The 56,080-nt window shown below is 46.9% G+C and carries 70 protein-coding genes (2 of these 70 cut by a window edge); 59 read left to right on the plus strand and 11 right to left on the minus strand.

The annotated features are described in order from the left end of the window. From AC0YN0_RS13725 to glnA, 7 genes are all read left to right on the plus strand, one after another. Positions 1–127, plus strand: the 3' end of a protein-coding gene (locus AC0YN0_RS13725) for a ribonuclease FAU-1 family protein (RefSeq protein ID WP_337101429.1). Its footprint begins 431 nt before the window's first position; 127 of the gene's 558 nt are visible here — the last part of the coding sequence; its start codon lies off the left edge, out of view; it ends in the stop codon at positions 125–127. After that, positions 124–798 (plus strand): YdcF family protein, encoded by a 675-nt coding sequence (locus AC0YN0_RS13730; protein ID WP_475821710.1) that lies wholly within the window; start codon positions 124–126, stop codon positions 796–798. Before AC0YN0_RS13725 ends, AC0YN0_RS13730 begins: the two co-directional genes overlap by 4 nt. Before the next feature lie 109 nt (positions 799–907). Beyond that, the gene (locus AC0YN0_RS13735; RefSeq protein WP_475821711.1) at positions 908–1,894 is read left to right on the plus strand and encodes an AAA family ATPase; all 987 of its coding nucleotides are present in this window, start codon (positions 908–910) and stop codon (positions 1,892–1,894) included. A gap of 26 nt (positions 1,895–1,920) precedes the next feature. Continuing rightward, complete coding sequence (gene hflX / locus AC0YN0_RS13740; protein ID WP_475821908.1) at positions 1,921–3,216, plus strand: GTPase HflX; 1,296 nt, start codon at positions 1,921–1,923, stop codon at positions 3,214–3,216. 38 nt (positions 3,217–3,254) lie between these two features. After that, entirely contained in the window at positions 3,255–4,550 is a 1,296-nt protein-coding gene (locus AC0YN0_RS13745; protein WP_475821712.1) for a methionine gamma-lyase family protein, read from the plus strand. Between the two features lie 61 nt (positions 4,551–4,611). Then, positions 4,612–5,025, plus strand: a complete 414-nt coding sequence (locus tag AC0YN0_RS13750; RefSeq protein ID WP_337101424.1) for a MerR family transcriptional regulator — start codon at positions 4,612–4,614, stop codon at positions 5,023–5,025. 50 nt (positions 5,026–5,075) lie between these two features. Continuing rightward, positions 5,076–6,404, plus strand: a complete 1,329-nt coding sequence (gene glnA, locus AC0YN0_RS13755) for a type I glutamate--ammonia ligase (RefSeq protein ID WP_337101423.1) — start codon at positions 5,076–5,078, stop codon at positions 6,402–6,404. A gap of 67 nt (positions 6,405–6,471) precedes the next feature. On the opposite strand, the gene AC0YN0_RS13760 is transcribed toward glnA, so the two are convergent. From AC0YN0_RS13760 to AC0YN0_RS13770, 3 genes are all read right to left on the minus strand, one after another. Next, positions 6,472–7,620 (minus strand): site-specific integrase, encoded by a 1,149-nt coding sequence (locus AC0YN0_RS13760; protein WP_475821713.1) that lies wholly within the window; start codon positions 7,618–7,620, stop codon positions 6,472–6,474. Positions 7,621–7,694: 74 nt separating this feature from the next. Further along, positions 7,695–8,156 (minus strand): ImmA/IrrE family metallo-endopeptidase, encoded by a 462-nt coding sequence (locus AC0YN0_RS13765; RefSeq protein ID WP_475821714.1) that lies wholly within the window; start codon positions 8,154–8,156, stop codon positions 7,695–7,697. A gap of 12 nt (positions 8,157–8,168) precedes the next feature. After that, a complete protein-coding gene (locus AC0YN0_RS13770) occupies positions 8,169–8,570 on the minus strand; it encodes a helix-turn-helix domain-containing protein (RefSeq protein ID WP_475821715.1) in 402 nt (133 codons plus the stop codon). A gap of 193 nt (positions 8,571–8,763) precedes the next feature. On the opposite strand from AC0YN0_RS13770, the gene AC0YN0_RS13775 reads away from it, so the two are divergent. From AC0YN0_RS13775 to AC0YN0_RS13815, 9 genes are all read left to right on the plus strand, one after another. After that, positions 8,764–8,967, plus strand: coding sequence for an XRE family transcriptional regulator (locus AC0YN0_RS13775; RefSeq protein ID WP_475821716.1), 204 nt, complete (start codon positions 8,764–8,766; stop codon positions 8,965–8,967). Positions 8,968–9,005: 38 nt separating this feature from the next. Next, the gene (locus AC0YN0_RS13780) at positions 9,006–9,272 is read left to right on the plus strand and encodes a group-specific protein (RefSeq protein ID WP_475821717.1); all 267 of its coding nucleotides are present in this window, start codon (positions 9,006–9,008) and stop codon (positions 9,270–9,272) included. Between the two features lie 104 nt (positions 9,273–9,376). Next, on the plus strand, positions 9,377–9,598 hold the full coding sequence (locus tag AC0YN0_RS13785) for a hypothetical protein (protein ID WP_475821718.1): 222 nt from the start codon (positions 9,377–9,379) through the stop codon (positions 9,596–9,598). A gap of 240 nt (positions 9,599–9,838) precedes the next feature. Beyond that, entirely contained in the window at positions 9,839–10,072 is a 234-nt protein-coding gene (locus AC0YN0_RS13790; protein ID WP_475821719.1) for a hypothetical protein, read from the plus strand. Positions 10,073–10,267: 195 nt separating this feature from the next. Further along, on the plus strand, positions 10,268–10,474 hold the full coding sequence (locus AC0YN0_RS13795; protein WP_475821720.1) for a hypothetical protein: 207 nt from the start codon (positions 10,268–10,270) through the stop codon (positions 10,472–10,474). A 1-nt stretch (position 10,475) separates the two neighbouring features. Further along, positions 10,476–11,465: a DUF4373 domain-containing protein gene (locus AC0YN0_RS13800; protein ID WP_475821721.1), complete on the plus strand. Its 990-nt coding sequence runs from the start codon at positions 10,476–10,478 to the stop codon at positions 11,463–11,465. Continuing rightward, positions 11,422–11,805: a hypothetical protein gene (locus AC0YN0_RS13805; protein WP_475821722.1), complete on the plus strand. Its 384-nt coding sequence runs from the start codon at positions 11,422–11,424 to the stop codon at positions 11,803–11,805. Before AC0YN0_RS13800 ends, AC0YN0_RS13805 begins: the two co-directional genes overlap by 44 nt. Then, the gene (gene dnaB / locus AC0YN0_RS13810; RefSeq protein WP_475821909.1) at positions 11,762–13,279 is read left to right on the plus strand and encodes a replicative DNA helicase; all 1,518 of its coding nucleotides are present in this window, start codon (positions 11,762–11,764) and stop codon (positions 13,277–13,279) included. Before AC0YN0_RS13805 ends, dnaB begins: the two co-directional genes overlap by 44 nt. 38 nt (positions 13,280–13,317) lie before the next feature. Beyond that, complete coding sequence (locus tag AC0YN0_RS13815; protein WP_475821723.1) at positions 13,318–13,689, plus strand: hypothetical protein; 372 nt, start codon at positions 13,318–13,320, stop codon at positions 13,687–13,689. 114 nt (positions 13,690–13,803) lie between these two features. Here the strand turns inward: AC0YN0_RS13815 and AC0YN0_RS13820 are convergent, their stop codons facing one another. Next, the gene (locus AC0YN0_RS13820; protein ID WP_475821724.1) at positions 13,804–13,947 is read right to left on the minus strand and encodes a hypothetical protein; all 144 of its coding nucleotides are present in this window, start codon (positions 13,945–13,947) and stop codon (positions 13,804–13,806) included. A 135-nt stretch (positions 13,948–14,082) separates the two neighbouring features. Between AC0YN0_RS13820 and AC0YN0_RS13825 the strand changes: the two genes are divergently transcribed. From AC0YN0_RS13825 to AC0YN0_RS13985, 33 genes are all read left to right on the plus strand, one after another. Next, entirely contained in the window at positions 14,083–14,364 is a 282-nt protein-coding gene (locus AC0YN0_RS13825; protein WP_475821725.1) for a hypothetical protein, read from the plus strand. Beyond that, the gene (locus AC0YN0_RS13830) at positions 14,357–14,491 is read left to right on the plus strand and encodes a hypothetical protein (RefSeq protein WP_475821726.1); all 135 of its coding nucleotides are present in this window, start codon (positions 14,357–14,359) and stop codon (positions 14,489–14,491) included. The genes AC0YN0_RS13825 and AC0YN0_RS13830 overlap by 8 nt, the downstream gene beginning before the upstream one ends. Before the next feature lie 48 nt (positions 14,492–14,539). Continuing rightward, positions 14,540–14,992 (plus strand): ArpU family phage packaging/lysis transcriptional regulator, encoded by a 453-nt coding sequence (locus tag AC0YN0_RS13835; protein ID WP_475821727.1) that lies wholly within the window; start codon positions 14,540–14,542, stop codon positions 14,990–14,992. Between the two features lie 527 nt (positions 14,993–15,519). After that, positions 15,520–16,095 carry a site-specific integrase gene (locus tag AC0YN0_RS13840; RefSeq protein WP_475821728.1) on the plus strand — a complete coding sequence of 192 codons (576 nt, stop codon included), beginning with the start codon at positions 15,520–15,522 and terminating at the stop codon, positions 16,093–16,095. Positions 16,096–16,243: 148 nt separating this feature from the next. Next, entirely contained in the window at positions 16,244–16,618 is a 375-nt protein-coding gene (locus tag AC0YN0_RS13845; RefSeq protein WP_475821910.1) for an HNH endonuclease signature motif containing protein, read from the plus strand. Between the two features lie 32 nt (positions 16,619–16,650). Further along, positions 16,651–17,949 (plus strand): PIN-like domain-containing protein, encoded by a 1,299-nt coding sequence (locus AC0YN0_RS13850; RefSeq protein ID WP_475821729.1) that lies wholly within the window; start codon positions 16,651–16,653, stop codon positions 17,947–17,949. Positions 17,950–18,079: 130 nt separating this feature from the next. Further along, positions 18,080–18,565 (plus strand): phage terminase small subunit P27 family, encoded by a 486-nt coding sequence (locus tag AC0YN0_RS13855; RefSeq protein ID WP_475821730.1) that lies wholly within the window; start codon positions 18,080–18,082, stop codon positions 18,563–18,565. Continuing rightward, positions 18,546–20,348, plus strand: a complete 1,803-nt coding sequence (locus AC0YN0_RS13860) for a terminase large subunit (RefSeq protein ID WP_475821731.1) — start codon at positions 18,546–18,548, stop codon at positions 20,346–20,348. Before AC0YN0_RS13855 ends, AC0YN0_RS13860 begins: the two co-directional genes overlap by 20 nt. Before the next feature lie 14 nt (positions 20,349–20,362). Beyond that, a complete protein-coding gene (locus AC0YN0_RS13865) occupies positions 20,363–21,643 on the plus strand; it encodes a phage portal protein (RefSeq protein WP_475821732.1) in 1,281 nt (426 codons plus the stop codon). A 1-nt stretch (position 21,644) separates the two neighbouring features. Beyond that, positions 21,645–22,241 carry an HK97 family phage prohead protease gene (locus AC0YN0_RS13870; RefSeq protein WP_475821733.1) on the plus strand — a complete coding sequence of 199 codons (597 nt, stop codon included), beginning with the start codon at positions 21,645–21,647 and terminating at the stop codon, positions 22,239–22,241. A 47-nt stretch (positions 22,242–22,288) separates the two neighbouring features. After that, positions 22,289–23,443, plus strand: coding sequence for a phage major capsid protein (locus AC0YN0_RS13875; protein ID WP_475821734.1), 1,155 nt, complete (start codon positions 22,289–22,291; stop codon positions 23,441–23,443). Positions 23,444–23,482: 39 nt separating this feature from the next. Beyond that, complete coding sequence (locus tag AC0YN0_RS13880; protein ID WP_475821735.1) at positions 23,483–23,707, plus strand: hypothetical protein; 225 nt, start codon at positions 23,483–23,485, stop codon at positions 23,705–23,707. A 3-nt stretch (positions 23,708–23,710) separates the two neighbouring features. After that, complete coding sequence (locus AC0YN0_RS13885) at positions 23,711–24,250, plus strand: phage head-tail connector protein (RefSeq protein WP_475821736.1); 540 nt, start codon at positions 23,711–23,713, stop codon at positions 24,248–24,250. Between the two features lie 110 nt (positions 24,251–24,360). Continuing rightward, on the plus strand, positions 24,361–24,720 hold the full coding sequence (locus AC0YN0_RS13890) for a hypothetical protein (RefSeq protein ID WP_475821737.1): 360 nt from the start codon (positions 24,361–24,363) through the stop codon (positions 24,718–24,720). A 2-nt stretch (positions 24,721–24,722) separates the two neighbouring features. Continuing rightward, positions 24,723–25,082 carry a hypothetical protein gene (locus AC0YN0_RS13895; protein WP_475821738.1) on the plus strand — a complete coding sequence of 120 codons (360 nt, stop codon included), beginning with the start codon at positions 24,723–24,725 and terminating at the stop codon, positions 25,080–25,082. After that, complete coding sequence (locus AC0YN0_RS13900) at positions 25,057–25,545, plus strand: phage neck terminator protein (protein ID WP_475821739.1); 489 nt, start codon at positions 25,057–25,059, stop codon at positions 25,543–25,545. The genes AC0YN0_RS13895 and AC0YN0_RS13900 overlap by 26 nt, the downstream gene beginning before the upstream one ends. Then, positions 25,538–26,542, plus strand: a complete 1,005-nt coding sequence (locus AC0YN0_RS13905; protein ID WP_475821740.1) for a DUF3383 family protein — start codon at positions 25,538–25,540, stop codon at positions 26,540–26,542. The genes AC0YN0_RS13900 and AC0YN0_RS13905 overlap by 8 nt, the downstream gene beginning before the upstream one ends. Before the next feature lie 12 nt (positions 26,543–26,554). Further along, entirely contained in the window at positions 26,555–26,953 is a 399-nt protein-coding gene (locus AC0YN0_RS13910; protein ID WP_475821741.1) for a phage structural protein, read from the plus strand. 32 nt (positions 26,954–26,985) lie between these two features. Continuing rightward, positions 26,986–27,282 (plus strand): hypothetical protein, encoded by a 297-nt coding sequence (locus AC0YN0_RS13915; protein WP_475821742.1) that lies wholly within the window; start codon positions 26,986–26,988, stop codon positions 27,280–27,282. Then, the gene (locus AC0YN0_RS13920) at positions 27,257–27,445 is read left to right on the plus strand and encodes a hypothetical protein (RefSeq protein ID WP_475821743.1); all 189 of its coding nucleotides are present in this window, start codon (positions 27,257–27,259) and stop codon (positions 27,443–27,445) included. The genes AC0YN0_RS13915 and AC0YN0_RS13920 overlap by 26 nt, the downstream gene beginning before the upstream one ends. 46 nt (positions 27,446–27,491) lie before the next feature. Further along, positions 27,492–29,918: a phage tail tape measure protein gene (locus tag AC0YN0_RS13925; protein ID WP_475821744.1), complete on the plus strand. Its 2,427-nt coding sequence runs from the start codon at positions 27,492–27,494 to the stop codon at positions 29,916–29,918. Beyond that, complete coding sequence (locus AC0YN0_RS13930; RefSeq protein WP_475821745.1) at positions 29,918–30,439, plus strand: phage baseplate protein; 522 nt, start codon at positions 29,918–29,920, stop codon at positions 30,437–30,439. Before AC0YN0_RS13925 ends, AC0YN0_RS13930 begins: the two co-directional genes overlap by 1 nt. Continuing rightward, entirely contained in the window at positions 30,436–30,765 is a 330-nt protein-coding gene (locus tag AC0YN0_RS13935) for a phage baseplate plug family protein (protein ID WP_475821911.1), read from the plus strand. The genes AC0YN0_RS13930 and AC0YN0_RS13935 overlap by 4 nt, the downstream gene beginning before the upstream one ends. Further along, on the plus strand, positions 30,758–31,546 hold the full coding sequence (locus AC0YN0_RS13940) for a phage protein (RefSeq protein WP_475821746.1): 789 nt from the start codon (positions 30,758–30,760) through the stop codon (positions 31,544–31,546). Before AC0YN0_RS13935 ends, AC0YN0_RS13940 begins: the two co-directional genes overlap by 8 nt. Further along, positions 31,543–31,938, plus strand: coding sequence for a Gp138 family membrane-puncturing spike protein (locus AC0YN0_RS13945; RefSeq protein ID WP_475821747.1), 396 nt, complete (start codon positions 31,543–31,545; stop codon positions 31,936–31,938). Before AC0YN0_RS13940 ends, AC0YN0_RS13945 begins: the two co-directional genes overlap by 4 nt. Next, on the plus strand, positions 31,926–32,291 hold the full coding sequence (locus AC0YN0_RS13950) for a DUF2634 domain-containing protein (RefSeq protein ID WP_475821748.1): 366 nt from the start codon (positions 31,926–31,928) through the stop codon (positions 32,289–32,291). Before AC0YN0_RS13945 ends, AC0YN0_RS13950 begins: the two co-directional genes overlap by 13 nt. Beyond that, positions 32,278–33,456, plus strand: a complete 1,179-nt coding sequence (locus tag AC0YN0_RS13955) for a baseplate J/gp47 family protein (protein ID WP_475821749.1) — start codon at positions 32,278–32,280, stop codon at positions 33,454–33,456. The genes AC0YN0_RS13950 and AC0YN0_RS13955 overlap by 14 nt, the downstream gene beginning before the upstream one ends. Beyond that, complete coding sequence (locus AC0YN0_RS13960; protein ID WP_475821750.1) at positions 33,453–34,091, plus strand: hypothetical protein; 639 nt, start codon at positions 33,453–33,455, stop codon at positions 34,089–34,091. Before AC0YN0_RS13955 ends, AC0YN0_RS13960 begins: the two co-directional genes overlap by 4 nt. 11 nt (positions 34,092–34,102) lie before the next feature. Then, positions 34,103–34,798: a hypothetical protein gene (locus tag AC0YN0_RS13965; protein ID WP_475821751.1), complete on the plus strand. Its 696-nt coding sequence runs from the start codon at positions 34,103–34,105 to the stop codon at positions 34,796–34,798. Positions 34,799–36,314: 1,516 nt separating this feature from the next. After that, on the plus strand, positions 36,315–36,887 hold the full coding sequence (locus tag AC0YN0_RS13970) for a hypothetical protein (protein WP_475821752.1): 573 nt from the start codon (positions 36,315–36,317) through the stop codon (positions 36,885–36,887). Between the two features lie 135 nt (positions 36,888–37,022). After that, the gene (locus AC0YN0_RS13975) at positions 37,023–37,499 is read left to right on the plus strand and encodes a phage holin family protein (RefSeq protein ID WP_475821753.1); all 477 of its coding nucleotides are present in this window, start codon (positions 37,023–37,025) and stop codon (positions 37,497–37,499) included. Further along, positions 37,492–38,235 carry a peptidoglycan recognition protein family protein gene (locus tag AC0YN0_RS13980; protein ID WP_475821754.1) on the plus strand — a complete coding sequence of 248 codons (744 nt, stop codon included), beginning with the start codon at positions 37,492–37,494 and terminating at the stop codon, positions 38,233–38,235. The genes AC0YN0_RS13975 and AC0YN0_RS13980 overlap by 8 nt, the downstream gene beginning before the upstream one ends. 84 nt (positions 38,236–38,319) lie before the next feature. After that, positions 38,320–39,006, plus strand: a complete 687-nt coding sequence (locus AC0YN0_RS13985; RefSeq protein ID WP_475821755.1) for a DNA-methyltransferase — start codon at positions 38,320–38,322, stop codon at positions 39,004–39,006. A gap of 147 nt (positions 39,007–39,153) precedes the next feature. On the opposite strand, the gene AC0YN0_RS13990 is transcribed toward AC0YN0_RS13985, so the two are convergent. Both AC0YN0_RS13990 and AC0YN0_RS13995 read right to left on the minus strand, forming a co-directional pair. After that, complete coding sequence (locus AC0YN0_RS13990) at positions 39,154–40,356, minus strand: hypothetical protein (protein WP_475821756.1); 1,203 nt, start codon at positions 40,354–40,356, stop codon at positions 39,154–39,156. Between the two features lie 158 nt (positions 40,357–40,514). After that, positions 40,515–40,955 (minus strand): hypothetical protein, encoded by a 441-nt coding sequence (locus AC0YN0_RS13995; protein WP_475821757.1) that lies wholly within the window; start codon positions 40,953–40,955, stop codon positions 40,515–40,517. A 412-nt stretch (positions 40,956–41,367) separates the two neighbouring features. Between AC0YN0_RS13995 and AC0YN0_RS14000 the strand changes: the two genes are divergently transcribed. After that, a complete protein-coding gene (locus AC0YN0_RS14000) occupies positions 41,368–41,559 on the plus strand; it encodes a hypothetical protein (RefSeq protein WP_475821758.1) in 192 nt (63 codons plus the stop codon). 269 nt (positions 41,560–41,828) lie between these two features. Here the strand turns inward: AC0YN0_RS14000 and AC0YN0_RS14005 are convergent, their stop codons facing one another. Together AC0YN0_RS14005 and lexA are read right to left on the minus strand one after the other, a co-directional pair. Next, positions 41,829–42,035, minus strand: coding sequence for a hypothetical protein (locus AC0YN0_RS14005; RefSeq protein WP_475821759.1), 207 nt, complete (start codon positions 42,033–42,035; stop codon positions 41,829–41,831). A gap of 583 nt (positions 42,036–42,618) precedes the next feature. Then, positions 42,619–43,239, minus strand: a complete 621-nt coding sequence (gene lexA / locus AC0YN0_RS14010) for a transcriptional repressor LexA (protein WP_307201327.1) — start codon at positions 43,237–43,239, stop codon at positions 42,619–42,621. Positions 43,240–43,485: 246 nt separating this feature from the next. Here lexA and AC0YN0_RS14015 point away from each other — a divergent pair, with 246 nt between their 5' ends. From AC0YN0_RS14015 to AC0YN0_RS14035, 5 genes are all read left to right on the plus strand, one after another. Beyond that, a complete protein-coding gene (locus tag AC0YN0_RS14015; RefSeq protein WP_475821760.1) occupies positions 43,486–43,773 on the plus strand; it encodes a LysM peptidoglycan-binding domain-containing protein in 288 nt (95 codons plus the stop codon). A gap of 178 nt (positions 43,774–43,951) precedes the next feature. Further along, positions 43,952–44,143: a DUF896 domain-containing protein gene (locus tag AC0YN0_RS14020; RefSeq protein ID WP_442956444.1), complete on the plus strand. Its 192-nt coding sequence runs from the start codon at positions 43,952–43,954 to the stop codon at positions 44,141–44,143. An 89-nt stretch (positions 44,144–44,232) separates the two neighbouring features. Further along, entirely contained in the window at positions 44,233–45,222 is a 990-nt protein-coding gene (locus AC0YN0_RS14025; RefSeq protein WP_475821761.1) for an aldo/keto reductase, read from the plus strand. A 60-nt stretch (positions 45,223–45,282) separates the two neighbouring features. Further along, the gene (locus tag AC0YN0_RS14030) at positions 45,283–45,789 is read left to right on the plus strand and encodes a hypothetical protein (protein ID WP_337101420.1); all 507 of its coding nucleotides are present in this window, start codon (positions 45,283–45,285) and stop codon (positions 45,787–45,789) included. A 24-nt stretch (positions 45,790–45,813) separates the two neighbouring features. Then, positions 45,814–46,602, plus strand: coding sequence for an HAD family hydrolase (locus AC0YN0_RS14035; protein ID WP_475821762.1), 789 nt, complete (start codon positions 45,814–45,816; stop codon positions 46,600–46,602). A gap of 80 nt (positions 46,603–46,682) precedes the next feature. On the opposite strand, the gene AC0YN0_RS14040 is transcribed toward AC0YN0_RS14035, so the two are convergent. Next, positions 46,683–47,231, minus strand: a complete 549-nt coding sequence (locus tag AC0YN0_RS14040) for a 1,2-dihydroxy-3-keto-5-methylthiopentene dioxygenase (protein WP_337101418.1) — start codon at positions 47,229–47,231, stop codon at positions 46,683–46,685. 164 nt (positions 47,232–47,395) lie between these two features. On the opposite strand from AC0YN0_RS14040, the gene metH reads away from it, so the two are divergent. Then, complete coding sequence (gene metH, locus AC0YN0_RS14045) at positions 47,396–50,812, plus strand: methionine synthase (RefSeq protein ID WP_475821912.1); 3,417 nt, start codon at positions 47,396–47,398, stop codon at positions 50,810–50,812. Between the two features lie 115 nt (positions 50,813–50,927). Beyond that, positions 50,928–51,866: a ribonuclease Z gene (gene rnz / locus AC0YN0_RS14050; RefSeq protein ID WP_475821763.1), complete on the plus strand. Its 939-nt coding sequence runs from the start codon at positions 50,928–50,930 to the stop codon at positions 51,864–51,866. An 88-nt stretch (positions 51,867–51,954) separates the two neighbouring features. On the opposite strand, the gene AC0YN0_RS14055 is transcribed toward rnz, so the two are convergent. Together AC0YN0_RS14055 and AC0YN0_RS14060 are read right to left on the minus strand one after the other, a co-directional pair. After that, positions 51,955–52,593, minus strand: coding sequence for an SdpI family protein (locus AC0YN0_RS14055; RefSeq protein ID WP_475821764.1), 639 nt, complete (start codon positions 52,591–52,593; stop codon positions 51,955–51,957). Positions 52,594–52,598: 5 nt separating this feature from the next. Then, the gene (locus AC0YN0_RS14060) at positions 52,599–52,877 is read right to left on the minus strand and encodes an autorepressor SdpR family transcription factor (RefSeq protein ID WP_475821765.1); all 279 of its coding nucleotides are present in this window, start codon (positions 52,875–52,877) and stop codon (positions 52,599–52,601) included. A gap of 200 nt (positions 52,878–53,077) precedes the next feature. Between AC0YN0_RS14060 and AC0YN0_RS14065 the strand changes: the two genes are divergently transcribed. Together AC0YN0_RS14065 and AC0YN0_RS14070 are read left to right on the plus strand one after the other, a co-directional pair. Then, positions 53,078–55,363 (plus strand): DEAD/DEAH box helicase, encoded by a 2,286-nt coding sequence (locus AC0YN0_RS14065; RefSeq protein ID WP_475821766.1) that lies wholly within the window; start codon positions 53,078–53,080, stop codon positions 55,361–55,363. After that, positions 55,360–56,080, plus strand: the 5' portion of a protein-coding gene (locus tag AC0YN0_RS14070) for a ribonuclease H-like domain-containing protein (protein WP_475821767.1). It continues 626 nt past the right edge of the window; the window shows 721 of its 1,347 coding nt (coding positions 1–721); its start codon is at positions 55,360–55,362; its stop codon lies beyond the right edge, outside the window. The genes AC0YN0_RS14065 and AC0YN0_RS14070 overlap by 4 nt, the downstream gene beginning before the upstream one ends.

The following is a 56,080-nucleotide window of genomic DNA, read 5'->3' on the forward strand; positions in this document are numbered from 1 at the left end:
GCTTGCGCGCAAGACGGCAGGACGCTTGCTGTCGAGCATCCGCAACGGCAGGTTCCGGTATTTCACGCTGAGCCTCAAGCATCGGAAGAGCTTGATGGAGCGTGCCGGAGAGCTAAGTGAATCATGAGGGCAGCTGCACAGAAGAAGAGCAGACCACGCAAACGAACGAACAAGTTTCGGCCGTGGCTGCTCTTGTTTCGTTTGTCCGCGTGGCTGTTAGTCGCTTTGGTTCTATGGTGCGGTTATTTGTTATGGTTAATAAATAACCACGTTAACGATAACTTGGCAGAAGCAGATGCCGGTATTGTGCTAGGCGCTGCGATGTGGGGAGATGCTCCGAGTCCCGCGCTTCGTGAAAGGCTCGAGTACGCTTACCGTTTGTATGCAGAGGGTAAGGTGGATTTTCTAATATTATCGGGCGGCCATGACGCGAACGGTGCAGTGAAGTCAGAGGCTGAAGGTATGCGGGACTATCTTTTGGCAAAAGGTATAACAAGCGACAAGCTGTTGCTAGAGGACAAGTCGCACAGTACGTATGAAAACTTGCGCAATAGCCAAGCTATTGCAAATGACCATAACTATTCCAGCGTCATCATTATTACGCATGATTATCATGCGGCCAGAGCGGCTTCAATCGCCAAACACTTGAAGTTCGCCGATGCGCAGGTTGCGGGTACGAAGTCTGAAGTGCTGAACCCGGTCTATAACGAATCGCGCGAAGTGCTCGCTTTTACGAAATGGAAGCTCGATTCGATACTGTTGCTGTTCGGATTTCGTTCACCTGATCCGATGCTGTAAATCTGCTAATATGCGCAGCCAAGCTAGAATAAGCTTGTAGTGCGGGCAGACGCTGCCATAAGGCGATGGCCGTTTCACCTTGCACCTGAAAGGATTGGTGATGCGACAGATGAACGGACATGTTGTAACGGGCACGAGCAGCGGATCTACTAGACCGTCTCGCCAAATTAACGTTGTACTTCGAGGGCAGGAGCCTGTTCAAGGAGCGGCAGCAGCGCAAGTCTACGAGCCGGAGCCGCAGCTGGCGGTCAAGCCGCTGCCTAGCGTGGATCACTTTGCCGATATTCAGAAAGAGCTTGAACCAATGGTCGGTATGGATAACGTCAAATCGTTAGTATACGAGATATACGCGCTCCTATATGTGAGCAGAATGCGCTCTGAGGCGGGCTTATTCGGTGGCTCTCATGTGTACCATATGATTTTTAAAGGCAATCCCGGTACCGGCAAGACGACAATCGCCCGCATCGTGGCAAAGCTCCTGCAGAAGATGGGCGTGCTGACGAAAGGCCATTTGATCGAGGTTGAGCGTGCCGACCTGGTAGGCGAATATATCGGCCATACGGCACAGAAGACGCGTGATCTCGTACGTAAGGCGATTGGCGGCGTTCTGTTTATCGATGAGGCGTATAGTCTTGCGCGAGGCGGGGAGAAGGATTTTGGCAAGGAAGCGATTGATACCTTGGTGAAGGCGATGGAAGACCATCGGAATCAATTCGTCCTTATACTCGCCGGCTATCCGGCTGAGATCGAGAACTTCCTGTTAACGAATCCCGGCTTGCCGTCACGCTTCCCGATCCAGATCGAATTTCCCGACTATACGATCGATCAACTCGTTCAGATAGCCGAAATGATGGCTAAGGATCGGGATTATGTGATGCAGCCTCAGTCAATCTTCAAGCTCCGCCAGCATCTCATGCAAGAGAAGCTGAATGCCATGTTTTCGTTCAGCAACGCGAGATATGTGCGCAATACGATCGAGAAGGCGATTCGCTATCAGGCGGTGCGGCTTCTTAGTCAATATGCCAACTCTATTCCCGGCAAGCAGGAATTAATGACTATACGACCAGAGGATCTGAGATGGGAGACGAAAGCGTAAGCGACGATTCCCAAGAGGAGCACGATATGAGCGAAAAAACCTATGATACGAACACCGGCTTGCATGAAAAAGCGATCCTAATCACGCTCGTCACCTCAGAAGGCAAACGATCCGGCGGCGATCCGGAGCATTCCTTGCAGGAGCTCATCCAATTGGCGGAGACAGCTGGCGTAGAAGTGCTGACGACGATTAAACAAAATAAAGATAGTGCCGATTCCAGATGGTTTATCGGCAAAGGCAAAGTGCAAGAGGTAAAGGCGGCCGCAGAAGAGCTTGGGGCTACTACCGCCATCTTCGACCAAGAGCTGTCCGGCGCTCAGGTGCGGAATCTCGAAGAGTCGCTCGACCTCAAGATCGTAGACCGTACGCAGCTTATTCTTGATATTTTCGCCGGACGGGCGAAGACCAGAGAAGGCATCATTCAAGTGGAGCTGGCGCAGCTCAGTTATTTGTTGCCTCGTTTGTCCGGCCATGGCCGCAATCTGTCGAGACTAGGCGGAGGCATTGGCACGCGTGGACCAGGTGAATCCAAGCTGGAGATGGATCGCAGGCATATTCGGGGACGAATCGCAGATCTGAAGGCGCAGCTGGAGGAAGTCGTGCGCCATCGCAAACTGCACCGCGAGCGTCGCAAGAAGGCTGGCGTAACGCAATTAGCCCTCGTCGGTTATACGAACGCAGGCAAGTCGACTTTGTTGCGAGAGCTAACGAATGCGGATGTCTACGTCGAGAATCAGCTGTTCGCAACTCTCGATCCGACATCGCGTATACTTGGTCTGCCGAATGGGCGAGAGGTTATATTGACCGACACGGTAGGTTTTATTCAGAACTTGCCGCATGATCTTGTTGCTGCGTTCCGTGCTACATTGGAGGAGGTCAATGAAGCTGATCTCGTCCTGCATGTAATCGACAGCAACTCGCCTATGCGTGATGAGCAGATTGCTGTCGTTGATCGTATACTAGAGGAGCTGGGCTCTGCTGGCAAGCCGCAGATTAGATTGTATAACAAAAGAGATCTGTATCTTGCAGATAATAACAATATTATTCATGCTCTGCCGCGTACATCCGGCGATAATATTGTAATAAGCGCCTATGAGGCAGATGATCTTGCGCTGCTGCGGCAGGCAATCCAAGATAAGCTGACGGGCGATACGCTAGTCTTCGTATTACCCGCTGAGCGAGGGGATTTGATTGCTCTTGCTTACCGTAGCGGCGAGGTTGTGGATAAGCAGGTTGGGGAAGACAGCTTAAGTCTGACTGTTCAAGTAAGCAGACAGCAATACTCGCTTCACGGACAGCCGTTGAAGGCGTATGTGAAGTAACGAAAATTAGGTTGTAAGTGGAAGAGGAGAAGATAGCAGTGGTTCAAGAGCATCAGGATGAACAAAAAGTTTGGAAGCAGCTTGAAGAGCTTGCGGAGGCGGCGGAGCTTAACGCGAATTCCGCCTTTCGCCGAATCGAGCGCATAGCTGAGCAAAATCAGTGGAAAGTTATTCAAGCCTTCCAGCGCCATAAAGTGAGCGATTTTCATTTCAACGGATCGACCGGATATGGTTATAACGATCGCGGCAGGGAAGTGCTTGATCTTGTCTACGCCGATGTGCTAGGCGCCGAAGCAGCGCTGGTACGACCTCACTTTGTATCGGGCACGCATACGATAAGCTGTGCCTTATTCGGAGTGCTTCGGCCTGGCGATGAGTTGCTTTATGTTACGGGCAAGCCTTATGATACGCTGCACAAAGTCATTGGCAAGCCGGGAGACGGCAAGGGCTCGCTGCAGGATTGGGGAGTCATCTATAATGAGGTGGCGCTGCTAGAGGATGGCGGGCTGGATTGGCCGGCGATTGAAGCGGCGATCAAGCCCGAGACGAAAGTAATCGGTATACAGCGCTCGCGCGGATATAGCTGGCGAGCTTCTTTTACGGTGTCCGAAATAGGGGATATCGTTAGCCGAGTAAAAGCGCTTAAGAGCGACCTGCTCGTATTTGTCGATAACTGTTATGGCGAATTTACCGATCTGCTGGAACCGACCCAAGTCGGCGTTGATCTGATGGCAGGCTCGCTAATCAAAAATCCCGGCGGAGGACTGGCCGAGACCGGCGGATATATTGCGGGTACGGCAGCAGCCGTAGAAGCTGCTTCATTCCGGTTAACTGCCCCGGGTATTGGAGGGGAAGTGGGAGCAACGTTAAGCACGCTGCGTCCTATGTATCAAGGTTTATTCCTTGCGCCCCATTTGGTCGGACAAGCTGTTAAGGGCAGTGTTCTTGCGGCAGCTTTATTCGAAGAACTTGGCTTCGAGACGAAACCTCGCTGGGACGAACCGCGTACCGATCTGATCCAAGCGGTTCGATTCGGACAAGCTGAGCATTTGATCTCATTCGTTCAGGGTATTCAACAAGCAGCGGCAGTCGACTCGCATGTCGTGCCAGAGCCTTGGGATATGCCGGGCTACGAGAATGCCGTCATCATGGCGGCCGGTACATTCATTCAAGGCGGCAGTTTGGAGTTATCCGCAGACGCTCCGATACGTGACCCGTATATTGCCTACATGCAGGGTGGACTTACTTATGCCCATGCCAAATACGGCGTTTTAACCGCATTGAAACAGCTTGTTTCGAAAGGGTTAATTGTGATTAAACCTTACATAACTTGACACGTTTCGGGTGCAACGTTAAAATGAACATATAAAAGAGCGACTGGAAGGTTGATGCGACATGGCTGATGATATTCGCAGAAATATGGCATTATTTCCGATTGGCATCGTAATGAAGCTTACGGATTTAACGGCCCGCCAAATCCGCTATTACGAGCAGCATGAACTGATCGTGCCTGCAAGAACAGCAGGGAATCAACGATTGTTTTCATTTAATGACGTTGAGAGGCTACTAGAAATTAAATCATTGATCGAGAAGGGCGTTAACATCGCCGGCATTAAGCAAGTCATGAATCCGGTTTCAAAGGAATCGGACGATGCAACAATCGTAAGCGAGCAATCCGAGGTCAAGCGGCGCGAGCTTTCGGACGCGCAGCTTCACCGCATGCTCAAGCAGCAGCTGCTTGAGAAGAGACCGGGCGGTCAAGCGTCATTGATCCAAGGACAACTGACTCGCTTCTTAAACAAGCGATAGTCTTGCTACAATAACAAGCATACTGAAACGCAAACAAAGGAGATGATAGTGTGGGTTACACTAAAGAGGACATCAAAGCAATTGCCAAAGAACAGAATGTACGTTTCATCCGTTTGCAATTTACCGATTTGCTTGGAACGATCAAGAATGTCGAAATTCCGGTAAGCCAGCTTGAGAAAGCGCTCGATAACAAAATGATGTTCGATGGATCTTCCATTGAAGGTTATGTTCGTATTGAGGAATCTGACATGTATCTTTACCCGGATCTGGACACATGGGTTATTTTCCCGTGGGTAACACAAGACCGTGTTGCTCGTCTGATTTGTGATATCTATATGCCTGACGGCACGCCGTTCGCAGGCGACCCGCGCGGTATTTTGAAGCGTGCGCTTAAAGAAGCGGAAGAGATGGGCTATACAGCAATGAATGTTGGTCCTGAACCGGAATTCTTCTTATTCAAAACCGATGAAAAAGGCGAGCCTACAACGGAATTGAACGACCAAGGCGGTTATTTCGATCTTGCGCCAATGGATATGGGCGAGAACTGCCGCCGTGAAATCGTATTGACGCTTGAAGAGATGGGCTTCGAGATCGAAGCTTCTCACCATGAGGTTGCTCCAGGACAACATGAGATCGACTTCAAATACGCGGATGCCATTCGCGCAGCGGATCAAATCCAAACGTTCAAGCTCGTCGTTAAGACGATTGCACGCGAGCACGGTCTTCATGCATCCTTTATGCCAAAACCGCTGTTCGGCGTTAACGGTTCCGGCATGCACTGTCACCAATCGTTGTTCCAAGGGAATACGAACGTATTTTATGACGAGAAGGACAAGCTTGGTCTAAGCGCAACCGCTCGTTATTATATGGCAGGCGTCCTGCAGCATGCGCGAGCAATGGCTGCGATTACGAACCCAACAGTTAACTCTTACAAACGTCTCGTACCGGGCTATGAAGCTCCAGTATACGTAGCATGGTCGGCGAGCAACCGTTCGCCAATGATCCGTATTCCGGCTTCGCGCGGTCTCAGCACACGCGTTGAAGTACGTAACCCAGATCCTGCGGCTAACCCTTACCTCGTACTTGCGGTAATGCTGAAAGCGGGCCTTGACGGTATTAACAACAGAACGGAGCTTCCTCCTCCGACAGACCGCAACATCTACATTATGACAGAGGAAGAGCGACTGGACGCTGGTATACCGAGCTTGCCAGGCGATCTGAAGGAAGCGCTTGACGAAATGCTTCGCAGCGATGTCGTATGCGACGCGCTAGGCGAGCACGCGCTTGCTCACTTCTACGAGCTCAAAGAAATCGAGTGGGACATGTACCGCACGCAAGTTCACCAATGGGAACGCGATCAGTACTTGACGCTTTACTAAGAGGAAGTAGCCAGTAATGGCGCGGAATTTGAGGGATTGATGTTTGGGGGCATTTGGTGTGTGGCTATCAGTTTTCGGTGGCTGCCCCCAGAATGCCCCCAAATTGTTTCTCGAAGCGATCTAGATTCATTGCCTCAAGCTTCTTTGAAACATGGGCATAGACGTCAGCAGTAATTTGCATGCTGCCATGACCGAGTCTTTCCTGGACAAACTTCATGTCTGCACCGGCTTCCAACAGCATCACCGCGTGAGTGTGGCGGAGCGAGTGAATGGGAAAAGAAGCAAGATTCGCACGCTTTAATATCCGACTAAAGGAATTAAAGAGAGAGGACTTCGGCATAAAGTTTCCGTCGTTACGACATAGCACCAGGTTTAATTCGTGCCGGTACATATCATTTAGGCCGAGCTTATTTTGGTTCTGCCACTGCTTATGGAGCTTTAAATCCCCATTTAGGCCAACACTGATTTTTAGGGTTCGCATTGAGTTATAAGTTTTCGTATCCCCGAACAATTCTTCTATGCTTTCTGCCTGAAAGTCTAAGGTTTTGCTAATCGAAATAGTCTGCTCCTTGAGATCGATATCGGTCCATTGCAATGCAGCAGCTTCGCCTTTCCGCATTCCTGTTTCAATTAACATCTTGTAAAAGATCCAATATTCGTAGCCGTATGCGGCCGCAGCTTGCAATAATTGAGGTATATCGCCTGAATCGATGAACTTTAAATCATTTTTCGTCTTTTTCCCTCTGATCGTAACGCCATCGCAAGGATTCCGTTCCAGTTTACCAAGTGTCACAGCTTTTGCCAGTGCACCGTGTAGAGTGGAGTGGATGATTTCCACAGTACGACGGCTATACTCCTGGTCAATAAGATGATTAAGGAATGTTTGGTACATAATCGGTTTAACATCCTTAAGCATTATCGCTTTGAAGTATGGAATAATATGATTCTTTAAGTTAGCTTCGTGTAGAGCTAATGTGTTCTTTCTGACATTTCCACGCTTGTATTCATTTAGCCAGTGATCGAGATAATCTACCAACTTCATGTCTGATTGTTCATAACCTTGTGTTATCTGCCTCTCAAACTCCACAGCCGCGAGCTGGGCTTCTTTTTTCGTCTCAAATCCGCGTTCCGACTTCTCCTTAAACTTCTGAGTAAACGGATCTTTGTACTTTAGCCGATATTCCCATCCGGTTGAGTGCTTTTTAAAGTTTGCCATCAAATTCCCTCCTATCAAACATATGTTCGGTAAAATGCATATAGTAAACCGCCTCGCAGCGGGAAAGCGCAAGATTACAACTCGATATAGGAACGCTCATCAGACCAGAAACCTTTACGTGGCGGAATTTTTAGGTGAGCTACTTCGTTTGGTACGCCGTTGGCAGTGGCTGCTTCATAGATGCTCATGCCGCGCAGCAGGAGCTCGTCAGGAATAAGTAATTCTACGGCCAATTGATTAGCTTCTCGCTCAATCTTATCAATGGATTGGAGTGTATGTCGACGCAAGAAGGGGGTGTTTATCTTCGAATGGAGGATGGAGTGGCCTAATTCGTGCGCACAAGTATAGCGCTGGTCAGGCTCGTCCAACTCACAGTTAATATGTATCATTGGAATGCGCTTATATGTGTTGAAGTAACCCATCATTCCACCTAGAGGCTCGAACAGTACGAGTATGTTTTTGTGAGAAGCTATCCGGAATGGATCGTTAGTTCCATGTTTGCGGATCAGCCGGCTAACTAGCTGCTTTATCGCCATCCAGTTTACTCCTTATTTATTTTTGTTGGGGTTAAATTTCTGTTTAGCCATTTGTTTCGCCAAGCGTAGGGAGTTTTCAAGTGATATCTTCATAAGTTCTTTGGTTTCATCATCCATAGGCTCGCCATGGAATGCTAAAGCTTCGTTTGAGTCCAGTTCCCCGATCATGCGCGCCAAATCTTCCGCGATGTCGCGTTCTTCTTTTACGGATAACTCAGGCTGGTTCAATGATTCTGCTTTAATGCCTAGTGTAGCACATATTTTCAAAACGTTATCTATAGATGCATTTGCTAAATCTCTTTCGATCATCGATCTAATTGTTGTATACGCCACGCCGGACGCTTTCGATAAACTCATTACGTTAAAACCTTTTTGCTCAATGAGCTTTGATAGATATTCGCCTCTGCTTAACATATTAATTCCTCCTATTAAGCGTTACGCTTTTTCGTAACTCTTACCCCATATTATTACACTTTTCTAGCTTTGTAAACATATATGTACGACATAGCGTAATTAATTTTCTGTTTTCAGTTGACTTGTTACTTTACCTCGTATATATTGAATTTAATAGTTACGACAGTTCGTAACTTTTGGGAGGTGAAACATAATGTACCCGAACCTAACAGCGGAGTTAGCGCGCAAAGGGTTAAAGCAGAAAGACATCATTCCCGTGCTAAATACGAATCGGCCTGCAACGGTTTCTGAGAAGTTGAATGGTAAAGCTCCTCTCTTAATTGACGAAGCTTTTAAGATTCAGTCTGCTTTCTTCCCAGATCTATCACTGGAATATCTTTTTAAAACCGAAGGATAAGTTCCTTAAACTCAACCTGAAAGTAGGAGGAATGCAAGATGATCACGGTGCAAATTGACGAGGTTGAAACTAGGGAGTTGATTCGCTCTCGAGTAGCTACCCTTGTCAAAGAGGTTGATGCAGAGTTGGTGTATTGGGATAGTAATGAGTTACGGCGACGCACCTGCATGAGTATGGAAACGATACAGGCCAACTTCTTCTATGACCCTGCGTTTCCAAAATTCAAAGTTGGCGGCAAATGGTACTATCCGGTGCGTGAGACAAGAGAATTTCTTGAATCCTGGCTAAGGAAGCAAATGTCATGAGGCTGCGATCAAGGTAATGTGTACCGATAATGATAGTGATTGTGGACGTTTGTTTGCATTGAATAATGCAAACACGCTGCTATCTCTGAAGGGAGGCAAGCTTTTTGAGTCATGCACCCGACTGGCAACGTGAATTTTATGTAAGCACTGCAGCTCAGCTTAACGAAGCAGGCTTCATCGTAATATCAGAGGACGGAAGTGCACATTTAACCGAAAAAGGGAAGAAGCGCACGGCAGCACGCTTGGATAAGTTCCCAACTGGCGATGATATGCTGCTGGATCTTGCGTTCTGCGAGGCACAATCCATGTGTGTCAATTTGTTTTAAAGGAGGCAGGTATGTTGCAAGAGGAAAACCAATGGCACAAATACACGCTTATGCGTCTACGGTGGCAACTGCTGAATCGTCCTATCAATGCAGATCCGCTCGTTGTTGAAGCTGCGGTCTGTTGGCTGGATATTGAGATTCACGACATAGAAAAAACCCTTCGGATTAGGGCCCGAAGGGTTTAAACAATCAAATTAATAAATGTTGGTTTTACTATACCACGATCGGAGGTATGGAGCAATGCTCGAAGCTACATTTCAAATCCAAATGGATGGTCAAATGGCGGAGATTATCGCCAGCGCTCTGCGAGATAAAGCAGAGCGTTCCGTTACGACATCGGAAATTGCAATCCATAACCTACTGGCTGAACAAATAAAAGTAGCCAAGCAGGCGTTCCATGAGCGCGCATACGGCGTAATGGCTGCGCGGTATGGATTGCCGCAGGAGGTGCGAATATGCGCTTCAAATGGCTAGGACGCACACCGGTACAAGCCGTTATTTGTATGTCGACCCTATTAGTCCGTTGTAAAGGGCTTGATGTTCAACAAGCCGTGAAACAGACACTGGACAGCGGCAAACACTGCGAAAACAGTGAATTTATATCAGACGAAAGATTCCGACGAATTTGCAAGGCGGTAAACACATATATCGGTGGGGGCAAGCCAAAAGATGCAGCCTCAATACGATGAGTTCGGCGTGCCGCTTACAAGATCGGGCGTATCTGAACGAATATGGGCGCTCTATAAATCGGATACAGAGCGTTTTAAGCAAGAGGTCACGAATTACTTCGCTCTTGGATATCCGGGCTTCAAAGTAGAATCTGCTAATTATAAAGCTCGAATCGTATGGCTAAAAGACGAGAGGGGGTGGACATGAATTGGCACGTCCTATCAAAGAGGGGCTAGACTATTTTCCGTTAGATGTTGATATAGACCAAGATGATAAATTGGTAGTTGTTCTGGGCAAGTATGGCATGGAAGGCTTTGGAGTAATCGTCAGATTACTCTCCGAAATATACAAGAATGGATACTTCTATCCATGGTCTGAACGTGAACAATATGTATTCAGTAACCGAGTAAATGTAAACATTAAAACAGTAAATAACTTGGTTATTGAATGCATTAAATGGGGTTTTTTCGATCAAAAGTGTTTTGATGATTACCGCATTCTTACTTCTCGCGGCATTCAAAATCGATACATCGGAGCTTCGAAAAGACGTAAAAGCATTACCTTCATTGACGAGTACACGTTAATCGATTTGCAGGAAGCGGCGGATAAGGTTAGCTATCCCATCGTATTAATAAATTCCAACGGAAACCGAGTAAATGAATACATTAACCGAGTTAAGGTAAGCAATACGTTTGCAGAAAGTACACAAATAGAGAAGGAGATAGAGAAGGAGAAGGAGAGTGATAAAAAGATAGTAAAGACTCCTTCTCGGCAATCAAGATCGTATGCCGAGGACGACCCCTATTATCAAATGGCCTCATATTTTCACGAGCTGCTAATGGGCTACGTTGAAACGATCGGCAAGGCACACCTTATTCAACATTCGAACCTCCAAAAATGGGCTGACGATTTCAGGAAGATTATTGAACTCGATAAGCGACCAAAGGAAGAGGTAGGAGACGTAATCCGTTGGACCATAGCTGATTCATTTTGGCAAGGAAACGTGTTAAGCCCTGAGAAGCTTCGCGAGAAGTACACGGATTTGTGTTTGAGAATGAGCAAAGCAAAAGGGAAAGGGAGCAAGTCAGGCACAAATCAAGGCTTGTCTGACAAAAACCAAGCTGCAGCCCAAAAGATTAAGGAGGCACAGGAACGTGAAAGAATCAGAGATTCGAGTGCTGTTCTTACGAATGGCTAATTTATTCAATTTCCCTTACGACGATATTACCGTCGAAGAGTGGCATCGGCTACTCGAGCATGTGCCGTTCGAGCAAGCTTCCGCTAACCTTGATGCTTATGCTCTTAATCCAGCAAATGAATGGGCGCCGCGTGCTGGAGTGCTGGCCGCGACATCCATTCAGAAAGTAGCAGGTCCGGCCGTGCTTGACGCAACTCAGACGCTAATCATGTTAAAGGACCGTGACAATGACAATTTTATCCGCATGCCGGATTCGGTAAAGGAGGCTAAGAAGCGAATTGGATTATCCGCCACCGATAGAAAACTATCCGGACCAGCAGCCATTGCCACAGAATCTTGAAGCCGAACAAGCTGTAATAGGTTCGATACTGATCAGTAAGCAAGCAGCCGACACAGCGCTGGGTGAGCTTCGCTCAAGCGAATTTCATAGCCCTTCGCACAGGCGGATATTTAAGTGCATGCAGGACGCAGCTGAGCAAGGGCAATCCGTTGATATAATCACCGTCACTGAGAGAATGCGAGTCAAAGGGTGGCTTAATGACGGGGAGTCTGTTCACTACATGTCGCAACTAGCTAGCTCTGTTCCCTCAGCTTCTAGCGTCAGCCATTATATCAAGCTAGTGAAAACTGCATTCACTCAAAGGGAAATCATTGCTGATTTTTACGCCGGTATTGAAAGGGCTAGGCAGTTAGATGACCCTACTGAAATCATTACATCGATGCAAGTGAAGATGGAGTCGTTGGCCGACAATGCCGTTACACAGAAGGCGTACAGATCGGTGAAGGACATCATCTTCGAAGTTTACGAGGACATGGAAGCCAAGGCTGATAATCCAAACGGAGAGGTCACAGGTGTTCCGTCCGGTTTCGTGGATTTGGATAGAATGACAGCCGGATTCCAGCGGTCCGATTTGATTATTATAGCTGCGCGGCCGTCAGTGGGTAAAACAGCACTAGCCTTAAACATTGGAGTTAATGCGGCAGAGGCGATTAAAGACGCAGTCGCAATATTTTCGCTAGAAATGTCCAATAAGCAACTTGTCGGAAGGATGATATGCGCAGACGGCAATATCGACTCGCTCCGGTTTCGGACTGGACGACTAACCGATTCCGATTGGGAGAAATTTGCGATTGCGAGTGGAAGAATTGCCGATCTGCCAATTTTCATCGACGATTCGCCGGGCATTACCGTTTCCGAGATTCGAGCCAAGTGCCGGAAGATAAAGCGCGAACATGGATTGGGCATGATCCTTATCGATTATTTGCAGCTCATAACAGGCATTGGATCAAATCGGCAAGAAGAGGTGTCTTATATCTCACGGATCTTGAAACAGATTGCGAGAGAACTTGATGTACCGGTTATTGCGTTATCACAGTTAAGCCGTGGAGTAGAGCAACGGCAAGATAAACGCCCGATGATGTCCGACTTGCGAGAGTCGGGATCGATTGAGCAAGATGCTGATATTGTCGCTTTCCTGTACCGCGATGACTATTACGATAAAGAGTCCGAGAAGAAGAACATTATCGAAATCATTATTGCCAAGCAGCGGAATGGACCTGTTGGAACGGTAGAATTGGTATTCCTGAAACAATTCAATAAATTCGTCAATCTGGACAGATCGCATCACGAGGAAAAGCAAGACATCAACGATTCATGGTGGAAAGTGCTTGGCGTGTTGAAAAGCGCAACCTCTGCTGAAATCGAAAAAGCTTATCGCGAGCTGGCGAAGAAATATCATCCCGATCGCGGCGGCAGTAACGAGCTGATGGCTCGAATAAATCGAGCGATTGAAGAAGCGAGAAAGGCTTCATAGGTAAAGATCAAGTGTCTGGATGAAAGGAGATGAAAGGTATGGAACACAAAAGAGAGTACGCTAGGTTGGTAGCGGAAATGGTGAACTTAATTGAAAGTGGTAATATGACGGTCAACCAAGCTCGTGCCCAATTCGGACTCGAACCGATCGATGATTCGAAAGCAAATATTCTTCTTGAAAATGAATTAGCTTGTGAAACGAGACCTTGCCGAGAATGCCGACACTACTCACCGAAGCCGAACAATATTTCGATTTGTCGAAAGAAGCTAATGGGCGTGACGCCGGATATGCTCGTCACTTATAAAACGGAGATCGGGACTTGCTTCGAGAATAAAAATCTCTTCCAAGACGGCAAGTATCCTGATGAATTGACACGTTATCTCATGGAGAAGCCTGATACAACATATTGAATACTGAAGGACATAAGGAGTTAAACATGGCGATTAGTGCAATTGCTTTCAGGCAAAAAAACAGCCGCCCGGATTGATTCCCGTGACGGCGCTCACTCTCAAAAAAAATGGTTACTAATCATCATCAGATGGAGTTGAGGTTCTAGAATCCAAAACACCATCTTCTGTATACCAATCAGTTTTACCATCATCGCTATCGTAACCATAAAATTTTTGTCCATCAGATTCATTGGTAGATGTACGGTCATAACGGTCCATATCTAATTCCTCCTTAATTTACCAAATTATTCGCACTACTATTATTTCCGGACTGACCATTATATATGCACTGAGTATTTTGATGATGAACGTGATCAAGCTGAATATTGAGGATCATGGGAGGGGCGATCATGGATGGTTAGTGCTAAGGCACTGCAATTGATTGAGGACCAGCTCACTCCAATCATAAAATCGGGCAAACGTATAGAACGGGTGAAGATGTATGTATCCAGGCACGCAGCAATGGCGGCACTATCGATAGTGCGAACCCGACACGGCGAGCTGCAGATAGTTGTCGGCGAGTATGTACCAAAAGGATATGCTTACTTAATCGAGAAACCTACAACAAGAGGCGGAATCGGATTTGCATGGGTTTCAAAGTCTAAAAAAATGAAATTGGAGGTTTTCAGTGAATAGCGGCAAATGGAAGCGAGAGCTAATTTGGGTGGCACGAAGCGAAAACGGTCAAATTGTTAGGGTGTCCGAGCAGTCGCCGGAAGAGATATTGCAGGCTGCCGAGGAATTAAGAGAAAAAGCAAAATAAAAAACCTCCGGCCTCTGTTTGGGAACGGACGTGGATGGGAATGAGGAAATGGCTATACAACAATTATCCTTAAATATCTATAAAGTCGACGAAGAAGCAACAAGAGAAGAGGTTGAGAAGTGCTTACAATTGGCAAGGGAATACAAAGTCACCGAGTACATCCCAGACATTCCATCAATGGTTGCTAGTTATAGCGATATGCCACGAAGCAATACGGGGATGACGAGCGATCAAACAGGCAATATCGCCACAAAGACCGTCGATGAAATGGAACGTCGCCGTCGCCACATTGAGCGAGTTGATAAAGCTGTTGGTCGACTAGGCACGAGACAAAAACGGCTCATTCAGATTAGGTATCTTGAGGATGACAACGTAATGGATTGCACTGTAGCGTCGGAACTTGGATACAGCGATCGGCATTATAGACGATTCAAGTCTGTCGCGATTTATCGGCTTGCTAGTTCACTTGGAGTGCTCGTCCTACTGGATGAAGAAAAATGATGTCCGCATTACGTCCGCTCTGTGGCCGATAAGTTGCGAAAAAGTGTGTTATTGTTAGATCATGGAACAAATGTTGAAGGGTCGTCCAATTGGGCGGCCCTTTTCCTATGCTAAGAAAGGCGGTGACCGGCTTGCGTTACTCTCGGAGTAAACCAATGGATAGCAATAAGCACCTGCAGCCGGTCAAATGCCGGGGTTGCATATGGGGCAGCTTCGAAGGAACGAAACAGCTTTGTTTCAAACCTCGAACCTGTATTAAAGACGAAAGAGTGAAGCCACATGAAAAAACTGTATAGGTGGTTCATTAGGAAATTAGCAAGGCATGCTGCTCCAGCTCCTCGCAATCGGAAAGAGCGGAGACAAGGATGTTCATTGTGAATAACGGAGATTTACGCATCACATAGTTTCACCTCATTCAATATGTAGTTGATGACTATTGAGAGAGGAACAGATCCGTAGGGTAGTGCTCCTTATAGGGTATTCCCAAGCGTTTGTGAAATTACATGCTGATAGAAAGGAGTGATTCATTGAATACGGTTCAGCCTATCACGGATGAGGAACTGCTTGAGGACATAATGGATTATTTATGGCAATCGAACACGCGGAATTATATGTTTGTTCTGACTGGCATTAATACAGGATATCGCGTGAGCGACTTCCTAAAGCTTCGCGTCCGTGATGTTATCGGTAGCCATATAAGCATTCGGGAGAAGAAGACAAACAAGGAAAAGCGTATCAAGATCACTCCTGAATTGAAGCAAGCAATCCGAGACTATGTCGAGAAGATGCAGCCGCACGAATACCTGTTTCAAAGCAGGCAAGGTATTAATAGACCGATTGGCCGTTCAATGGCATACAAGATCATGCGAGATATCGCTAACGAATTCCATCTTGATGAGATCGGCTGTCACACTCTTAGGAAGACATTTGGTTATTTCCACTATCGACAATATAAGGATATCGCGCTCCTCATGAACCATTTTAACCACTCTTCAGAGAAGATCACGTTACGCTATATTGGGGAGTTACAAGAGACAATGGATAGCTCGATGAAGAACTTTAAAATTGGCCGAGTTCGCCATATTGCGGGTAGGTGTAACTGAATTTTATAAATGATCGTATAGCTCGTGGCTGTAAGAGAAATAGCTTGTGCCCGAGTTTGACACAATGTCCATTATGGGTAACTCAAACGGACACAAAGTGTTCGTATATCATGGGAATAAAAGAGGTGGGAATATGCCGTTAGCGCCTATGAAACCATGTTTAAAAGTAGGGTGCAGCAATCTTACAAGAGAGCGTTTCTGTGAGGTGCATGCAAAGGAAGCTAGGGGATATGATCGCTATCGTGGTACTGCTGCACAGAGAGGTTATGACAGCTACTGGAGGAAAGAACGAATAGGATTCTTGCAGAAGCATCCACTATGCGTGCAGTGTCTTCTTTGCGGGCTTGTAGTTGAGGCGACTGTTGTGGATCATATTATTCCTCACAAAGGCGATAAGGTTCTATTCTGGAAGCGTGACAACTGGCAAGCGCTCTGTAAACCTTGTCACGATACTAAAACTGTAGTAGAGGATGGAGGATTTGGAAATAAACCTTCTAGAAGTGTGTGGGATAAAATGGTATAATCAGCACACTTGAAAGAAAAGGTGTGTATGTGATGAAAGAACAGTTTTCTGGTTTCTATTCACCAAATGAAGAAGAATTCAAAACGCTATGGCGGGAATGTACATTTATTTTTGACACAAATTCATTATTAAATCTTTTTAGATATCCTAGCGAATCAAGGGATTTACTCTTAAAGGTACTTAATATTATTAGTGATCGAATTTGGATTCCTTATCATGTCGCAGTTGAATATCATTTACATCTCCAAAAACAAATCATTGAGCAAGAAAATAAATATAACGATTTAAGACTATCTATTGAAAAACGTTTCTTAGATCAAAAAACAGAATTAAAAGATTTAAGGCATTCTAATATTGATGTTAGTGGTATTATTCAAGATTTAGACTCGACTTTTGAATCAATCAAAAAAAAGTTGGATGAACAGAAAAGTAGTCATCCTGACTTATTAAAGGTTAAGGATGACCTATCTAAAACTATTGGTAATAAGATTGGTCGTAAGTACACGCAAGATGAGCTTGAATCAATTTATGAAGTAGGAAATTTGAGGTTCAATAACAAAGTACCACCTGGTTACGAGGACCGTAAAGATAAAAAAGATAAGACTTCGTATTATGATGGATTACAATACAAGAATGAATACGGTGATTATGTCTACTGGACGCAGATACTAGAACTTTCGAAAAGTGAAGACGTAAAATCAGTAATATTAGTTACAGATGACAAAAAACCAGATTGGTGGAAAATCATTAATGGTAGAAATTGCGGACCACAACCTGATTTAATACAAGAATTTAGTAATGTTAGCAGTGGGAAGACTTTTTATATGTATCAAACAGAACAATTTCTAAAATATGCTCAATCACATTTGTCTATTGAAGAGAGTCCTCAGAATGTAGAACGAGCAATACAAGAAATTGTTGATGTAAAGAAGACGGACGATGATTTAAGTGAGAAAAATAAAATATTCTCAAAGAATACAGTTAAAAAATTCTATTACAATACTAAGATTAAAGATAAATCACACTTATATTTCGTCAAAGTAAAATTACACCATCCTTTAATTGGGACTCGTTTTGATCCTGCAGATAATGAAGTACTGGATCATATTCGGTTGATGATAACAAAATATTATGATCATCCAGTAACTAACATCTCTTTGTTAAACTCATCAGATATTAAAGATGAATTACTAGTATTTGTTTCAACTCCTGAACCATTTGAGTATAGTTTAGAGTTTGCTGAACGGTTCAATAGTTTAAATTTCGGTTTGGATTTCTCAATAATATATATGACTATGTTTGATATCAGAAATAAAAACGACAACCTATAATGGTTGTTGTTTTTATTTTATCAAGCCCCCCGTAAGCAAAAAAAAAAAAAAAATAAGAAAGTGACCGCGGGGGACTCGATTGCAAAAAAATGTCCCCGTCGATGAATCGGGAATGAAGGGAGGGATTAAAATGGGTAATTCTGTAATTAATTTTCAGCATATGCGAGTCGGTCGGAAAGGCGGCGGTAAAAACTGGACGAAGAAGGAAGTCGAATCTCGAACAGAAGCAGCCAATAAATTCGAGCGAAAAAAGAAGCAAAAGTTAAAAATTCCTGACTGGCTCGACGATACCGCTCGAAAAGTATGGCGAAAAACGGTCAAAGATATGGAAGAATTCGGCGTGCTGGATAAAGTGGACGAAGATGTCCTTGGCATTTACTGTGATGCCGTTTCTAAGGTTCAGGAAATGAACCGGCTGATAGATACGCATGGCTATACGGAAACGAACAAGTCGGGAGTAGAAGTACCTAACGCCTATGTACAAATGAGCCAACGTTATTCGGGAATCGCTCTCCAGTACTCGAACAAGCTGGGGCTTAATGCGGAGGCACGCGCTCGACTAGCGAAGAAGCAAGCTGACGGCAAGGATGATGAGAATGCAGACCTCTTCGATTGATACAGATATCGATTGGACGGACCTGCATCCAACAACCCGTTACGCTGCCGAGATCGTACTCGGTATTCGTCCGAGTTGCGAAATGGAGTTTCTTGCTTGTAGACGGCACTTGAACGATTTGCAACGACAGGCGACCGACGATTTCCCGTACGTATTTGACGAGAGCAGGGCTGATCGCGTATTTGATTGGTTCGAACGTTGTTGCCGCCATGTACGAGGCCCGTTCAGTGGTGAATTAATTGAGCTGCAGGCGTTCCAAAAGTTCGACATTGGTTGCGTCTACGGTTGGGTTCATATGGATTCAGGTAAGCGGCGTTTCCGTAAAGCTTTTCACATGCGGGCGAGAGGGAATGTTAAATCAACCGAGATGTCCGGCTTAGCCCTTTACGGCATGATGGGCGATTGCATCTATCCGCCGGGCGATCCGTCACGTAAACGATATGAAGACAGCCCCGAAGTGGAGTGCGCTGCCGTCGATAAACAGCAGGCTAAGCGGGTATGGCTTGACGCTGCTAAGATGGGCGAGAACAGCCCAGACATTTCGAAGAGGCTTAACATCAAGAAAACGTACGTCGAGCATAAGTCTCGCGGTGGTTGGATGAGACCTCTATCGAAAGACACGAAGAATAAGGACTCCGGTGCTCCTTGCTTAGTCATCATCGATGAGTATCATGCACATCCTACTTCTGAGATTCTCGACGTTTCCTATTCTGGCTTTGGTAAACGGCTGCAGTCACTCATGCAAATTATTAGCACGGCGGGAAAGGATTCCGAGAACAGTCCATGCAAGCGAGAGTACGATGTTCTTTGCAAGATGTTACGCGGCGAAATCCCGATGAACGAAACGTACTACTGCATGATTCGTGAGCTTGAGAAGGGCGACGATCCTCATGACGAGTCCACTTGGGTAAAGGCGAATCCGATCTTGCAGGACGACAACGAATATTCACGCGAGTTGCGCGCGCAAATTCGTGCCGAACACGATGAGGCTTATAATTCAGGTGACGCCGCTAAAATACGCGAGTTTTTAACGAAGCGGGTTAATCGTTGGCAGTCAGATAGTGAAAACAAATACATGTCCGGCATCATGGACAAATGGAAAGTGCTCGCCGTGTCGCGGGACGCTTTTTTCGATTTGGTTCGTGGTTTTGAAACGTGGAACGGTCTCGACTTATCGAAGACAACGGATTTGACGGCTTCGGGTTATGTGTTCCGCTTGCCTGACGGTCGATATGCGGTTACCGCACACGGCTTTATGCCAGAGGAGACAGCGACGAAGCATGAGCACAGTGACAGAGTGCCGTACCGGCAATGGAAAGAAGAAGGCTGGTGCACGCTGACACCGGGATCGGTCGTTGATTACAGTTTTATCAAAGCTCACATCCAACAGCGTGAACAAGATGAAGCATGGTTTATCAAGGAGGTCTGCTACGATCCCTACAACGCTTCGCACTTCACGCAGCAGCTTGAAGCGGAAGGGTACGAACGTGTAGAGATACGCCAAGGCGTACAGACACTTAGCGAGCCAACCAAGTTTTTCCGAGAGCTCGTGCTCAAAGGTCTCATCGTCCATGACGGCAGCCCTCTTCTTACATGGTGCTTGTCGAATGCGGTTGAGGTATCGGACAACAACGGCAATATCAAGTTGTCCAAAAAGCACAAGGACGACAGCCAGCGCATTGACCTTATTGCGGCCATCATTAATGCAATGGTTCGAGCAATGGTGGGCGCCGGTAAGATCGATCTAAACGAGCACATTATGAACGCGGACTTTTCCTTCTAGCGGGGAGGTGAACTATGAAAAGAAGGAATCTTATACAACGTTTATGGGATCGACGATCATCGGAAGGCGGTTTGTTATCTCCGCCACAATGGTTGCTCGATCTATTTGGCGTGTCCAATACGGCTAGTGGCGAAATTATTACGAATGACAGCGCATTGTTGAATAGCAACGTGTATACGTGCGCCTCCATTCTTGGAGGGGATATCGGCAAGCTCCCGATTCAAGTATTTAAGAAGCGTGGCGGGGGCATAGAGCGCGACAGCAGTCATCCCGTGTCAAAGTTACTCGGTACGCGTCCGAACCCGTATATGAGCGCCTACGTCTTTAAGGAGCTTATGCAGGTGCATGTCACGGTATGGGGAAACGGGTACGCAAACATTGAATGGGAAACAAGCGGACCATACAACGGCATGCCAAAAGCGTTATGGCCGCTTGATCCATCGAAGACGGATGTCCATATCGACTCGGTAACGGGTGAGGTTTGGTACGTTACGACATTGCCAAGCGGAGAGGTACGCAAGCTCAAGCATTATGATGTCCTCCATTTTAAAGGGATTAGTAAAAGCGGCCTAAAGGGTATTACGCCGATTTCGGTAATCCGCGAAGAGCTTGGTGTTCAAAAGTCTCAACGTAAATTCCTAGGCTCGTTTTATTCTAACGGCACGGCCACGCGGGGCATATTGAAGATTCCCGGAGGCGGAACGCTGGATAAGCCGGCGAAGGATAAGGCGCGAGACGAGTGGCAGAAAGCAAATTCCGGCTTGAACAATGCGCATCGAATCGCGATTCTCGATGCGGGGATGGAGTATCAGAACCTTGGCATGCCGCTTAATGATGCGCAGTTCATTGAGACAAGCAAGTTCGGCATCATGGAAGTGGCGAAGATTTACAAAGTGCCGGGCTATAAGCTCGGACTGACCGATGTGAAATTCTCCAACATGGAAAACCAATCACTTGAGTACGTGAAGAGTACGCTGCAGCCGATCATCACTAACTGGGAACAGGAATGTGATTACAAACTATTCACGGAGCTGGAGCGGAAACGTTATTACATCAAGTACAATGTTTCCGGTGAACTTCGAGGAGACAGCACAAGTAGAGCCGCTTACTATCGCGAGATGATCGCGATGGGCGCGTACACCATTAACGAAGTGCGTGAGCTGGAGGAGCGGGACAACATTGGCGAGATAGGCGATAAGCATTTCGTCAGCCTGAACTACGTGAATCTTGAGAAGATGGACCAATACCAAGCGCTAAAAGCTGGATTAGGTAAGTCCCCGGAAGGAGGTGAGTAATTTGGGAGATAAGGAAGTTCGATATCTGCATACGGATAAGATTGAAATTCGAAGCGGGATTGAAGAAGGGGAAACACTTGGCATTGCAGGTTATGTCGTTAAATTCAACCAGCGCAGCCAATTAATTTGGGGCGAGTTTTATGAGCGAGTAGCCAAAGGAGCTTTCCTTCGAAGCCTGCAAGAAAATACGATTAAGGCCTTATGGAATCATCGTAGCGATTTCGTTCTTGGTTCGAGTAAAAATAGCACGTTGCGCCTTTACGAAGACAATACCGGACTGCGTTTTGAAATTGATTTACCTAACAGCACATGGGGAAGAGATGCATTTGAATCGATACAGCGGGGCGATGTCGATGGGATGAGCTTCGGGTTCAATGTTCGTTCGGATGCATGGCAGTATTTGAAAGAGGAAGACGTTTATGAACGAACGCTCCTAGACGTTAATCTGTTTGAAGTTTCTCCAACGCCGTTTCCCGCATACCCAGATAGTGAAGTGGACCAGCGGAGCATTGAAGGGCTGGGCATCACGACGAAAGAGCAGCGAAAGCTTGAAAATGAAATATTGTTATTCGAAATCGACCTGTTAGCCATTGGCTAGAATGTCGGTTTTTTTTATTTCCAAAATAAATCTATTGGAGGTTCACTATGGACGAGAAAGAACGCGAATTACGCCAAAGGCTGGCAGCAAAATTGGAAGAAGCACGCGCCTTAGCGGGTGAAGGCAAGATGGTAGAAGCACGAGCAGCGAAAGATGCAGCGAAGAATTTGCGCAGTCAAATTGATCTGATGGTCGAGATGCGCGAGTTGGATGCTCCAGGACAAACCAACCCAGCAGAACCGGAGCAACGCACGGATGAAGCCAATAAAGCAGCGCAATACCGCAACGCATTCCTAAAGGAACTTCGAAATAAGCCACTGAATGCAGAAGAGCGGGCGCTTGTGGACAGTGCTGTAGAAGAGCTCCGCGCTGGCATGCAAGGTAGCGTAGGCGAAGACGGCGGACTGATCGTGCCGCAGGATATCCAAACGATGATTCATGAACTGAAACGTCAGTTTGTATCGCTCGAAACGCTGGTTACGGTTGAGCCGGTGACCGCTCGTTCAGGATCAAGGGTTATTGAAACGAATGCAGACATTACACCGTTTGCAGATATCAATGAATTGACGGATCTGGACGACATGGATAATCCGAAGTTTAAACCGATCACCTATGCGATTAAAGACCGCGGCGGCATTCTTCCTATTTCCAACACGCTGCTGCAGGACACCGATCAGAACCTCATGCAGTATCTTGCCAAGTGGATTGCTAAGAAATCGGTTGTTACGCGAAACAAATTGATTTTAGATTTGCTGAAACTGAAAGCGAAAGTAGCGATGCCGAATCTTGACGCCATTAAGACGGTGCTGAATGTCACGCTCGATCCTTCGATCAGCTTGGGCGCTATTATTCTGACGAACCAAGACGGCTTTAACTTCTTGGACCAGCAAAAGGACGGCGATGGTCGTGCCATGCTGCAGCCTAACCCAACACAACCTACCCAGAAGCTGTTGTTCGGCAAGCCGGTTGTCGTTATCGGTAACAAATGGTTGCCAACCGTTGCGACGAAAGCGCCAATCATCATCGGTGACTTGAAGGAAGCGATCGTACTCTTTGACCGCCAACAATATTCCATTGCATCAACGAACGTTGGAGGCAAATCATTCGGCCGCAACTCGACGGATGTACGTGCTATTCAGCGCGAGGACGTTCAGAACTTCGATGAAGAAGCCGTTGTTTACGGGCAACTGACAATCGCATAGAAAAAGGGGACTCGTTCCCCTCTTGAGGGAGGAAATGAGATGAGTAATTCAACCCAAAATTATTCGGATCAGGGCAAGCGGTTTGTCGTTGGCGGTGAGCTGGACATATTGCCAACCGGAAAGATAAAAGCCAACGGCAAGCAAGCGGCTGCGATTGCAAAACACGCAGATCCATCTAAGGCAACGCTAGAAGACATTGCCACTAAACAAAATGAAATCCTTGCCGCGCTGAGCGGCGTGGGTATCATTGCCAAGAGTAAGTAAGCCATGTTGACGACTCTCGGACGCTTAAAAGGCGTGTTGCAAATGCCGTTAGAGGATACAAGCGAAGACGATCTTCTCACGCTACACATCGCAGTAGCTTCAGCAGCCATAGAGCAATATTGCAAACGACAATTCCGAAAGCAATCCTACACGGAACAACTGAGCGGCGATTCATTCTCCAAATATGTTAATCTCAGAAACTATCCGGTACATTCCGTTAGTGAATTGTCCGTGATAGGATATGAGATTTTGGAGGAAGGCAGGTTATACCGCTCGTGTGGCTGGCCGAGCGGTGAGCACAACATCAAAGTGACTTATATCGGTGGGTATGTGCTGCCGGACGCTGCGACAGAGGATGTTCCAAAAACACTCCCCGAACCGCTGGAACTTGCTTGTCTTTTGTATGCTCAAACCTTGCTGCGGGAGCCCGGTGTCAAATCGGAGCGGGTAGGTAATATCAATGTTACCTATGCGGATGAAAAAGAGAGTTTGCCGTCCGCCGTTATTTCACTCATAACGCCATATGTGGGGCGCTGGATATGAGCCGCCGGACAAGTTACAGGCGCGCAAATGTGACGGTAACAGGGGATATGGATCTCTCCTTACTGCTAGACCGAATAGGACCTCTTACACGAAAAGAGGTCCATATCGGCATGCAGGGAAGCGAAGAGCTTGCCATGATCGCAGGTGTTCATGAATACGGCAGTGTGAAAATGAATATTCCAGCGCGATCATTCATTGGCACAGGAAAGAAAAAAGCACAGGCGGCTATTAGCAAGCTTGTCCGTACAGGCGTCACAGAAATAGCGCTTGGACAACGATCGGTAGAATCCTTACTTGATGAAATTGGTGAGATCGGTCAGTCAAAGACCATTAAAAACTTCGATCGTATCAAACAACCCGGTCTTTCAGCGATATACGCAAGTCGCAAAGCCGGTAAAAAACTGTTAGTCGCAGACAAGGAACTGCGAGATTCCATTGTCTTTGTCGTTGTTCCGAAACGGAGGAGGTAGCTATGCGGTTTCGATTCAGCGGTATCCTACGCAAGTACGAACTACCGTATATACTGATTCGCCCAAGCGAAGGTTCATATGATTCTGTTGGCGTATATCAGCGTCCGCTGCCGGAGCGCGTTCCGCTACGCGGATCTATTCAGCCGATCGGTGAAAAACTGTTGCAGCTCGACGGCGGACGTTATACCGAAGATGACCGAATGTTGTTCACGACACATCGTCATCAAGCCGGTGATGTAATCGAACACGGCGGAAGGCAGTATACGGTTTCACCGGTCACGGATTGGAACAGTTATAGCAATGTGAATGAATATCAATTGAAGCGGGTGAGCACGCATGATCCCATTCGAACAGATCCGTAAGGTGATGGTTGAAGGACTGTCTCAGCATTTGAATGTCAGTGTCATTGAAATGAATGGGATCGGCAAAGTGCCGCCTTATCCGTTCATGACCTACGACTTTACGGACGAAGGAAGCCCCATCGGGCACATGGCTACTGAGGTGATTGGAGATCGCCTCATTCAATCTGGCCCTGTCTCGCTTAGCGTGTCCTTCCAAAGTTACGCAACGGATCGTTTAGACAGTGTAACCCAAGCGAACCGAGCGCGGGATTGGTTTTTAACGGCAGGCCACTGGCTTCTAAAGGATGAAGCAGGGCTGGTCGTCGTCAATGTCGGCGCTTCACAAAACCGTGATATCCAAATCGGGGATGAGTGGGAGCGTCGGAATGGATTTGATGTCGAATTTCGAACGACAAATCGAATCGAACAGGTCTTACAGCCTCTCGAGTCGATCAATTTGAAAGGAGTGGAGTCAATTGAATAAGGATGTAAATGTCATTATTGACATCGAGCGCCCAACGCCTAAGCTGGGGTTCGGGAAGCCGCTTATATTAGGTGCAAGCGCTGCAGGTTCGCCGTATAAAACATACGTGGACTTGGAAGGGGTAAAGGTGGATTTTGCTCCAACAACGGAGGAATATAAGGCAGCCTTCGCGCTGCTGAATCAAGGCGATGATTCGCCAGCTGAGATTGCAATCATGTGCCGAAAAACGGGAGAAACCGAACAGACACTAGCCGAAGTGCTGGAGATCGCCTTTACGAAGGACTGGTATTTCCTCGTTACCACGACAGCAGACCTTGATGACATCGGTGAGATCGCGGAGGCCATCGATCAAGATAATACGCGTGAATACTTCGTTCGATCGGATGATCTAGTTGATGTCGGTGTCCTTAAAGGAGCGGGATACAGCCGATCGACGGTAATCTATCACGCCAATATCGCGAACTATCCAGAGGCAGCTTGGATCGGAAGAACCGGTTCAGCGCCAGTCGGTTCAGTAACATGGAAATTCAAGACGTTAACAGGCATCGCACCGATGGATATTTCCGGAACGGAGCTGAATAACATCCACGCGGCCGGCGCCAATACGTATGTCACGAAAGCTGGAAAGAATCAGACCAGTGAGGGCAAAACGTTATCCGGTGAGTACATCGATATCATTCATTCCAAAGATTATATCAAATTCAATATTGAGCATGGCGTGCAAACCTTGCTGAACAATGCCCCGAAAGTGAGCTTTGACGACAACGGGATTGCGCAAATCGAAAGTGTTGTACGGACTGTTCTGCAACGCGCATTCAATCAAGGAATGATTGCCGCTGACGCGGAGGGTCTTCCGCTATTCGGTACGACATTCAAAGGCCGTGCGGAAGTCGATCCGGCAGATCGCGAAGCTCGTGTCTATAATGACGGTACGTTTTGGTTTGAGCTGGCCGGTGCTATCCATGAAACTACGATTCGCGGTTCAATTCGATTCTAAGGAGGGATTTAGATGTCAGAAGCAACAACTTATGATTCCAAGGCCGTTAGTGTCATTGTCAAAGGTGTTTATCTAACCGGCTTTGCTGAGTCTATGGTCGAAATTGAGAAGGACGAGGATAATTTTGAGGTGAAGGTAGGCGCGCAAGGCGATACCATTCGCACAAAGCTAAATAATCCGCTAGGTACAGCAACAGTCACGTTGCTGCCGACCAGTCCGCACGTCGCCTATTTGGACAAGCTTGCCAACACAGGCGAGCTCGTTCCTATTACCATCATTAATGCTGGACCGCCGAAAGAAATCGTCACAGTGACACAAGCATTCGTCAAGAAGCCAGCCGCTCGATCGTACGGCAATGAAGCGGAAGATCGGGAGTACGAGTTCCAATGCATGGATATGGCCTTTAACTAATAACATTCGAAAACAGAGAGGGAATGATGAAAATGAGTAATTATAAACAGAAGAGAATCGAGACAAAAAGCGGAACAAGCTACTTGCTCCAGCATCCGGGAGTTCGTACGGTAACGAAAATTACGGATCGCGTAAAAAACAAGCATGGCGTTCCGTCTGACGAAAAATTAGCGGATGAAATGCTCCAGCATGTCGTTGTTGAGCCGAAGCTTCGTATTGAAAGTTTTGAATCCTATGGCGAGCTTAATGAAGTCGTAATCAAAGCATTCAACTTCATTACAGGTCAAGACGACGAGGAAAGCGATGGCGATATCGAAACAGAAGGCTAAGGAACGCGCGCGCAGCAACTGGCATATATGGCGCTTGCTGTTATCGGACATGTCCATTTCGTACAGTGATTTAGACCTGATGGATGATGATGATATCGCGGAAGCAAATGCCGCGTTAGACATCCATATCGAGCAGCAGAAGGCGCTTAGCAAGAAGAAATAGACGTCCATCGTGGCGTCTATTTTGCTGTTTAGGGAGGCGATTACAAGTGGCTGGCGGAATAATAGGCAATCTGATGTTTGCAGTTGGTTTCAAAATGAATACAGCAGGCATCAGCGATGCAGATAGTAAAATTTCCAAGTTAACAAAAGGCGTTGTTGGGCTAGGGCTTGCAGCGGCCGCCGTAGCTGTCGGCATTGGGGCAGCGGCTTTAACTGCCGCATCAGAATATGAGAGCGCGATGTCGCATGTGCAACTGACAACCGATCAGACAACAGCGCAAATGGAAGAAACAAGGGAAATTGCGAAAAAACTCTACAACCAAAACTTTGGTGAGGATTGGGCAGACTTGGGAGGCTCAATCAGTGCCGTTGCCAAGGCGACAGGGCTGACGGGCGTCGCCTTGGAAAGCGCATCGCGTGAAGCCATGCTTTATGCAAGAACGTTTGACGGTGACGTGACGGAGTCTATTGCAGGCGTTAGCGTGGCGATGAATAACTTCGGGGTCACAAGTACGGAAGCTTTTAACCTGCTCACACAGGGACAGACACGCGGAGTAGATACCCAAGGTGACATGTTGGATTCCATTAACGAGTATTCGCAGGCGTTCGCCAGCATGGGTTTTACCATGGAGGACACACTCGGATACATGGAAAATGGCCTGAAAGCCGGGGCAAGAAACACCGACTTACTTGGCGATGCCATGAACGAATTTTCTATCCTTTCCATCGAAGCTGGCGGCACGGCTCAGACATCCTTTGAATTGCTTGGTTTGGATGCCGAAAAAATGATGCAAACCTTCTCTAAAGGTGGTCCAGAAGCGAAGCAAGCATTCAAGGACATTGTATCGATGGTGTCGGAGGTAGCTGATCCGATCGAGCAGAACACGATTGGTGTGGGTCTCTTTGGAACCATGTTCGAGGAACTAGGTGTCAAGGCATTCAGCGCGCTAGATGACGTGAACACCGGCTTCGATAAGAGTAAAGGATCAGCGGCTAATCTCTACAATAGTTTTACGAGCATTGGCGATTCGGTTCAATTTTTCAAGCGTCATATTGAAACGGGTATTTTGATACCAATCGGGCAAAAGCTGCTGCCTTATCTGAATAAGTTTGGCGCGTGGATTGCTGGACATCAACCTCAGATCGCTGCGGTTGGCGATGTCATTGGAAATGTACTCGGCAAAGGGTTGGACATCGCGGGGCGGTCAGTCCAATTTCTATATGATAAGGCTGTTGAAGTTACGCCAGCAATACTAGCTTTCAAAGATCAAACCGTCGGAGCGTTCCAAGATTTTACGAGTACGATCGATGAGAACAAGACGACCATTCTTGCAGTGGCCGGAGTCATTACAGCGATATTCCTTCCTGCGATTATTAAAACAGGTGTGCAGGCGACAATCAGCGGAGCTAAAATGACAGGCAGCTTTATTGCTGGCATCGTTAAAACGGGTGTTGCGTCCACGAAAACGGCTGCCATTCTTACAGGCAAGTTCATTGTTTCGATGGTCAAGTACGCGATTCAGGGATGGGCGACGGTAGCTTCCATTACGGCCACGACAACAGCATGGACCGCACAAAAGGTTGTCATGGGTATTTCAACAGTAGCGACCTGGGCGATGACAGCTGCACAATGGGCGCTGAATTCGGCGTTTTGGGCTAATCCAATTACGTGGATCGTGGCTGCTATCGTTGCAGTTATCGTTGCTGCAATCCTCATATTCAAAAACTGGGGAAGCATTGGTCCGTGGTTACAGGAGAAGTGGGCATTATTTAAGACAGGCGTCATCGCGATATTCAATAGCGTTGTTGCTTTCTTTAAAGAATGGGGGCTGACGATCCTCGTTGTTTTGACCGGACCGATCGGCATGACCGTTGCCCTTATCATAAAATATTGGGATGAGATCAAAGGGTTCACGGTATCTGCCTTCAATTCCATTTGGAACACGATTAAAAGCATATGGGATCGCATTGTCGGCTTTTTCAAAGGCATCAATTTAAAGGAAATCGGTATGAACATCATACAGGGCTTGATTGATGGCATTTTAAATATGAAGGACGTCGTCGTAAATAAAGTCAAAGATATCGCCGGTAGCATTACAGGCGGAATCAAGGACTTTCTTGGTATCCACTCGCCTTCGCGCGTGATGATGGAAGTCGGGTTTTACACAGGCGAAGGATTAGCGGATGGCATTTCTGATACAAAAAAAATGGTTTCTCTCGCATCGAATGATTTGGCGGAGGAAATAACTGCACCGCAACAATGGTCGGCAGCTCCTGCTTCAACGTATACACCGGAATCTGCGCCAGCTCGATCCGGGAGTGCACAGCGTTTAGAAATTGACTTGTCCATGGATTTAAAGGGCAATGTTTCCGGCGCGCAAATCGATACGGATGTAGAAGCCAAGATTAAACAAGCGATTGCAGATGCCGTTGAATCTGCTCTCCGCCGGATGGGGATCGTTGAGGTGATTTAATGGCTAAGCTTAATGGTCAGTACGTGCTCGTCGAGGAAGAAACGCCGAGCTATGAAGTGGATATTGCGTCACAACCGGTTGAGTCAGGCATTGATTTGACTGACCATGTCCAGCGCAAACCAAGCACTCTATCGATAAGCGGCTTTATCGTAGGTGATGACGCCGCTCAAATCCGCGAGATGCTTCGCACAGCGATGCGCACCGGTACGCTTATAAAGTATGTGGGTCGAAACGCTTTTACAGGTCTAATCACCAGCTTTTCAACCAAGCATGATTACAAAGTCGCTAACGGGTTTAGCTTCTCGATGAGTTTAAAGGAAGTGCGAACGGCAAAGCGTTCCTACGTCGATAATCTTCCGCCTGCTGTTAAGTCGCAAGCAGCACCAATCGTGAATGCGGGAGTCAAACAGACCAAAAGCACGAAAGCGAGCACGAAACCTGCATCAAGTGATAAAGGTAGTAAGGATGATGCACCGAAGAAGGTTAAATTCAAAGCAGGAAGTCCATGGGCGGAGGAGTGAGTGGATTGGAGTATATACCGATTGAAAAAGAACTGATTCCATACCGTTTTGATATCTCGCTCAAGGAAGTAACCTTCACTTTTGAAGTGCATTATAACGAAGAGTATGATTTTTTCACAGTGGATTTGGAACGGGATGGCGAGACGCTTGCTGTTGGCGAGAAGCTTGTCTACGGTGTACAGGTATTTGGCGATGTTCTAGATGATCGCTTTCCCGCTGTCCCGATCATCCCCTATGATGAATCGGAGAATAGTCAGACGGTAACATGGAACACGCTTTCCGAGAGCGTGTTTTTATTTTTGTATGAAGGTGATGGCGATGGCTAACTTCGGGCGAGTAATCGAAATCATGACAAACCACATGAAATTCTCAAACGATCTGTACACCATGGAAGGGACGATTCCTTTTGATAACGATCCGCTCCCGAACGAGAGCGAGATTAAACTTTGGAATTTGGCTGCTACGACCGTCCAGCAATTGAAGGTTAATCAAACGCTGATCATCAATGCTGGCTATCGCGGCGATGTCGGTGTAATTCTGCATGGTTTTATTTCCAAAGTGAAAACCGTGCGTGAAGGCTCTGAGAAGGTAACGACGATCTACGTGATGGATGCAGAGGATCTTTCAAAGCGGCAGTTGACGGAGAAGGCGTACGCTGCCGGTACACTTGCCAGTTACATTATGAAAGATATGGCCCGGCATATCGGGCTCCCTATTGCTCAGTTTGATTTGGTGCAAGATTACCGCTATAGCGAGGGATACACCGCTAAGGGCGAAGTGACCAAAATTTTATCCGATGTCGCCGCTGACTGCAAAACGGAGGCTTATATCAACAAAGGAAAGCTCTATGTGAGAAATCTTCGGAAGGGCGCGGATGCCCGTTTTCGTTTATCTGTCGATACCGGATTGATTGGCTCACCCGAGTACTTCGATAGTGACGGCAGCAAGGGCTATAATGCAAAATCTCAGTTGCAGTATCGAATTACGACAGCATCTGTTATCGATTTAGCTTGTTCAGCGTTTAGCGGTCGCCTGTACGTTCGAAAGGGATCGCACCGCTTTAGTAATTCAGGGGACTTCACAACAGAGATGGAGGTGGTTCTATGAAGCAAGCGGACCCGGCTGCAGCATTAGCCAAAATGCTTACGAGTTGGGGGCAGAAGATGGCAAGCCAGATCCATGTTGCGTTTCCTTGCGTGGTCACTTCTTTCGATAGCGGGACAGGTCTTGCTAGTGTGCAGCCCCTCATTCGAACGACCGATGAAACCCCTGCCATCATTCAAAATGTACCAGCACTTGGGCAACGTTGGTTGGCTGGCGGCTCGACTATTCCTACGGTTTACCGTCCGGCCTTACAGACAGGGGATGTTGTCATGGTCCTTTGTGCGGATCGGGAAATCAAAAATGCCCGAACAGGAAAAGTCGTTCGAACAGATAGCAATCGAACGCACGATCATAACGACGCTGTTATTATAGGGGTGTTTCCATGGAGTCTTTAAAACTACAGGGTGGCGATCTCGTGTTTGAAAATCACGAATTAGTTGTAATCGATGGCGACGAAGAACTGGCACAATGCTGCCGGATCGCCATCGGTACAAGTAAAGGGGAGTGGTTTCTTAATACGGAGATGGGAATCGATCAGGACATTTTCACAGGAAAGCAGCCTAACGAAGATGCTATGCGTGAAGAGTTACGAGAAGCGTTGATGCAAGAGCCGCGGATTCACTCTGTCGAGGAAATATCATTCCAAAGCAACCGCTCCAACCGCACGTTAACGATAACCTTTCGCGCAATGGGAACAGACGGCGCGATTTTAGATGGAGAGGAGGTTATCACGGATGGGATTGGATAAGACCGGTTTTAAACGGGAGAGATTCGCAGATATTTTTTCTGAAATGGAAGAAAAAGCGCGCGAGGCGTTTGGTGAAAAAGTAAACACCTCCGAACGATCACCGCTAGGTATCATCTTGCGCTTGTTCGCTTGGTTTTTAGCTAAGCTCTGGCAGAACTCCGAGGATGTCTACAATAGCGCGCACAAAAATGCTGCTACTGGTAGCAGCTTAGACAAAATCACCCCATATGTCGGAATATCGCGGAGGCAGGCTCAGCGTGCAACGGGACAATTGTTGATTACGGGCACGCAGGGAAAGGTCATACCGATAGGATTCCGCGCAATGACGACCATGGGTATTTACTTTGAAACGACGAACGAAGTCGTGATTAACAGTAGCGGCACTGCGACCGCCACGATTAAGGCCGACGAGGCCGGTCTAAGCGGAAATGTCGGCGCTGGTTCTATTTCAATTGTGGCAAACCCCGATTCTGACATTATAGCTGTCACCAACGTATCGCCAACATCCGGCGGCTTGGAAAATGAAACGGACCAAGAACTTCGTGATAAATGGGATTTATCGGCAGCAGGAAGCGGAGCAGGAACGCTGGATAGTATTCGAAGCGGATTGCTACAAACAGAGGGCGTCCGTGCTGCGGTTGTGATTGAGAATTACACGAAATTTGTTGATGCTGCCGGAAGACCTCCTTCTTCTTTTGAAGCCTATGTACTTGGAGGCATGCCGGATGCCATTGGTCAAACCATCTTAAACAAGAAGGCTGCTGGAATTGAGCCTTACGGGCAAGTAAGCGTTCCAGTGAATGACTTATCGGGAAACGAACACCTTATGCGTTTTAGTTATGCCGAGGAGGTTACCATTTATATACGCGCAACTGTCCTCACAAATGCAAAGTATCCAGCAGGCGGCGCAGGAGATGTCAAATCTGCTTTCGTGAAGTATATCGGAGGCGAGGACGTCACCGGTCAGCTCTACGTTGGGCTAAATATGGGCGAAGACGTAGTGTTCTCACGGATGATTGCAGCAGCTTACAGCGTGCCGGGTGTCGAAGACGTAACGATCGAGCTATCTGCTGACGGCGAATTGTGGCAGTCAACAAATGTAGTTATTGCGCAACAACAGGTCGCGCAAACTTCATTTGCTCTCATTGAGGTGATGGAGGGATGATAACAAAGCTTGAAATGCTCAAACGTCTAACAGACGTGTTTGTTAAATTGCCAAACAGCAATATCGGCAAGCTCGTTGGCATCGTGAGTGACCAACTCGCAAAGCTAGAAGCGGTACAAAACAAGGTCCGTGATTGGCGCGATATTGACCAAGCCGAGGGAACAACGCTGGACCGTATCGGAGAAAATGTCGTCCAGCCACGCGGAGCGACGCCGGACGAAGTTTACCGCATTTTAATTAAATCGAAGATCGCTCGGAATCTATCGACAGGCGATATTAATACCATTATTCACGTACTCGCAACAGCGCTGAATGTCGAGTACAAGGAAATTAAAATTTCCGAAATGTATAACGACCCTTACGCGCCTGAACCTGCAACAATCTCTTTGATTCAGCTTCCTATCGATCGGCTTAATGCCGTGGGGATGAATCCTATGCAGTTTGCTCGCATCGTACAACGGACTGTTGCAGCTGGCGTTCGTGTAGGTGCAATCGAGTTAACAGGTACGTTTGAATTGGGGAGTGATGGAGAGGAATTCGATAACGAAAAGGGACTTGCTGATAATGATCAAACAATAGGCGGCGTGCTTGGAGCAGTGTTCGATCCAGCATCATCGCCTGACTTACCTATTTAGGAGGCTAAAACATGTCATTTAATGAGAACTTGCCGGAATGGGTTGCTTCTGGCGTCGAGCCACCTCAATATAAGAAAAACGAGGGTTGGAAGCCGGGTGAGAAGCCGCCAGCAGGATGGTTGAACTGGCTGTTTAATCGAATTTATAAAGTGCTTTCCGAAATCCAACAGAAGGCTGCAATGAAAGTGGACGTTGGCGACATGGCGAATGTTCCGACCACATCCAAGGTTGTAGCTGGCGCAATCGCAGAACTTCACGCTTCTCTTTCGGCCGGTTCATTTAGCGAGACGGTTACGACGGCGAAAGGGATTATAGAGACATTAACTATAACGGGAATGGTAAACGGAAACTATAAAGGGATGGCAGCAGTCGTTTCGATGGCTGTATCTTGTAACGTTTTCGACCTCTTGTATTTAAGTCCGACAGGTCATAATAAAGGCGCTGCGACGTCCGACTCAGTAGTTCCAGTCGTCGGCATGTGTCTAGAGACGGGAACCGGAACGAGAAAGGTTCTGAAACGCGGATACGTCCGTAATACGGCGTGGGCATGGACGCCGGGCCAAGTTCTTTATGCTTCGACTACAGTCGCGGGCGGCATTACTGCTACGCTGCCGACAGCTTCCGGCGATAGAGTGCAAGTTATCGGGCATGCCGAAACAGCAGACGTAATTTACTTTAACCCAGATTACACGGTATTAACGATCTAAAGGAGGCGGCAGATAAATGGCTAATCGTTATTGGGTTGGCGGCGCGGGGACAATATCAGATACGTCCCGTTGGTCTGCAACGTCGGGAGGGAGTGGCGGCGCGTCCGTCCCGACAAGCGCAGATAACGCTATATTTGACGCAAACTCAGGCGGCGGTACAATTACGTTAACTGGTACGCTAACTTGCCTAGACTTCGATGCAGCAGCGTTTACAGGAAGTTTTACCTATCCTAACCCCGGCTGGGTAGCAAACATTTACGGCAGCTTCATAGTCGGTTCTAGCGTTGCGGCCGTTAGCGGGCTTAACGCTACTATCAACATGCGAGCGACGACAACTGGCAAGATATTAAGTTTCGCGACGGGCAAAACTTTCTCTAATGGTACTGTTTATTTCAATGGCATAGGCGGAGGTTGGACGTGCCAAACTGATGTGAGTTTTTGGTGGATGAACCATATGAACGGGACGTTTAACCTTAATGACAAGAGGTTAACGATAGGTTCATCATATTTTTGTCAAGGAACAGCGGCGAGAACATTAAACCTTGGTAGTGGCAATATGACCATAAACGGGCCTATAAACATGACTTCAACAGGGCTAACAATGCCAGCTAATACCGCGACATGGACTAGCGTTCCATCAACAGATGTGACGCATAATTTCGCCGGTTTGTCGTACTATCAAGTTATAATCGGGGTTACGTCGGCGAATGGTAAAGTAACTATATTGGGTAGCAATACATTTAGCACATTATCGTTAAGGACTGGCTGCATTTATGATTTTACGTCGGGCACAACGACGACAGTCGGCAATCTTATTATGAGCGGAGCTTCCAAAAGCACAATAACGACTATTAAGTCTACGACGGCGGGTAGCCCTGCAACCATTTCATTAACGGCGAACAATGGCGTTTCATATTCGAGCTTGCAAGATATTACGAGGACGGGCGCGGGGTATTTGAGAGTAACCGCAGGAACTAACGTGAGCGGCAATACCGGGATTACTTTTAACGCCACAGATTCCCGTTATTGGGTTGGTGGCGCGGGTGATTGGCACGACAGAGTGCATTGGTCTTTAACGTCGGGAGGGACGGGAGGCGCGCCGTTCCCATCGGGCGCGGAGAATGTGTACTTCAATGCAAATTCAGGGTTTACAAGCGGCTCAAGGACAGTCACTCAACTTTATAGAGCCTCGTTTTTCAATGAAATAGATTGGACAGGCGCAACAAATTCTCCAATATGGGATATTGGGCAGTATGGTCCGACCGTTTTAGGGGGTATCAAGCTAATACCCGCTATGTCATTGACTGGATTGTCAACGACACCATGTTTAACGTCCGCTGCGAGTGGCGAAACGATTAATATTGACATGTCCGGGCATGCCTTGCCCGGTTCGTTTTCGCTCCGTGGCGGCGGGGGTACGGTTAAATTGTTGAGCGACTTAATATGTGCAAGTAGTTTATCCCTCGAAACAATTATATTAGACCTAAATGGATTCAACGTGTCATGCGGAGGGCTATTGTCAATCTTTTCAAACGCTCGCACACTTAACGCGGGAAATTCCATCATTACGTTAACGGGAAATCTTTCTATTAGCGCTACGGGTTTAACCATCATTAACGGCGCGGGTTTCGAAATTATCATGGCTGGCGCTAACCCGTCAATTACGGCAGGCCTCGTTCCGCTTAATAAGGTGACTGTAAATGCGGATGCGATCTCGACGCTTGCTAGTCTTTCGTGCAATGTATTGCGGATCAAAGAAGGGGCGACAGTTTCTTTAAGTGGTCAAGCCGTATCCGTTGGCTCTATTGTATCGGACGGCACGGAAGCGAAGCCGGTAACGTTAAAGTCCACATTAAACGGCAATCGAAGAAACATTTCTGTTGCTAATAGTTGCGTAATGGAATATGTAGACGTACGGGACGTAGCGCAGACAAACACGACCGTTGACGTCATAGCGTCCGTTGCGACATGTAACGACAATGGGAACAACGATGGCATACGGTTTGTATTTGCTCATAAGATGGCGGCGGACTTGTGGATCAAGCGAGTTAACGGCGCTAAACCGAGAGCAATAAATCGGATTAACTAAGCTATCGACCAAATTAGCCATTTGTTCAAAACATATTAATCTACGTAGTAGAAACCTCGGCCGAAAGCTTGAGGTTATTTTTCGGCTCTGCTTCGGCAGGGCTTTTCTTTATTAAACATAGAGAGGGTTGAGGGAATGTTGAAGCAAGTCTTTAATTTCGAGGTAACAGCTGACAAAACGGTAGTGTCGCTGGTCGGTGCAGCTGTTGCACCTTATATTGATGCTATTTATGGAGAAGGCCGGTTCATTCCGATTATGTTGCTATTACTGGCGGTTGGGGTTGACTGGATAACGGGAATTGCTGCAGCTCACAAGGACAAGACTTATTCCTCAGAATATGGTCGATTCGGCGTGTTGCGAACACTATTTTTGCTGGCATTGCCTATACTCGCTAATCTACTTGACACATTTGCAGGCACTCCAGGATTAGTGTTTTACGCGATTACCCTCGGATTGATATATCATACATGGCAGTCTCTAACGGCTAATGCTTACCGCGCTGGCTGGGGCAAATGGATACCCAAAAACGTTGTAGACCATATCGATAGCGAGCTACAGGCAAAGGTCGCCCGTGCTGCAGGTCGTGGTAAGGAGTCGAGCAAGGATGTATAGATACATTTCGGATCACATTCCCAAAAACACGGCAAACAACCGGCGCCCAGCTCATGTAATGCAGCCAACGACGATAACTATCCATAATACAGGTAATCCAAGTAGTTCTGCAGCTAACGAGCGAGCTTGGCTTACGAATCCGACTAATGTCCGCACGGCTTCCTATCACATTGTCATAGACGAGAGGGAGGCTATCGAGTGTCTTCCGCTCAACGAGGCTGCTTGGCATGCAGGTGATGGTAACGGATCAATAAGCGGGAATAGGACATCGGTCGGAATTGAGATATGCGAGAGTGGTGATTACACCAAGACAACAACCAATGCCGTCGAACTCGTTACAGGCTTGCTGAAAGCGCGAGGGTGGGGAGTGGATCGCCTTCGTAGGCATTATGATTGGTCAGGAAAGATATGTCCGAGATTAATGTATGATGGCGGACATTGGACGGGATGGCAAGCATTTAAAAATCTTGTAGCGGCCAAGCTGGCTGAGAAAGAGGAGTTTCCTATGACGGCAGAGGAAAAGAAGGATTTTGAAGCGGTTAAAACATTGGTAACAGCTCAAGCAAAAACAATCGAGAAATTGACAAAGAAGCTTGTAGAGCTGGAGACTCGTCAAGAAGCACCGGCATGGTTCGTTAAGGAGTTCGGGAGCGGCGATTTGTGCGGAATTATTAACGATCCTTTATTTACAACTGAGGGCTGGAGAACACTGGCTGTCGCATTAAGGGCTAAGTAATAACACAATTATTTAACACCGACCTTCGCGGTCGGTGATTTTTTTTACACTAAAAAAGAACATATGTTCTATGGAGGGGTAACCATGCTCTATAATATCGACTGTATCAAAGGTGCAAGGATGTATTTGAAGGATGATTCAGCGGATTTAATTATTGCTGATCCACCATATAATCTTGGTTTTGGTGGAACTACGCAAACAAAGAATAAGAAGCCACGTTTTTCAATCATTGCGAATGACAAACTTTCAGATAAAGAGTATAAACGTTTTTCATTTCAATGGTTAAAAGAAGCATATCGCGTGTTGAAGCCAGGTCGCCATATCTATGTTTTTATTGACTGGAGGAAGTACCCACTCTTAGCGTTATGGATGTCCGGGATAGGATTCGAAATTAAAAATTGTATCGTTTGGAATAAGAAAAATATGGGGATGGGCTGGCAATATAGGTTTCAGCATGAATTCATTCTATTCGCTGTGAAACCTGATAAGAAGGTTAGAAGAGTTTCGAATCGTGTAACAACTGACATTTGGGATATCTCACGGATATCAGGTAATAAGACGATACATCCAACTGAAAAGCCGGTCGCCTTGATGAATAAGATAATATTAAATAGTAGTTTAGAGGGGGAGACAGTGGTTGATTTCTTTTTGGGTTCAGGTCCAGTTGCCGTTGCTGCAGCAGAGAATAATCGATTTATCAATGGTTTTGAACTTGATCCCGGTTATTATCATATAAGCAATGATCGTTATCTTAGGAGCTTGGAAAAATAAAGTCCCAAGCGCTTGGGGTTTTAAGTCAAATGATATTACTGGCCTTAATAAATAACAGCAGCAACCTCGGACTTAAACATCAAGTCCGAGGCGGTCGCTGTATTGTTGAACTAACGTTCACCGTTAGCGTAACATGCTGGGCTTTGACTATAAAAAAGTTAGCCAAGACGGTCCTATACCATACAAGTCGTCGATTGTTTCAATGATCGGCTTCTCAATGATATCGTAAGCTGCGGCGATGTTCCCAATCTGATAATCGACGTCAATTTGCAGAGTTACGCGGTACGGCTCCATACTAGTATGTGCCGCTGGCAGTTTAAATTGATGCTTCCACAGCGGTCCTTCAATACTGCCCACGCACGAGACATCTGCACCAAATTTGGCACGGTCAAAGGTAAGTCTCACAAGATGGTGATTCTTCGTTATCTTTGTAATCGTATAGACCATACCATTGCTATACTTGGTATTGTAGATGAAGCCGCGCTTTTTAAAATGTGTGGTAATTGCCTTTTTGACCGACAACGGTTCTAAGGCATGATCGCCTATCTTAAGCGGCTCTAGTGGATACGGATAGTTAACGCCGATTAGATTTGCATCATCATAGCATGACTGCACGATCCGCTCACCAGCAATTATATTTTCGTAAACAGCTGCTGCTTCTTCCTTATTTGAAGGAACGGCAAATACGCGCTCGTGATAAATTTCACCGATAGAGCTCAGAAATTGGCGTTCCCTTTCATTCAGATCCAACGGCGGTATGCCGTCCGCGAGATCACCGAGCTCGACGATCGCATCTAGAAAGTTATTTCTTCCTGAAATCCACCAATCGCTTTGTAACCTAATACACGGAGAAGGGTAATCGCTCCAGCCCGTTACACTAGGTGAAAACAGCCTTTGATAAAGAACATCTCCCTTTGCGATAAAAGGTATTGGATCTTCATTGGAAGCTTTAGGGTTACGACGAAGTACCGGAAGGTTATCGAAAATAAACGTCAGTCTATTCAGAGGGTAGCGGCGTGGAATTCCGCCTACAATTTCAATCGCTTCTTCCATTCCCAGCGAATTGGTGACACCATCCGAATTTGCTCCGTCCCATCGGGCGGGTAGGTTTGTAAGTCTTTGCTCGAAGCCCTGTGATGTCCCGACCGAATATCGATATGAGGAAAGTTTAGGATTTTGTTTTAGTAGCCGATCGATGCCAGAAACACCATGTAGCGAGTCACTAACGAAAAATTTAATGTCATGGGGGTCAATGCCTAAATCAATCAAGGCTTGTCTGATCCGTTCGGTCACCCCTAGAGGCGTGTCCTTTTTAGCTAACCGATATAAGATGTTTTTAAATAACTTCACAAGCACACTCCTTATTTAAAGACATTATCTCATTATTCGTGAAGAACTTATTCTATTCCTTCATTAGCGTAAACTGCCCGTTAGCGTAATGGAGGCCGCCAAAATGACAGCCCTCATTATGTTGAACTAACGTTCTCCGTTAGCGTAATGAACGCTCTTTAGTCGCATATTGCAAGACTATTTCGTAATTTTGCAAGTCCTTTTGAAAGTTCTTCACGATTCTTTCCGCTCTTAATCCAATCAGGAAGCCTGCTTGCCAGACTCTGATTTTTATTAGGAATTCTTTCACGCAAAGAAGAATTGATATAACCGTCCATAAAATCTAAATGCTCTTTATTATAAGCCCAAAGTAACTTTCCACAACAATTAGTCCTTAACCAAAGATTCAGCCCCATAAAAGTCCCGTTCCCCCACGTACCAACCATCGGATCACTTAAAACACCACAACGTTTACATAGCAGAATATATCCGAATTTACCGTCACTTTTTCTTATCCCCTTAGCACATTTCAAACAATTGGGACACTCAATGAGAATATTATGGTTGAATATAAAATCGTAAATTCTTTCACCAGTATCTTTGAATCTTGAATTAGTCATAAAATTAGATTCCTTTATCAATTTGTTTTTATATGCATCCATCCTCAATCCATATCTTAGCATGAAGTGTTAAAGAAAACTGCCCGTTAGCTTAATGAATTTCAGTCTAACATTTGATTTTTATCTAACGATCATGCTGTAAATTGTAGTCGATACTCGATTGGTGTCTGTTTGTTTAATTTGAATCCGTTCATTATTGTAAAATTGAATGAACTCCTCAATTCGTTGTTGAGCCTTACTAATTGCCGCTGCTGGTGTAAGCCTAAATGATTATATCCTGACTGCCATCGAAGAAAAGATTGAACGCGACAGATTGAAGTAATCCGGCCAATGAGCCGGATTTTTTTGTGTCTTGATTCGCAAACGTTTGTTCGTATATAATACAAACAAACGTTCGTGTTGGAGGTATAGCATGGAGATGTTTATTGGTAAGACTGTGCAGCTCATTTATATTGATAAGCAGCGTGAGGTATCGTTCAGGACAGTTAGGGTCTTGGGCGTCAAGGGTGGTAGCATGTGTACCTTTTGTTATACGGCCAACGCACCGCGCAGTTTTAAGCTGGATCAGATCGTCGACGTGGAGATGGTGCAGTATGCTGTCTGATGATTCACGAAAAATATTGACGGTGCTTTGGAATAAGTATCGGCATAATCCATTTCGAGTCGATCTGGATCAATTGCAACGGTTGGCCCAGCGAAGAAAGCCTCGAATTAAAACAGCGATTCACAAACTTGTGATAGAAGGATACGTGTCTTGGGATCGCGGCAACAAGTCGTTTCAGATTGTATATAGCAGTGAGGAAGAGAAGCCAAAGCCTTTTAAATGGAGTTTTCAAGAAAGCCCGCCGACCTAAGTAGGTTAGCGGGCATGTTTTATTGCAATTTGAAGCCTTGTGAAGGTATGGGAATAATTCTGGCTATAACGTGTCTGGGTATGATCCAAAACTCTGATCCATTTCTAACTTGATAGCAGTCCGTAACTTCCGGATCATCAACCTTTTCGAACAGACCCTCAAGCGTTTCAGTTGTGTCTAATTCTAAGATCAAGATTTGTCCTAAATAATCATCAACGTTCATCATTCGCTCATCTCCTCTGTTGTATGATTCGCTTATAATTTACGGATTCCTGCTGCTAATTAAATGCCCCCAAAAGTGCCCCCAAAATGCCCCCCGATACGTCAGTTTGGAACAGTTAATAACCTCGATGAAAATTATTACTTCCTATAATATAGGCGTATTACAGCTTGTTCCTGTTCGTTACTTGAGCAAGTACCTAAACCGTACGCAAGTTCACCAATGGGAACGCGATCAGTACTTGACGCTTTACTAATCGATAGGATCAACTAAAACCCGCTAAGGCTTCTGCGAAAGCAGATATCTTAGCGGGTTTTTCTGTCAATATTTTGGCTCTTTATAAAGATGAATTTAGAATTATTAATTGGATTTCTGAGACTGTCGAGTAACTGTTAACCAATTTAGATATGATCCCAATGTATATGATTTTTCACACAAGACCAGTTAAACAAGTCGTAAACTGAAATGCCGCTTTTGGTTAGACTGTATGAAATACAGGCAAAGTCTACTAACAGTAAAGCAATATAAAGAAGAGGAGGAACGATGCGCTAGGCTATCGTTCTTCCTCTTCTTGTTGGTAGCTCAATGATTAGTGAATATCTCTGAATAATCCAATGACTTTACCGAGGATCGTCACGTTCTGGAGCAGAATCGGCTGCATGGAGGAGTTCTCCGGTTGGAGACGTATGTAGTTCTTCTCCTTGTAGAACGTCTTAACGGTAGCCTCATCATCCTCGTTCATGGCTACGACGATATCGCCATTGTTGGCAGTACGCTGCTGGCGAACGATGACGTAGTCTCCGTCGTGAATGCCGGCTTCGATCATGCTCTCTCCCTCAACGTTCAGGATGAAGACGCTGCTGTCGCCAACAAAATGTGATGGAAGAGGGAAGTAGTCCTCAATATTCTCAGTAGCTGTAATCGGCACGCCTGCTGTTACTTTACCGACGATTGGCACTTTAGCGACGGCAAGCGGGATAATACCGTCCACGCCTTCCGTATCCAAAATTTCAATAGCGCGAGGTTTGGTAGGGTCGCGGCGGATAAGGCCCTTCTTCTCTAAACGGTCGAGGTGACCGTGTACAGTCGAGCTGGATAATAATCCGACGGCTTCGCCGATTTCCCTGACGGAAGGCGGGTAGCCTTTCTCCCGGACCTCATTCTTAATGAAATCAAGAATAGATTGTTGTCGGCTGGAAATCTTCGACACTGCGATCACTCCATTAGTATGTTTGTACAAAAGTATAGCACAGAACCCGGGTTCGCACAAACATAAGTTCTTAAGCACAAAGGTTCGTATTTTTGTGTTGACTACAAACGTTTGTTCGTGTTATTCTCAGAACAGAACAAACGTTTGGGGTGCTGAGAGATGATGATGAGTCCAAGTTTTTACAGAACAATACATACGCAACCAGAGATGAAGGTTAGTCCTATATATAAGCGATATACGGTTGCAGTGAGGCGTCATGCACTTAAGCTGATCGTATGCGCAATGCTGTTCGTACTTTTGTTTACGAGCTTTCTATTGATCGGTACAAAGGCATCTGGCAGCAAGAACGCTGTTGCTGCGGTCAACGAGGAACTTGTGACCGTATTTACAGGCGATACATTGTGGGGGATCGCTCATCGTTTTGCCAGTGAGAAGGAAGATATTCGATACGTCATCTATTTGATTAAGGAGCGTAACGGACTAGAGTCGACGGACCTGTATCCGGGGCAGAAGCTTGTTATTCCTTCTATATAATGAACTTGTACGCAGAGAGCATCTGAACCGGAGACGGTTTGATGCTTTTTTTTCGTTATTTCAGCTACTCTTTTTGCCGACATGATGGAAGTGCCGCCTTGACAATTACGCTATGAAAATGTCAAAGTAAAGGGTAGAACATTTACAGCATGAGGGGAGTATAACGTTAAATATGGATATGGATAAGTTAATAGCGCGGATCAACGAGCTTTCTCGGAAAAATAAAACGGTAGGCTTGACCGACGAGGAAACGACCGAGCGTGATGAGCTTCGAAGGCAGTATTTGAACAACTTTAAGAGCAACTTCAGACAGCAGCTCGATACGATTAAGTATGTTGAGGACGAGGACCAGGATAACGTTAAGCATTAAGTGTCTGTTATGGCCGAGTTCCGCTTGGCCTTTCTTCCATAAAGTCTTGTGTACGAGTGCCATTTCTGAAGCGATGGGGGAATTCATCTATGAAGTATCGGTTGCTTGGCAGAAGCGGACTAGCCGTCTCTGAATTATGTCTTGGAACGATGACGTTCGGCAACACGACAAGCGAACAGGATTCGATTGAAATGATCGGCCGTTTCTATGACAAAGGCGGCAATTTTATCGACACGGCAGATGTATATGTTAGCGGAAGATCGGAAGAGATTGTGGGTAAGGCAATTCGCGGCAAACGTTCGGAGACGGTACTTGCAACGAAAGTAAGAATGGCGACTTCTGGCGACATTAATGGCGTAGGATTATCCCGCAAACATATAATGGACGGCATAGAGGCGAGCTTGAAGCGTCTTCAGACCGATTACATTGATCTTTATCAGGTCCATGTATGGGATCAGGCTACGCCAATTGAAGAGACGCTTCGGGCGCTTGACGATCTTGTTACTTCGGGCAAAGTACGATACATAGGCTGTTCAAACTTTTTTGCATGGCAATTGATGAAGTCGCTTGCTCTTAGCGATGTGAATCGATACGTACGCTTCGTCTCCATTCAGCCTCAGTACAGTCTAGTAAGCAGACAGATGGATAGGGAAATGATATCGTTATGTCTAGAAGAGAAGGTAGGGATTATCCCTTGGGCGCCTCTCGGAGGCGGCTTCCTGACAGGACGATATAATCGCGACATTCCGACGGAGGGTCGTCTAACCTCGAAGGTTGGCGAGAGCGCATGGGTGAACCGTGCATCTGACCACAACTTTGCTATTCTAGATGCCGTGATTGAGGCAGCGAAGCTATTGGACAAAGCGCCAGCCGAGGTGTCATTACGCTGGCTGCTGCAGAAGGAAGGTATTACTTCTCCAATATTCGGCGCTCGTTCCTTAGAGCAATTCGAGGAAAATATGGGCACGGTGAACTGGGAGATGCCTGTCGATATTTGGGACAAGTTGAACGAAATAAGCGCATTGCCTGACGATTATCCGAACCGGTTCATTACGAAGTTCCAGCGTCCATTAGGATAATTGAGATTGTTCGCATAATAGACAGGCTTGCGGATGTAGGCCGAAGTAGGAGGAATAAGCTTGTCACGTTCTTGGGAGCGCAAGGTGCGCAAAAACATGAGTCAAGTTAACAAACAACGCAAAAAACATGGTGAAGGTTCTATCGTACTAAACGGCGAGAAAGCGGTAAAAATCGTCGGTCGCAATTATATTGCACCGATTCTACTGCTTCTGTTCATCGGATTGTACGTTATTCTGATCCAGAGCCAGAAGGACTATCAGATCGATACGATGTTTTATGTAACCATTGCATGTTATGTCGTATTAGCAGGTCTATTCTTCTTAAGACGTCCTTATATCCAAATCGGTAAGGACTATGTTCAGACGCGTAGAATGATGGGGGACAAGCGTCTTACGGCTTCTTCCATTAAAGGCATTAGCACGCAGCCTGGTTATGTTGTCATTGAGCCGCAAAAAGGCGGTAATTGGGTGTTCTCGCGTTTGATTAACCGTTACCCTACGGATGAAATTAATGAAAAGCTTAAATTGTTCGCGCAAGCGAACGGTATTTCATTTCAGCAAAAATAAAGGCATGGGAGAGTAATGATTATTATGGCAAAGCAAGCTGTATTATTTGACTTAGACGACACTTTACTGTGGGATGACCGCAGTGTGAAAGAAGCTTTCGAAGCAACCTGCCAGGCAGCTGCTGACCTAACGGGTGTAGACGTTAACGCACTTGAAGAAGCGGTTCGCCGCGAAGCGCGGGCACTGTACGAATCGTATGAGACGTTCCCGTTCACGAAGATGATTGGCATCAATCCGTTCGAAGGCTTGTGGGCGAACTTCCGTGAGGGAGAGCAAGAGGAATTCCGCAAGCTGGAAAGTCTTGCGCCCGGCTATCGCAGAGAAGCATGGACGAGGGGGCTGCTAGCGCTTGGTGTAGATGATCCGAAGCTTGGCGCTGAGCTAGCAGAGAAGTTCCCGGCTGAACGTCGGTCGCGTCCGATCGTTTATGATGAGACTTTCCGTGTGCTGGATTCGCTAAAAGGGAAATATAAGTTGCTGCTGCTAACGAACGGCTCGCCGGATTTGCAACGCGAGAAGCTGGCAGGCGTTCCTCAGCTCGTTCCCTATTTTGATCATATTATTATTTCGGGCGAGTTCGGCGAAGGCAAGCCGGCCGCATCGATCTTCAAGCATGCCCTTGAGCGTCTTGGCATCGAGCCGGAGCATGGTATTATGGTTGGTGACAAGCTTACGACCGATATTCTTGGAGCAAATACGATTGGCATGACATCCGTATGGATTAATCGCCACGATATGGTTCGGAATGACGATATTATTCCTACTTGCGAAATTAAGCATCTGGAAGAGCTGCTGCAAATTCTCGAGCAATAAAAGAATAAGCAATAAAATAAGCCCCTCGGCTACGGCAAAGCTGCAGCATGAGGGGCTTGCATTATTGAATTCGATATCCGTTACGCTTTGTCCGTTTCGAATACCGGATCAGCGAATGGATGAGCGATCCAGCCTTCTGTTTCGATGAACAAACGAACAGCCACGATTTGACGGTTATCCATTAGAGTGAAGAAATGCGGCTTGTATTCCGGTACGGAAATGACATCGCCTGCTTCAAGCTCAACATCGAAGTAACCAACATCGTCAGTGCCTTTGATGATAAATATGCCTTTACCAGCTGTAATCGCGCGAACTTCATCTTCGGTATGTGTATGGACGTTCTCGAATTTCTTCAGAAGCTCATCCAGATTTGGCGTTGCTTCGGACAATGTAATGATGTCCCAAGTTTTGTACCCGCGGCGTTCAGCGAGATCTTTAATTTCCTCAGCATAAGTAGCAAGCACTTGCTGCTTCTCTTCATCAGAAAGAATGAATTTTTCTTGCAGCTCGGGAGCAAGCTTGCTTGTATTCCAATGTTCATATAGAACTTCCTGTTGCTCTAGAAATGCACGGACGTTTTCTTCGCCGGAGATACGTTGTTCGGTATTGCGAATTCTAATTTCAGCCATGATCATTCCCTCTTTTCCAATAGAAATTAAATGATATAATAATTATAAAACAAATGATGACGGATGTCGATGGATTTGCTTTTCAGTCCTAAGCGATTCTGATAAACTAATTGTTAATGATTTTGGGAAGGGTGTACGAATTGTCTAAACCAACCATACAACAAATGCTGCAAGAGCGCATACTTATTTTGGATGGCGCTATGGGTACAATGATTCAACAAGCAGACCTGAATGAAAATGATTTTGGCGGTCCAGAGCTTGATGGCTGTAACGAAATGCTCGTTCTAACTCGTCCGGACGTGATTCAGTTGATTCACGAGCAATACCTCGAGGCTGGAGCCGACATTCTGGAGACGAATACGTTCGGCGCGACTAGCGTCGTGCTTGCCGATTACGATATACCTGAGAAAGCTAGAGAAATCAACCTCGCTGCGGCTAAGCTGGCACGCGATGCGGCAGACAAGTATAGTACGCCTGACAAGCCGCGTTATGTTGCAGGCGCGCTCGGACCAACAACGAAGACGCTTTCCGTTACGGGCGGCGTTACGTTCGATGAACTGGTAGAGAGCTATTACGAGCAAGCGGTAGCTCTTATTGAAGGACAGGTTGATGCTCTGCTTCTAGAGACATCGCAGGATACGCTTAACGTTAAGGCTGGAAGCATCGGCATACGTAACGCGTTTGATACACTTGGCGTTGAGCTGCCAATTATGATCTCGGGTACGATCGAACCAATGGGAACGACGCTCGCGGGTCAAACGATTGAGTCGTTCTATATTTCCTTGGAGCACTTGAAGCCGATCTCGATTGGCTTAAACTGTGCGACAGGACCTGAATTTATGCGTGACCATCTCCGAACGCTGAGTGAAATCGCGAATGCTGCAATTAGCTGTTATCCGAACGCAGGATTACCGGATGAGAACGGCCATTATCATGAATCGCCGGAATCGCTTGCTAAGAAGATGTCGGCATTTGCAGAACAAGGCTGGCTTAATATTGCCGGCGGCTGCTGCGGCACGACGCCTGCGCATATTCGAGCTTTGACGGAGACAATGGCAAACTATACGCCGCGCACGAAGATGGGCGAGCACCCGGATGCGGTATCGGGTATCGACACCGTGTTCATCGAAGCGGATAACCGTCCGATTATGATCGGCGAGCGTACGAATATTTCCGGTTCCCGCAAGTTCAAACGGCTTCTTAAAGAAGAGAAGTTCGATGAAGCTTCCGAAATTGCAAGAGCGCAAGTGAAGGGCGGAGCGCATGTTATTGATATCAACTTGCAGGACACGGATATTGATGAGGCTTATGCCGTACATCAGTTTTTGCCGCAGGTCGTCAAGAAAATCAAAGCGCCGCTCATGCTCGATTCCACCTATGACCATATTATTGAGCTCGGCTTGAAATATTCGCAAGGCAAAGCCATTATCAACTCGATTAACTTAGAGGACGGCGAGTCCAAATTCGAGAAAATTTTGCCGCTAATTCACCGTTACGGCGCAGCTGTCGTCATGATTCTTATCGATGAAAGAGGACAAGCTGTTTCGCGTGAAGCGAAGCTCGAAGTGGCGGATCGTTCGTATGATTTGCTCGTTAATAAATACGGCATGAACCCTGCTGACATTATTTTTGACCCGAACATGTTCCCGGTTGGCTCTGGCGACCCGCAATATATCGGCTCTGCTGTTGAGACGCTCGAAGGCATTCGGATGATCAAAGAAAAGTATCCTCGTACGAAAACGATTCTGGGACTAAGCAACATCTCATTCGGATTGCCGGATGCAGGTCGTGAAGTACTTAATTCGGTTTACTTGTATCATGCGACGAAGGCAGGTCTTGACTATGCCATCGTGAATACGGAGAAGCTGGAGCGTTACGCCTCTATTCCTGATGAAGAGCGCCGCTTGGCCGAAGAGCTGATCTATAATACGAATGATGAGACGTTAGCTTCGTTCGTAGCTGCTTTCCGCGACAAGAAGGTCGAGAAGAAGGAGAAAATATCTAATCTTTCCCTCGAAGAGCGTCTTGGATCATACGTTATTGAGGGAACGAAGGAAGGTTTAATTCCTGACCTAGAATTAGCCTTGCAGAAATATTCGGCAATGGACGTTATCAATGGACCGCTCATGAGAGGGATGGAGGAAGTTGGCCGCCTGTTCAACAACAATGAGCTCATTGTGGCCGAGGTGCTCCAAAGCGCAGAAGTTATGAAGGCGTCCGTCAGCTTCCTGGAGCAATTCATGGAGAAAAACGAATCGTCCGTGAAAGGCAAGATCATTCTTGCAACGGTTAAGGGCGATGTTCATGATATCGGCAAAAACCTCGTTGAAATTATTTTATCGAATAACGGCTACAAAATAATAAATCTCGGCATTAAAGTACCGCCTGAACAGCTTATCGAAGCTTACCGCAATGAGAAGGTCGATGCTATCGGCTTATCCGGTCTGCTCGTAAAGTCGGCTCAGCAAATGGTCATTACAGCGCAGGATTTGCGCAATGCGGGCATCGATGCGCCGATTCTGGTCGGCGGCGCTGCGCTCACGCGTAAATTTACGAAAACAAGAATCGGTCCTGAGTATGACGGACTTGTTCTCTATGCGAAGGATGCGATGGATGGACTCGATATTGCGAACAAGCTCATGGACCCTACGCATCGTACGCGTATGGAAGAGGAGATGGCTGCATATAAAGCTTCGGGCGGCGAAGTAGAAGAAGAGAAGAAAAAGATGCCTGAGCTTACGCGTGCGGTTCGTTCCAAAATATCGCCGGATGCTCCTGTATTTGCTCCGCCTGATCTTGAACGTCATGTATTGCGTGATGTGCCAATTCCACATGTTATTCCGTACGTGAACATGCAGATGCTGCTCGGCCATCATCTTGGATTGAAAGGCAATGTCGACAATCTGCTTGCCGAAGGAAATGAGAAGGCTGTACAGCTGAAGGCTACTGTTGACGAAATTTTACGCCGAGGCAGTGCGGAAGGAATCATTCGCACGCATGGCATGTACCGCTTCTTCCCAGCGCAATCGTCGGGCAACGATATTATTATTTATAATCCCGAGGATCAGACGCAAGAGATTAAGCGTTTCACATTCCCGCGTCAGCAGGTTGAACCGTTCCTTTGCTTGTCTGATTACTTGAAGTCGGTTGAGAGCGGCGTAATGGATTATGTAGGCTTCCTCGTCGTTACGGCTGGCGAAGGCATACGCGATCTTGCGAATGAGTGGAAGGATAACGGCGACTACTTGCGTTCCCACGCGCTGCAATCGGTAGCGCTTGAAGTAGCGGAAGGAATGGCTGAACGCGTCCATCATATGATGCGCGACATTTGCGGCTATCCGGATCCTGCGGAGATGACGATGAAGCAGCGCCACGGCGCACGCTATCAAGGTATCCGGGTATCGTTCGGTTATCCGGCTTGTCCGAATTTGGAAGATCAAGAGCCATTATTTGATCTTATGAAACCTGAGGACATCGGCGTACAGCTGACGGAAGGCTTCATGATGGAGCCGGAAGCATCGGTATCTGCGATGGTATTCGCACATCCAGAGGCGCAATACTTCAATGTCGAGAAAGTATAAGCGATAACTCTATAGGCAGCAATGAAGCCCTGCAACGGTTCAATAACCGGTCTGTCGGGCTTCATTCATAGGCATTAACGAATATACATAAGCTATGCAGCGAGGTGAATTGGCAGTGCACATATGGTTTCTTGGGACTGGCGCAGGCCGTCCTAACAAGCATCGTAATGTTAGCTCGATAGCGCTGCAGTTGCCCGAGCCGTGCTGTGATTGGTGGTTGTTCGATGCAGGCGAGGCAACACAGCATCAATTAATGAAGACGCCGCTTAAATTAAGCAAGCTGACTACGATCTTCGTAACGCATCTTCATGGCGATCATATTTATGGATTGCCAGGCTTGATAAGCACACGCTCGTTTGATGGAGGAATCACTCCGCTTCGTTTGATTGGGCCTCGCGGGTTAAGACGTTACATCGAGACGGTGTTCGAGATTAGCGGAACGACACTCGACTACGAGCTGCGATTTATAGAGCTGGATGAAGAGGACGGCCAGCTTGTCTATGAAGATGAACGATTCACTGTTGTGGCATCTACGCTGATTCATCGTGTTCCATGCTTAGGCTATCGCGTTGTTGAGCACGATCAGCCTGGGAAGCTGCTCGTTGATAAGCTTGTGCGGCTAGGTGTTGCAGCCGGCCCGCAATATGGATTGCTTAAGCAAGGGCATGATATTACGCTGCAAGATGGGACGACTATTTACGCGAAGGACGTTACGGCGCCTGCTTTACCCGGCAGAATCGTAACTATACTTGGTGACACGACGCCATCTCCGAATGCTCTCGAGCTGGCAATGGGCGCTGATCTTCTCGTTCACGAGGCTACTTTCTCCGAGGGGCTGGAGGAGAAGGCTCATTTATTCGGCCATAGCACGACGATTGAGGCTGCAAGTACGGCTTCCGAGGCAGGAGCTAGCATGCTGGTCATGACTCATTTCAGCGGCCGCTATCACAATGAAGATTTGTCGAAGCTGGAAGAAGAAGCTAAGCGGTTGTTTGATGGGGAAATTGTTGCAGCTACTGATCTTAAGTGCATAGAGATTAAGAGACGGGTATAGCCGCAGACCGCAGGTGATGGCATCCCGTAAAAAAAGACATATAGGCTGCTCGCCTGTATGTCTTTTTTTATTGCATATAGTTGCAAGCTCACTGCTTCAGTGATCGACGGGAATAATAGAAGCCAAGACCATATGTGACGACGACCATTGCTAAAATGATCGCTGCAATGGTATAGCTTTGTAACTGAGTCGGGATCATTATTGAAGCCAAAATGGCAAGGCCTGCTACGACGAATATTTTAGCGCCTGATTGATGCGTCTTGCGCCATACTTCCTCATTCGCGAGTGTATGCGTGGTCTTAATGCCGACGTAGCTGTTGTATTGGAATCTCGGCATATAGTTGCCTATGACCATTAAGAGAATGCCTAGAAACGGAAGAATGACATACGCGATGCTGAAACTATAGCCATATCCAATAGCTATGGTATAGCCATGAATGGCCAATAATCCGATTGTCATAATTAAACGTATGAGGTTAAGGCTTGATTGAAATTGCGCATAATTACGCCTTCTCGGATCGATGTTTGGCAAGATGGATTGGAATGCGTTCACGAGCAGCATTACTGCAGGCAGTAGGAACAGGGCAATTGCTTTATGCGCGTAATTGTCGATTTCATGTTTGGCATTCCAGTGGATAGGCATTTGATCTGGCATATCTCTATAGACGACGGCACTTGCAACGACGGCGATGATAATAATTAACCACGTAAAGCGTTTGGTGTTCATCAGTATTACTTCCCTTCTGATTTGGATGATTGGAAAGAAACGATCCATTTCATTAATTCATGGAAAACGGTCGTATTCAGCGAATAATAAATATGTTGCCCCTGTCGTTCATCCCATACTAGTTCCGCTTGCTTCAGCAAGCTCAGATGGTGCGAGATGCTGGGCTTCGTCATTTGGAAGTGGTCGGCAATCTCGCCTGCGGTCATATCGCGTTCGCGGAGCAGATCCAATATTTTGCGGCGAGTGGGGTCGGATAAAGCTTTGAATGCATGGTTGATGGACATCGCTTTCCTCTTCTCTTTAATAAAACAAATGATAGGTGTAGATATTTAGATAATTATCTAAATGTTTAATCGAATAATAGCAGATGACACGGCTAAGATCAAGCGGATTCAAGTTCCAATTGTCAAAAAATAAAATTGCAGCACGAACATGTATTCTGTAAAATAATAAGCAATATGGGGTTAACGAGGAGTGAACGGTCATGAACCGTTGGACAGGCAGAGCATCAAGCCTTGAGGAATGGCTTCAGCATATGCGACAAAATGACGAGATTATGGGCAATGTGACGCATTGGCGTACCATTGAACCGAAACAAGCACGAACAGTACCTCTCCCGAATCGTCTGCATCCTGCGCTCAAGGGTGCTTTGCAAGCGAGGGGAATAAGTGAAATATATACGCATCAAGCGGGATCGTTCCAGGCTGTCTGCGAAGGCAGACATGTCGTCACGGTCACACCGACAGCGTCGGGCAAGACGCTGTGCTACAACTTGCCTGTCCTTCAATCATTACTGGACAACGATGAGGGAAGGGCACTATATTTGTTCCCGACGAAAGCATTGGCTCAAGACCAGGTGACGGAGCTGCAGAAGCTGGTAGATCTGATGGAAGTTGATATTAAGACGCATACGTACGACGGCGATACCCCGCCGACGGTAAGAACCGCAATTCGTAATGCGGGGCATATCGTAGTAACGAACCCCGATATGCTTCATTCAGCGATTCTGCCGCACCATACGAAATGGGTGAAGCTGTTCGAGAATTTGAAGTTCATTGTCATTGACGAGGTGCATGCTTATCGCGGCGTATTCGGCAGCCATGTAGCTAACGTCATTCGCAGATTGAAGCGAATCAGCAAATTTTACGGGTCTAATCCGCAATTCATTTGCGCCTCAGCGACGATCGACAATCCGCGTGATCACGCGGAAAGGCTGATCGGAGAAAACGTTGCGTTAATCGATAATAACGGCGCTCCGATGGGCGAGAAACATTTTGTTTTTTATAATCCGCCAGTCGTCAACAAGCAATTGGGCATCCGACGAAGCAGTGTGCTAGAGACACAGAAGCTGGCCGGCATGTTATTGAAGCAAGGCGTTCAGACGATCGTCTTCGCGCGCAGCCGTGTCAGGGTAGAGCTGCTGCTCACTTACTTGCAGGATATCATTAAAGACAAGCTGGAAGCGAAGACCATACGGGGCTATCGGGGCGGTTATTTGCCGAAGCTGCGGCGCGAGATCGAGCATGGTTTGCGAACAGGCGAGATTCGGGGCGTCGTCAGCACGAATGCGCTGGAGCTTGGTATCGACATCGGTCAGCTTCAAGCATGCGTGCTGAACGGTTATCCGGGTACGGTCGCAAGCACATGGCAGCAATCTGGACGCGCAGGCAGAAGACAAGAGAGCTCGGTTACATTCATGGTCGCAAGCAGCAATCCGCTCGATCAATACATGATTCAGAATCCGGACTTCTTCTTCAACCGGCCGCCTGAACGAGCGCTCATTCATCCTGACAATTTACTTATATTGATCGATCATGTGAAATGCGCGGCATATGAGCTTCCTTTCGTTGCGGGGGAGAGGTTTGGCTCCGAGTCGCTTGAGGATATGATGGAATTTCTCGTAGAGGAGAAGGTGCTGCATAAGGCCGGCGGACGCTGGTACTGGATGGAGCAGTCGTTTCCCGCTCATAACATTTCGCTTCGTTCGGCGGCGCAAGAGAATTTTGTCATTATCGATATATCGAACGGCAGCCGCGTGTTAGGCGAGGTTGATCGGTTCAGTGCTCCTACGCTTATTCATGAGGAAGCGATTTATATTCATGAGGGTGTACAATATCAAGTCGAGAAGCTGGATTATCCGGAGAAAAAAGCTTATGTTCGCGAGGTTAACGTCGACTACTATACCGATGCAAACTTAGCTGTGGAGCTTAAGGTGCTCCATGTCGATAAGGAACGCGAAGTAGGCGAGCTCGTCCGGCAGTACGGCGAGGTGACCGTCAATGCGAAAGCTACGATTTTCAAGAAGATTAAGCTCCGCACGCATGAGAACATCGGCTCAGGCCCGATTCATCTGCCGGAGGAGGAGCTTCATACGAGCGGCTATTGGTTCTCGTTCAGCGAAGAGGCGGCGGCACGCAAGAGCAAGAACGAAATGCAATATGCGCTGCTCGGCATCGCGAACGTACTCGTGCATATCGCGCCGCTATATCTAATGTGCGATCCGTTCGATATTCGCGTCGTGCCGCAGGTGAAAGCCGTCCATACGCAGCGGCCGACGATATACTTTTACGACCGGTACCCGGGCGGGATTGGCCTCAGCGAGCGATTGTACGAGGTGCATGACGCGCTGATCGAGCAGGCGAAGTCAGTGATTCAATCGTGTTCCTGCTTAAGCGGCTGTCCCGCATGTGTAGGGCCGATTGAAGAGGTAGGCCTGCTCGGCAAACAGCAGGCGCTTGATCTTCTTAATGAAGCCGGAGGTACGCCATGAGCGGCCTTCGGGATCGGATGAATCGACTACGCGGCAATGGCGCAAGCGAGGATACGAAGTTGTTCGAGGAGATCGTTATCGAGCGAGTCGAGAATGAAGCTGTATCAGAAGCAGAAGCTATGGTTGAAGCTGAAGAGCATATAGATGAGGCAGAAGAAGTACTGTCGCCGAAATGGAAGAAGCTTGGCGTTCAGCTGCAGTCGAATGAGACGGGACAATTTCTGCTGCGCAAGATCGTATATCCGCTTCATTATCAGCATGGAACACATACGTTATCGGAGCTTGGCCTCGTTGCCGGCAAGTTGATAGCCTTTCATCCTGGTGAAGACAAGATTGCCGAAGCGAATCAAATCATGTTTCTTGACCTGGAGACGACGGGTCTTGGCGTAGGAACAGGCAATGTACCGTTCATGGTAGGGCTTGCCTATCTAGGGGAAGACTCGATCATCGTAGAGCAAGCGGTTATCAGGCATCCCGCGGAGGAGAGGGCCATGCTTGCTTATTTAGCGGAGAAGCTGAACGATTATACGTATTTGGCTACCTATAACGGCAAAACCTTCGATTGGCCCGTCATGCAAAATCGATTTATTTTGAACGGATTTCATCGGGAGATGTGGCAGCCGTTGCATCTCGATTTTTTGCATCCGGCTAGGTCGATATGGAGAAATACGCTTGCGTCTTGCAAGCTAAGCCATGTCGAAGAGGAACGGCTTGGCA

It is taken from the genome of Paenibacillus sp. J22P218 (assembly GCF_056269195.1).

Coding starts and splice junctions, on each gene's coding strand:
- AC0YN0_RS13860 (WP_475821731.1), top strand. CDS start 18,546: ATGCAGACCTCTTCGATTGATACAGATATCGATTGGACGGACCTGCAT.
- AC0YN0_RS13775 (WP_475821716.1), top strand. CDS start 8,764: ATGTACCCGAACCTAACAGCGGAGTTAGCGCGCAAAGGGTTAAAGCAG.
- AC0YN0_RS13915 (WP_475821742.1), top strand. CDS start 26,986: ATGAGTAATTATAAACAGAAGAGAATCGAGACAAAAAGCGGAACAAGC.
- AC0YN0_RS13765 (WP_475821714.1), bottom strand. CDS start 8,156: ATGGCGATAAAGCAGCTAGTTAGCCGGCTGATCCGCAAACATGGAACT.
- AC0YN0_RS13960 (WP_475821750.1), top strand. CDS start 33,453: ATGATAACAAAGCTTGAAATGCTCAAACGTCTAACAGACGTGTTTGTT.
- AC0YN0_RS13975 (WP_475821753.1), top strand. CDS start 37,023: ATGTTGAAGCAAGTCTTTAATTTCGAGGTAACAGCTGACAAAACGGTA.
- AC0YN0_RS13945 (WP_475821747.1), top strand. CDS start 31,543: ATGAAGCAAGCGGACCCGGCTGCAGCATTAGCCAAAATGCTTACGAGT.
- AC0YN0_RS13995 (WP_475821757.1), bottom strand. CDS start 40,955: ATGACTAATTCAAGATTCAAAGATACTGGTGAAAGAATTTACGATTTT.
- AC0YN0_RS13790 (WP_475821719.1), top strand. CDS start 9,839: ATGCTCGAAGCTACATTTCAAATCCAAATGGATGGTCAAATGGCGGAG.
- AC0YN0_RS13950 (WP_475821748.1), top strand. CDS start 31,926: ATGGAGTCTTTAAAACTACAGGGTGGCGATCTCGTGTTTGAAAATCAC.
- AC0YN0_RS13865 (WP_475821732.1), top strand. CDS start 20,363: ATGAAAAGAAGGAATCTTATACAACGTTTATGGGATCGACGATCATCG.
- AC0YN0_RS13795 (WP_475821720.1), top strand. CDS start 10,268: ATGCAGCCTCAATACGATGAGTTCGGCGTGCCGCTTACAAGATCGGGC.
- AC0YN0_RS13735 (WP_475821711.1), top strand. CDS start 908: ATGAACGGACATGTTGTAACGGGCACGAGCAGCGGATCTACTAGACCG.
- AC0YN0_RS14035 (WP_475821762.1), top strand. CDS start 45,814: ATGGCAAAGCAAGCTGTATTATTTGACTTAGACGACACTTTACTGTGG.
- AC0YN0_RS13965 (WP_475821751.1), top strand. CDS start 34,103: ATGTCATTTAATGAGAACTTGCCGGAATGGGTTGCTTCTGGCGTCGAG.
- AC0YN0_RS13845 (WP_475821910.1), top strand. CDS start 16,244: ATGAAACCATGTTTAAAAGTAGGGTGCAGCAATCTTACAAGAGAGCGT.
- AC0YN0_RS13890 (WP_475821737.1), top strand. CDS start 24,361: ATGCAGGGAAGCGAAGAGCTTGCCATGATCGCAGGTGTTCATGAATAC.
- AC0YN0_RS14005 (WP_475821759.1), bottom strand. CDS start 42,035: ATGATGAACGTTGATGATTATTTAGGACAAATCTTGATCTTAGAATTA.
- AC0YN0_RS13850 (WP_475821729.1), top strand. CDS start 16,651: ATGAAAGAACAGTTTTCTGGTTTCTATTCACCAAATGAAGAAGAATTC.
- AC0YN0_RS13955 (WP_475821749.1), top strand. CDS start 32,278: ATGGGATTGGATAAGACCGGTTTTAAACGGGAGAGATTCGCAGATATT.
- AC0YN0_RS13900 (WP_475821739.1), top strand. CDS start 25,057: ATGATCCCATTCGAACAGATCCGTAAGGTGATGGTTGAAGGACTGTCT.
- hflX (WP_475821908.1), top strand. CDS start 1,921: ATGAGCGAAAAAACCTATGATACGAACACCGGCTTGCATGAAAAAGCG.
- metH (WP_475821912.1), top strand. CDS start 47,396: ATGCTGCAAGAGCGCATACTTATTTTGGATGGCGCTATGGGTACAATG.
- AC0YN0_RS13910 (WP_475821741.1), top strand. CDS start 26,555: ATGTCAGAAGCAACAACTTATGATTCCAAGGCCGTTAGTGTCATTGTC.
- AC0YN0_RS13940 (WP_475821746.1), top strand. CDS start 30,758: ATGGCTAACTTCGGGCGAGTAATCGAAATCATGACAAACCACATGAAA.
- AC0YN0_RS13815 (WP_475821723.1), top strand. CDS start 13,318: ATGGAACACAAAAGAGAGTACGCTAGGTTGGTAGCGGAAATGGTGAAC.
- AC0YN0_RS13835 (WP_475821727.1), top strand. CDS start 14,540: ATGGCTATACAACAATTATCCTTAAATATCTATAAAGTCGACGAAGAA.
- AC0YN0_RS13750 (WP_337101424.1), top strand. CDS start 4,612: ATGGCTGATGATATTCGCAGAAATATGGCATTATTTCCGATTGGCATC.
- AC0YN0_RS14060 (WP_475821765.1), bottom strand. CDS start 52,877: ATGTCCATCAACCATGCATTCAAAGCTTTATCCGACCCCACTCGCCGC.
- AC0YN0_RS14025 (WP_475821761.1), top strand. CDS start 44,233: ATGAAGTATCGGTTGCTTGGCAGAAGCGGACTAGCCGTCTCTGAATTA.
- AC0YN0_RS13930 (WP_475821745.1), top strand. CDS start 29,918: ATGGCTAAGCTTAATGGTCAGTACGTGCTCGTCGAGGAAGAAACGCCG.
- AC0YN0_RS13855 (WP_475821730.1), top strand. CDS start 18,080: ATGGGTAATTCTGTAATTAATTTTCAGCATATGCGAGTCGGTCGGAAA.
- AC0YN0_RS13920 (WP_475821743.1), top strand. CDS start 27,257: ATGGCGATATCGAAACAGAAGGCTAAGGAACGCGCGCGCAGCAACTGG.
- AC0YN0_RS14065 (WP_475821766.1), top strand. CDS start 53,078: ATGAACCGTTGGACAGGCAGAGCATCAAGCCTTGAGGAATGGCTTCAG.
- AC0YN0_RS13770 (WP_475821715.1), bottom strand. CDS start 8,570: ATGTTAAGCAGAGGCGAATATCTATCAAAGCTCATTGAGCAAAAAGGT.
- AC0YN0_RS14040 (WP_337101418.1), bottom strand. CDS start 47,231: ATGGCTGAAATTAGAATTCGCAATACCGAACAACGTATCTCCGGCGAA.
- AC0YN0_RS14055 (WP_475821764.1), bottom strand. CDS start 52,593: ATGAACACCAAACGCTTTACGTGGTTAATTATTATCATCGCCGTCGTT.
- AC0YN0_RS13825 (WP_475821725.1), top strand. CDS start 14,083: ATGGTTAGTGCTAAGGCACTGCAATTGATTGAGGACCAGCTCACTCCA.
- AC0YN0_RS13985 (WP_475821755.1), top strand. CDS start 38,320: ATGCTCTATAATATCGACTGTATCAAAGGTGCAAGGATGTATTTGAAG.
- AC0YN0_RS13980 (WP_475821754.1), top strand. CDS start 37,492: ATGTATAGATACATTTCGGATCACATTCCCAAAAACACGGCAAACAAC.
- AC0YN0_RS13760 (WP_475821713.1), bottom strand. CDS start 7,620: ATGGCAAACTTTAAAAAGCACTCAACCGGATGGGAATATCGGCTAAAG.
- AC0YN0_RS13880 (WP_475821735.1), top strand. CDS start 23,483: ATGAGTAATTCAACCCAAAATTATTCGGATCAGGGCAAGCGGTTTGTC.
- AC0YN0_RS14020 (WP_442956444.1), top strand. CDS start 43,952: ATGGATAAGTTAATAGCGCGGATCAACGAGCTTTCTCGGAAAAATAAA.
- AC0YN0_RS13895 (WP_475821738.1), top strand. CDS start 24,723: ATGCGGTTTCGATTCAGCGGTATCCTACGCAAGTACGAACTACCGTAT.
- AC0YN0_RS13730 (WP_475821710.1), top strand. CDS start 124: ATGAGGGCAGCTGCACAGAAGAAGAGCAGACCACGCAAACGAACGAAC.
- AC0YN0_RS14000 (WP_475821758.1), top strand. CDS start 41,368: ATGGAGATGTTTATTGGTAAGACTGTGCAGCTCATTTATATTGATAAG.
- AC0YN0_RS13875 (WP_475821734.1), top strand. CDS start 22,289: ATGGACGAGAAAGAACGCGAATTACGCCAAAGGCTGGCAGCAAAATTG.
- AC0YN0_RS13820 (WP_475821724.1), bottom strand. CDS start 13,947: ATGGACCGTTATGACCGTACATCTACCAATGAATCTGATGGACAAAAA.
- AC0YN0_RS13885 (WP_475821736.1), top strand. CDS start 23,711: ATGTTGACGACTCTCGGACGCTTAAAAGGCGTGTTGCAAATGCCGTTA.
- AC0YN0_RS13780 (WP_475821717.1), top strand. CDS start 9,006: ATGATCACGGTGCAAATTGACGAGGTTGAAACTAGGGAGTTGATTCGC.